Genomic DNA, 56,734 nt, shown 5'->3' on the forward strand with positions numbered 1-56,734 from the left:
AGGCGCTCCAGTTCACGGCGGTCCCTCTTGGTCGGCCGTCCTGCGCCGCGGTCGCGCTGCCCGACGATCGCGCGTTCTTCGCGCGGAGGAGGGGGCGGAGTGCTGTCCGTGTAGCAGTCGGTCGCGACGGAGGCCGCGACCCGCTTGGAGAGGAGCCGCTGGACGGTGAGGATGCGGTCGAATCCGGCGATCCGGATGCGAATCTCGTCGCCCACGCGCACCGGCTGCGCCGCCTTGACCCGCTCCCCGCCGACACGCACGTGGCCCGCGCGGCATCCGGCGGTCGCCGCCGACCGCGTCCGGTAGATGCGCACGGCCCACAGCCACGCATCCACCCGCACAGAATCGGCCATGCGTCGAGCCTAGGCCGGAGGCTCGAAAACGGCGCCACACTTGCCATAGGCTCGCGAGGGAGGATGCCGACCAATCCCGGAGGCGAGGACACGCAATGGGCCAGGAGACGTTCGTCGCCGCCATCGACCAGGGGACGACCTCGAGCAGGTGCATCGTCTTCAACAAGCGGGGCCGGATCGTGTCCAGCGCCCAGCGGGAGCACCGGCAGATCTTCCCCCGGCCGGGCTGGGTCGAGCACGACGCCACCGAGATCTGGGCCAACGTTCAGGATGTCGTCCAGCGTGCGCTCGACGGCGGCGGCATCGCGGTCGACCAGCTTGCCGCGATCGGGATCACCAACCAGCGGGAGACGGTCGTGCTCTGGGACCGGGAGACCGGCGAGCCGGTTTCGAACGCGATCGTGTGGCAGGACACCCGCACGCGCGACCTGGTTCGTGAGCTCGGCGCGCCGGTCGGGCCAGAACGATTCCGGGAGCGCACCGGACTGCCGCTGGCCACCTACTTCTCCGGCCCCAAGTTTCTGTGGATGCTCGAGAACATCGACGGGTTGAGGGAGCGGGCCGAGCGCGGCGACATCCTGTTCGGCACCATGGACTCCTGGCTCATCTGGAACCTCACGGGCGGCACCGACGGCGGCAGGCACGTGACCGATGTCACGAATGCCAGTCGCACGCTCCTCATGAACCTGCGCGAACTCGACTGGGACGGGACGGTGCTCGAGCGCATGCGCATCCCACGCGCAGCACTCCCGGAGATCGTCTCATCGTCCGAGGTGTACGGGACGGCGACGGGCGTTCTTGCGGGTGTTCCCATCGCGGGTGCGCTCGGGGACCAGCATGCAGCCCTCTTCGGGCAGACCGCGTTCTCCGAGGGCGACGTCAAGAGCACGTACGGCACGGGGAGTTTCCTCCTGTTGAACACCGGCGCCGAGCCCGTCCAGTCGCGGCACGGATTGCTCACCACCGTCGGGTACCAGATCGGGGATGCGCCCGCCGTCTACGCCCTCGAGGGTTCGATCGCGGTGTCCGGTGCTCTCGTGCAGTGGTTCCGGGACCAGTTGGGCGCCATCGAGAACGCGAGCGACATCGAGGCGCTCGCGGCGAGCGTCGCCGACAACGGCGACTGCTATGTCGTCCCCGCCTTCTCGGGCCTGTTCGCACCGCACTGGCGAAGCGACGCTCGCGGTGTCATCGTGGGGCTGACCGGCTATGTCACGAAGGCGCACATCGCGCGCGCGATCCTCGAGGCATCCGCCTGGCAGACGAAAGAGGTGGTCGACGCGATGGCGGCCGACACCCGGATGCCGCTCGCCGAGCTTCGGGTGGACGGCGGTATGACGGCCAACAACCTGCTCCTGCAGATTCTCGCCGACGCGCTCGACGTGAGGGTGATCCTTCCCGAGGTAACGGAGACCACGTGTCTCGGCGCCGCGTTCGCGGCGGGCCTTGCGGTCGGCTACTGGTCGGGTCTGGATGAACTACGGGAGACGTGGAGCCAGAAGGCCGCATTCGAGCCGGCGATCGACGAGAAACGCCGCGCCCACGAGTATCGGCAGTGGAAGAAGGCGGTGGCCAGAACACTGGACTGGGTCGAGCCGGAAGTCGGAGTCGACCGGTAGTCGCTCGGGCGGCGACACGATTGCGTTCTGGTGAAGTCCACCGTGCTACCGTCGCCCCATGACGCGCATCGTCGCGGTAGCGCCGGAGCTTCCAGAGTACGTGTACGCGCAAGCGGACATCACGAGGGAGCTCGCGCCCCTCATCTCCGCCGATCCGGCCCAGAGGGTCATCCTGGAACGGATGCACGCGTCGACGGGCATCGGTACCCGGCACACGGCACTTCCCCTTGACCGGTACCGGGACCTCGGCCCCTTCGGCGACACGAATGACATCTTCATCACCGTCGCGACGAACCTCGCAGAGCGAGCACTCGCGTCGGCCCTGGACTCGGCGCGGCTCCGCGCGCGCGACGTCGACTTCATCATGTTCACGTCGGTGACCGGGATCTCGGCACCGTCCATCGACGCGCTTCTCATCCCTCGCCTCGGACTGCGCAGCGACGTGAAGCGCCTGCCGTCGTTCGGCCTGGGCTGCGTGGCGGGTGCCGCGGGGATCGCTCGCGTCCACGACTACCTCGTCGGGCATCCGAGCGACATCGGCGTGCTCATCAGCGTCGAACTGTGCTCGCTCACCCTGCAGCGAGCCGACGCGACGATGGCGAACTTCGTCGCCACGGGGCTCTTCGGCGACGGAGCGAGTGCGGTCGTCCTGGCCGGCGAGGACGCGGTGGTGCCCGGGCCGCGCGCTGCGACCGGCCCGCGCGTGGTCGATACGAAGAGCGCCTTCTATCCGGACTCCGCTGCGGTGATCGGCTGGAACGTGAAGGCGAGCGGGTTCGAGATCGTCCTCACGGCCGGTGTCGCCGACCTCATCGAGAAACACTTTCCAGAAGAGGTGCGTTCGTTCCTCGCCGGCAACGGCCTCACCGTCGACGACATCGGATGCTGGCTCGCGCATCCGGGCGGCCCGCGGGTGCTCGAGGCGTTCGGCACGGCGCTCGGACTGCCGCGAAGCGCGTTCGCCCTGAGTTGGGCGTCGCTCGAAAAGGTCGGCAACCTCTCCTCCTCCTCCGTGCTGCACGTGCTCGCGGATGCCGGCACCCAGCCCGCGGGAACCCGCGGAGTGCTGTTCGCTCTCGGCCCCGGAGTGAGCGCCGAATTCGTCCTCCTGGAGTGGCAGTGATCCTCTACTCGGCGCTCATTCTCGCGACTGGTGCGGAACGCATCGTCGAACTCGTCCTCTCGACCCGGAACGCGCGGAAGGCGTTCTCGCTCGGCGGGGTCGAGTACGGTCGCGGGCACTTTCCCTGGCTGGTCGCGCTGCACACCGGCCTGCTCGTCGCGTGCATCATCGAGGTTCTCGTAACCGACCGGCCGTTCCTCCCGCTCCTCGGATGGCCGATGCTCGCGCTGGTCGTCGCGAGCCAGGCCCTTCGGTACTGGTGCATCGCCACGCTCGGGAGCCAATGGAACACGCGCGTGATCGTGGTGCAGGGCCTGGGTCTCGTGACGCGCGGTCCGTACCGCTGGCTGCGGCATCCGAACTATCTCGCCGTCGTCGTCGAAGGTTTCGCGCTGCCACTCGTGCACACCGCGTGGATCACGGCGCTCGTCTTCACCGTGCTCAACGCCGTTCTGCTTCTCGGTTTCAGGATTCCGACGGAGAACCGCGCGCTGGCATCCCTGCAGCCGGCCGGCCCGAGGGGACGATCCACGTGACCGACGTGCTCGTTGTCGGTGGTGGCCCGATCGGGCTTGCAACCGCGATCGAGGCGAGGATGGCGGGACTCTCGGTCACCGTCGTCGAGCCGCGCGGCGTGCCGATCGACAAAGCCTGCGGCGAGGGGCTCATGCCGGGCGCGCTCGCCGCACTCGAACGCCTTGGCATCGACCCGCCGGGGCACGTGATCGCAGGGATCAGCTACCAGGCAGGCGATCGGAGAGTCGACCACGCCTTCCGCCACCGGCTCGGTCGCGGCGTTCGACGCACGACGCTGCACCGGGTCCTGGCCGAACGGGCGGAGGCCGTGGGCGTGGAGTTGGTGCGGGGCACAGTGGATGCGCTGCAGCAGGACGACGACTCCGCATCCGCGCGGCTCACCGACGGCACGACCCGGCGTGCCCACTGGCTCGTGGGCGCCGACGGCCTGCACTCGACCGTTCGCACCGAGGCCGGGCTCGCGCTACCGGTGCGCGGGACTCGCAGATTCGGACTTCGCCGGCACTTTGCCGCAGCGCCCTGGAACGAGTTCGTCGAAGTGCACTGGACGCCCGCCGCGGAACTCTACGTCACGCCGGTCGGCGATGGCGAGGTCGGAGTCGCCGTGCTCGGGCCGCAGCACACCGACTACGACGAAGCGGTCCGGTCGGTGCCCGCTCTTGCCGACCGGCTCCGCGATCGAGCGATCACGACGAGCACGCGCGGCGCAGGGCCGTTCCACCAGCGAACCACGGCCAGGACCGCCGGGCGCGTAATCCTCGTGGGGGATGCATCCGGCTACGTGGATGCGATCACGGGAGAGGGGATCCGCGTCGGGCTCGCACAGGCCAGGGTCGCGATCGAGTGCATCGCAGCCGGGAATCCCGCGCGTTACGAGCGCGAGTGGAGGCGGGTCACGAGGAATTTCCGGATGCTGACCTCGGGCCTCGTCGCCCTGGGCGACTCGCCGCTTCGGTCAGCCATCGTTCCCCTGGCGCGGTCGCTCCCCGGTGTCTACGGCGCCGTCGTGGAGCGCCTGGCTCGCTGAGCCCGGTAATCCCCTGCCGAGAACCACCTCCGGCGATGACGACGGACCCGAACTCCCTCGAGCGCCTGTTCAGGGCAGAATCCGCTACCTGAACTCGCCCGTCGCCGCGGCAGGGTCGACCGAACGATCGTCGCGTGACGGCACCCTGATGTCGAAGAGGGCGTCGAGCGCCTCGGCGAACTCGTCGGAGCGTCCATCGATGGCGAGCTCCCTGGCGCGCACGGACGGGCCGTGCAGCAGCACTCCGGCGAAGTGACGAAGCGCCGACTCCGTCTCGGGGGATGCCGGACGCCGGCCGAGCTCTTCGGCGAGGGTGTCGAGGACGTGCTTTCGCAACGCGACGACCGCGGGTGCTACGGCCTGCTCGGCGGCGAACGCGGTTGCGGCGCTCGAGACCATCTCGTGCGCGTCACTCGTTGAGTTGAGCTCTTCGAGGGGGGCATGGAGGCTGACGGTTTCGAGGTCGAGGAGTTCGATCCCGTCGACCGTCGCGACATCCGGGTTCACGTTTCGCGGAAGTCCCAGATCGATGACGAGCGTTCGCCGGGCCGCACCGAAGTGCTGCGCCGCAAGGGCATACCCGTCGACAGTGGTGCAGGTCACGATGAGATCGGCATCGGCGACCTCCGCGGGAAGGTCGCTCGCCGCACGCAGTCCGTGGCTCGTCGCGAAAGCCGGCCCCCGCCCGGTCGGCGAGTACACCGTCATCCTCGTCACCCCGCGCATCCGCAACGCCGCGACGGTTGCTGCCGCGTACCGTCCGGTCCCGACGAGCAGGACGTTCAGATCGGACCAGTCGGCGAAACGACTCGCTGCCAGTTCGAGGGCGAGGTGAACGAGAGAGCGACCCGCGACGCTGATCGCCGTACCGGTTCGCACCCCGCGGCTCGTCTTCGCGGCCGCCTGGAAGAGTCGCTCGAGCGGGGACGATGTCGAGCCGGCGTGTTGCGCAGCGCTGAGAGCCCTGCCGACCTGGCCGGCGATCTCGCCCTCACCGACGACCACGGACTCCAGTCCGGAGGCCACCGAGAAGAGGTGTCTCGGCACATCGTGTTCCTGGAAGACACGCGCGTGCACGCGAAGGGGCTCGGCCTCGACTCCTGCCGCCTCGGCGACGACGGGTATGACATCCTCCAACGCGGAGTCGAGGTAGACCTCGAACCGATTGCAGGTGGACAACACGATGGCCCCGTCGACATCGGCACGCCCGTGGAGCCCCGTCAGCACCGTGGGCGCCGCCGCGGAGAGTCGTTCCAGATAGTCGAATGGCGCAGTTCGATGGTTGATGGACGCGCAGACAAGCACGCCCTCCAGTGTAGAACTCGTTTTGCGTGCCTAAGCTGTATCCGTGCTTCTTTGGCGAACCATCCGATGATCGACGGCCGAACGCAGGATTCCCCGCTCATCCGCGCCTATCGAGGGCAGAGGGCGGACACCCTTCCGGTGTGGTTCATGCGGCAGGCCGGACGGTCCCTTCCCGAGTACCGGGCGCTGCGCACGGATGTCGCGATGCTCGATGCCTGCCTCGACCCTGCGCTCGCGAGCGAGATCACCCTGCAGCCGGTGCGCAGGCACGGCGTCGACGCCGGCATCCTGTTCAGCGACATCGTCGTTCCCGTCAAGCTCGGCGGCGTCGGCGTGGAGATCGTGCCGGGTCGGGGACCGGTGCTCGAGCATCCGATCCGCAGCGCCTCGGATGTCGCGGCGCTGCGCCCCATCGACCCGGATGTCTTCTCTCCGATCCGAGAGGCCGTCGCCCTCACCGTCGCAGAACTCGGCTCGACGCCGCTCATCGGCTTCGCGGGCGCCCCGTTCACCCTCGCCGCCTACCTGGTGGAGGGGGGCCCGTCCAGGGACCACCTTCGGGCGCGTACACTCATGCACTCCGACCCGCATACCTGGGCGGCACTCATGAACTGGGTGGCCGATGCCTCCGGCGAGTTCCTCCGAGCGCAGGTCGAGGCCGGTGCATCCGCCGTGCAGCTGTTCGACTCCTGGGCCGGATCTCTCAGCGTCGAGGACTACGTACGCCGGGTCGCCCCGCACTCCCGGCGAGCACTGGACCACCTTCGCGGGCTGGACGTGCCGAAAGTCCACTTCGGGGTCGGAGCCGGCGACCTGCTCGAGGCGATGTACGGCGTCGGTGCGGACGTCATGGGCGTCGACTGGCGGATGCCGCTGTCCGAGGCGAATCGTCGACTGGGGGGACGGACACCGATCCAGGGCAACATCGATCCCGCGCTGCTGGCCGCTCCCTGGCCGGTGCTGGAGGCGCACGTGCGCGCGGTCGTCGACGCGGGGCGGGCTGCTCCGGCACACGTGGTCAATCTCGGGCACGGCGTTCCGCCGGATACCGACCCTGACACGCTCACGCGACTCGTCGAACTCGTGCACTCCCTCCCGCAGTGACGACCGCAGCGACTCGACGCGCCATCGTGATCGGGGGTGGAATCGCGGGCCTCGTGGTGGCGCGGGACCTCGCGGTGGGCGGTGTCCCCGTCATGCTGCTCGAAGCCGACGATCGCCTGGGCGGGCAGGTACGGCGCCACCGTGTCGGCGGCATCGATCTGGATGCCGGGGCGGAGGCCTTCGCAATCCGCACGAGCGCCGTGGCCGACCTTGCCGAGGAGCTCGGACTCCGCGCTGACATCGTCGCGCCGCAGCCGGCAGGGGCCTGGCTGTATTCGGACGATCGCGGGGCCCTGCCGCTTCCCGCGACGAGCCTGCTCGGCATTCCCGCCACCCCCTTCGACGCAGCGGTGGCCAGGATCGTCGGGCGCCGCGCCGCACTGCGCGCCGGCCTCGACGCCGTCCTGCCGAGGCGTGTCGGAGCGACCTCGCGCACCCTCGGCGAGCTCGTGCGGCGCAGGATGGGCACGGCCACGGTCGAAGGACTCGTCGCCCCGGTGACGGTCGGCGTGCACAGCACCCATCCTGACGAGCTGCCCCTGGAACGCGTAGCCCCCGGCCTGCTTGCGGCACTCGCCGCCCAGGGCACCCTCGCGCGCGCCGTTCGCAGGCTGCGCGGTTCCGCGATCGCGGGATCGGCCGTCGCGGGGATCCGGGGCGGGATCACGCGACTCGTGGACGAGCTCCGGGCCGACCTCGAACGGCGTGGTGCCGACATCCGAGTCGGTGCCCGCGTGGACGAGGTGTGGGCCGACGGTGCGCTCGTGGGCGGTCAGTCGGTCCCCGGTGCCGTCGTGGTCGCCGCACCCGGCCTGGTCGCGCCGGCGCAGTCGCGCAGGACCGTGCTGGCGACCCTCGTTCTCGACAGCGTCGAGCTGGATTCCGCGCCGCGGGGCAGCGGCGTCCTGGTGGCGAGGAGCTCGCGGGTGATGGCGAAGGCCCTGACCCACCAGACCGCGAAATGGTCGTGGCTGGCCGAGCGCGCCGCCGGCCGGCACGTCGTGAGGCTCTCCTACGCGAGCGCGCCTCCCGACTTCAGCGAGGTGGCGAGGGCGGATGCGGCCGAACTGCTCGGCATCGACATCCGCCCTGGGCAGGTCCTCGATTTCGCGACGGTGGAGTGGTCTCGCGCTGTGCGGCAGCCGCCGGTCCCCGGTGTCGTCCAGGTCGGAGAGTCGGTCGCGGGCACCGGGCTGGCCTCGGTCGTCGCCCAGGCGAGGGCACAGGCGGCGAGCCTGCTCTCGGGGCCACTGGCGCCGCCGCACGGGAGGCCGCTCGGTCGCGGTGCGAGCACGAAGCCGAAAAGTCGTAGCGTGGTACCAGGCAAGGAGAACGACACAGAATGACAACGGAAACCCCCGAACTCGGTTACACCCTCTGGGCGGTGCTCCGGCGAGACCCGGCGAGAGTCGCAGAAGGGCCGGTCGACGATCTCGCCGAACGTGTCGCCGCGGTGCAGAAGACGGGAGTCGTGATTCGCGGCTTCTATGACACGTCGGGTGTGAAGGCGGACTCCGACCTCATGGTGTGGCTGCACGGGCCCGACCCGCAGCGACTGCAGTGGGCGCTGCGCGAGCTTCGCCGCTCCCCACTGCTCACCACCCTCCTGCCCACGTGGAATGCGCTCGGTGTTCACCGTGACGCGGAGTTCACGGCGAGCCACCTCCCGGCCTACCTGCGGGGTACCGAACCGAAACGGTGGTTGACGGTGTACCCGTTCGTGCGCTCCTACGAGTGGTACCTGCTGTCCGAGGATGAGCGCCGCCGGATGCTCGGCGAGCACGGAATGAAGGGTCGCGACTTCCCGCAGGTCCTCGCGAACACCGTCGCGAGCTTCGCGCTCGGCGACTACGAGTGGCTCCTCGGGCTGGAGGCGGACGAGCTCGTGGACCTCGTGGACCTCATGCGTCACCTGCGCTACGTCGATGCGCGACTTCACGTGCGGGAGGAGATCCCGTTCTACACGGGCCGTCGTATCGAGCTCGCGGAGCTGCCAGAGGTCCTCGCGTGACCGCGCCGGCCGCCTACGACGCCATCCTGCTCGCGGGATTCGGTGGGCCGGAGGGGCAGGATGACGTCATCCCGTTCCTCCGCAACGTCACGCGCGGGCGAGGCATCCCCGACGAGCGCCTCGAGACGGTCGCCACCCACTACCGTCACTTCGGCGGTGTCAGCCCGATCAACGATCACAACCGGCAGTTGAAGTCCGCTATCGAGGCCGAGTTGGGCTCGCGCGGCATCGACCTGCCCGTGCTGTGGGGAAACCGCAACTGGGCGCCCTTCCTGAACGAGGCGGTCGTCGAGGCGAACGAGCGCGGACTCACACGCCTTCTCGGGATCGTCACGAGCGCCTACAGCTCATACTCCAGCTGCCGGCAGTACCGGGAGGACTTCGCGAGAGCACTGGCCGAGACCGGACTCGATGGCACAGTGCACATCGACAAGGTTCGCCAGTACTTCGACCACCCCGGCTTCGTCACGCCGTTCATCGAAGGCGTACGCAACGCCTACGCCGAGTTCGCCGACCGGGGCATCTCCTCCGACCGGGTCCACGTGCTGTTCTCCACGCACAGCATCCCGAGCGATGACGCGGAGCGCAGCGGGCCGCGCGACACCGACTTCGGGCCGGGTGGCGCGTACGCGGCGCAGCACCTCGCGGTCGCCCGCGTCGTCATGGACGCGCAGGAGCAGCCGGGGAGCTGGGAGCTCGTCTACCAGTCGCGCTCCGGGGCGCCGAGCACACCGTGGCTCGAACCCGACATCAACGACGCGATCGCCGCCCTCGACATCCAGAAGGTCGACGGCGTCGTGATCGTGCCGCTCGGCTTCGTGAGCGACCACATGGAGGTGCTCTGGGACCTCGACACCGAAGCGCTGGAGGCGACGCGTGAGCGCGGCCTCGAGGCCATCCGCGTCCCGACCCCCGGCATCCATGAGGCGTTCGTGACCGGTCTGGTCGACCTCGTGGTCGAACGTCTGCGCGGCACTCCGGATGAGGACCGGCCGGCCCTGACGGACCTCGGGCCCTGGTACGACGTGTGCCGCCCTGGTTGCTGTGAGAACATCCGTGCCGGGTTCAAGCCGGCCGTCGCGGGGATGGCACCGTGACCCTCCGCATCGGCACGCGCGCGAGCGCCCTCGCGATGGCACAGACCGGCCAGGTCGCCGACCGGTTGACGCGCGAGAGCGGCGAGACGGTCGAGCTCGTGAAGGTCACGACGGCGGGCGACCGCAGCACCGCTTCCCTCGCGTCCCTCGGTGGCACCGGCGTGTTCGCTGCGGCGCTGCGCGAGGCCCTGCTCGCCGGGGAGTGCGACATCGTCGTCCATTCGCTCAAGGATCTGCCCACAGCTCCGCTCCCGGGGCTCGTCGTCGCGGCGACGCCGAAGCGGGCGGATGCGCGTGACGCCCTGTGCGCCAGGGGCGGATTCACCCTCGAGACCCTTCCGGTCGGGGCACGGGTCGGGACCGGATCGCCGCGGCGTCGTGCCCAACTGCTGTCTCGCCGACCCGATCTGGAGACCCTCGACATCCGCGGCAACGTCGACACCCGTCTCGGGCGCGTCTCGAGCGGCGATCTCGACGCGGTCGTGCTCGCCGCGGCGGGCCTCGAGCGGCTCGGAAGGCTCGATGCAGCAACACAGCTGCTCGAGCTGTCGGAGTGGCCGACGGCACCGGGCCAGGGCGCTCTGGCACTCGAGGTCCGCGCCGGTGAGGAGCAGCTCGTTGCGGCCCTCGACCACCCGGCCACCCGGCTGATCGTCGAGACCGAGCGCGGGGTCCTCGCCCGACTGGAGGCCGGATGCGCGGCACCCGTCGGTGTGACCGCCATGCTCGACGGAGGGCTGCTGTTCGCCTCGGCGCGCGTCTACAGTCTCGACGGCAGCGGCGTGCTCACGAGTTCCCATGCTCTTTACCCGGCGGACTCGCCGGAACCCGCAGAAGAGCTGGCGCGGCGCATCGCCGACGAGCTGCTCGCGGCGGGGGCTGCGGAGTTCGCTCCGCTCGGAGGGTAGTGCCGTGACCAGTGCCATAGCCGGATGGCGCGTGCTCGTGCCGCGCGGCGGCCCCTGGGGCCGTGCCGTTGCGGCCCGCCTGGTTGAGCACGGCGCGGTGCCGGTCGTCGCCCCTCTCGTCGACTTCGCCCCGACGGAGGATGCAGCGGAGCTCGCCGCGGGACTCGGACGGCTCGCCGCGGGCGACGTCGACTGGCTCGTCGTGACGAGCGCGACGACGGCCGGCCTGCTCGAGGGCGTGGCGGTCCCCGCGACCACGAGGATCGCCGCGGTCGGACCCGCGACGGCGGCGGCGCTCGCAGAGGCAGGGCTCCGGGTCGATTTCGTGCCGAGCTCCGACTTCTCGGCGGACGCCATCGTCGCCGAGTGGCCGGGCGGGACCGGATCACGGATCCTCCTGCCGCAGTCCGCCATCGCCGAACCGACTCTCGCCGAGGGCCTGCGTGCGGCGGGAAACCGGGTCGACACGGTTGCGGCCTACCGGACGATCGGAGTGCATGTCGCACCGGAGATCGTCGCGGAGGTGCAGTCCGGCGCCATCCGCGCCATCCTCGTGACATCGGGGAGCGTTGCCCACGAGGTCGCGGCGCAACTCGCGCCGATTTCCCCTGGCACCATGATCGCCTGCATCGGGCCGCGCACGGCGGCAGCGGCGAGCGCGGCGGGCCTCGAGGTCGGTGCGATCGCAGAACAGCAGACCGTCGAATCCCTGATCCTCTCCATCATCCAACCAGCGGAGGCACGACCATGACCGGACCGGATCGGCGACCACGCCGACTGCGGGCGACCCCCGCGATGCGGCGCCTCGTCGCCGAGACGCGACTGCACACGGCGGAGCTCATCCTGCCCATGTTCGTGAGGGAGGGCATCAGCCGGCCGGTACCGATCCGATCGATGCCCGGCGTCGTGCAGCACAGCCTGGACTCGTTCCGTGCCGCGCTGGGCGAGGCCGCCGCCACCGGCATCGGCGGCGTCATGCTGTTCGGTGTTCCGGAGCATAAGGATGCGATCGGTTCCGGCGCGACCGACGACAACGGCATCCTCAACGTCGCGACGCGGATCGCGGTGGCGGAGGTCGGCTCTGCGCTGGTCGTGCAGACCGACCTGTGCCTCGACGAGTTCACCGACCACGGCCACTGCGGCGTTCTCGACGCGGACGGTCGAGTCGATAACGATGCGAGCCTCGTGCGCTATCAGGAGATGGCTCTCGCGCAGGTCGCCGCCGGCTCTGCCCTCCTCGGGCTGTCCGGGATGATGGACGGCCAGGTCGCCGCCGTGCGGGAGGCACTCGACTCCGCCTCGCATTTCCAGACGGCCATACTCGGATATGCGGCGAAGTACGCGTCGGCGTTCTACGGGCCGTTCCGCGAAGCGGTCGACTCCTCACTCGTCGGAGACCGGCGAACCTACCAGCAGGACCCGGCCAATCGGCGTGAGGGTGTCTACGAGGCCAGGCTCGACATCGACGAAGGAGCCGACATCATCATGGTCAAACCCGCGATGGGCTACCTCGACGTTCTCGCCGATGTCGCAGCGGAGAGTCCCATTCCGGTATGGGCATATCAGGTGAGCGGGGAGTACGCGATGGTGGAGGCCGCGGCGGCGAACGGCTGGATCGATCGCGAGCGCGCGATCATGGAGAGCCTTGTGGGCATCCGTCGTGCCGGTGCCGAGGCCGTTCTCACCTACTGGGCCGTCGAGGCAGCGGAGGCGATCGCATGACGACCACCAACCAGCAGCAGTTCGAACGGGCGCAGCACGCGATCCCCGGAGGCGTGAACTCCCCGGTGCGCGCGTTCGGCTCGGTCGGTGGTACCCCACGATTCTTCGTGAGCGGCACTGGCCCATATCTCACGGATGTCGAAGGCAGGGAGTACGTCGACCTGGTCGCATCCTGGGGCCCCGCCTTGCTCGGGCACGCGCATCCCGAGGTCGTGCGCGCGGTTCAGGATGCCGCCGCGCGCGGTCTGTCGTTCGGGGCGTCGACGCCCGGGGAGACGGAACTGGCTGAGCTCGTGGAGGCGCGGGTGAGCGCCGGGGGGCGGCATCCGATCGGAAAGCTCCGTCTCGTGTCGACCGGCACCGAGGCGACGATGACGGCCATCCGCCTGGCCCGCGGGTTCACCGGGCGCGACCTGCTCGTGAAGTTCGCCGGCCACTACCACGGACATTCGGACTCGCTGCTGGCCGAGGCCGGCTCCGGGCTCGCGACGCTGTCTCTGCCCGGCTCGGCCGGTGTGCCGGCGGCCGTGGCGGCGCAGACCCTCGTGCTCCCGTACAACGACGTGGCGGCCGTCCGGGCCGCCTTCGCGGAGCACGGCGATCGCATCGCCGCGATCATCACCGAGGCGGCCGCGGCCAACATGGGTGTCGTCGCCCCGGACCCGGGATTCAACCGGACGATCGGCTCGATCGCCCGCGAGCATGGCGCCCTCCTCATTCTCGACGAGGTGCTCACCGGATTCCGGGTCGGGGAGGCCGGGTGGTGGGGGCTCGAGGCCTCCGGCGCCGTCCCTGGCGGGGAGGACTGGGAGCCCGACCTGTTCGCGTTCGGCAAGGTCATCGGCGGCGGGATGCCGCTGGCTGCGCTCGGCGGGCGCGCCGACGTCATGGACCGCCTGGCTCCGCTCGGCCCGGTCTACCAGGCCGGCACCCTGAGCGGCAATCCGCTCGCGGTCGCCGCGGGCATCGCGACGCTGCGCGCTGCGGATGCCGGGGTGTACGAGCGCGTGACCTCGGTCGCGAACGAGCTCTCCGCCGCCGTGTCGGACGCCCTCTCTGCCGAGGGCGTCGAGCACGTCGTTCAGCGGGCCGGCACGCTCTTCTCGTTCGCCTTCGCTGCAGAGCCGCCACGCGACTACACGGCGGTCAAGCGGCAGGAGGCGTTCCGCTATCCTCCGTTCTTCCACGCGATGCTCTCCGCGGGCGTCAACCTTCCGCCGTCCGTGTTCGAGGCGTGGTTCGTGACGGCCGCGCATGACAGCGATGCGGTCGGGCGGATGGTCGAGGCGCTGCCGGCTGCCGCGAAGGCCGCCGCCGCGGCACGCCCCGCCGACTGATCGCGCCCGCCCCTTCCTCCTCGTTGACTCGGGTCAATCTGCGACTTCGATGGCCCCGACACCCGCAGATCGACCCGAGTCAACGGAGCCGACGCGGCCACGGATGACGAACCCGAACGCCGCCGCGACGAAGAACATGAGCACGCCGTACACCGCGGCCGGCAGCGACAGTTCGACGCTGCCGAGCACGGTCTGGGCGATGACGATCGCAAGCGTCGCATTGTGGATGCCGATCTCGAAGCCGCTCGCGACCGCCTGCGCGCGACGCACGCCGAAGAGCTTCGGAACCCAGTACCCGATGGTCAGGCTCAGCAGGCAGAACAGCACGGTGATGAGTGCGAGCGAGGCGAAGTTCGCGACGAGGATGTCGATGTTCGAGTAGACCGCGCCGCCGATGACGACGACCAGGATGACAACGGATGCGATGCGCACCGGCTTGTCCATGGCATCCGCGAACCCCGGCTTCCACCAGCGCACGAGCATGCCGAGCGCCACCGGCAGCAGCACGATCGCGAAGACCTCGAGCACCTTGGAGAGCTGCAGGCCGAGGGTGGGGTCGCCGGGCATGAAGAACGCGATCGCGATGTTGGCGATGATCGGCAGGGTCACGACGGCGATGACCGAGTTGATCGCGGTGAGGCTGATGTTGAGGGCGACGTCCCCGCGGAACAGGTGGCTGTAGAGGTTCGCGGTCGTGCCTCCCGGGGAGGCCGCGAGCAGCATCATCCCGACCGCGAGCACCGGCGGAAGGTGGAAGGCGAGCACGAGGCCGAAGCACAGCGCGGGCAGCAGGATGAGCTGGCAGATGAGGGCGATGACGACCGCCTTCGGATGCTTGCCGACCCTGGCGAAGTCGCCGAGTGTGAGGGTGAGGCCGAGCCCGAACATGATGATTCCGAGGGCGACGGGCAATCCGATGGTGGTCAACGCTGATCCCATGGCCATACCCTACCGGGCTGACGATGGCCTAGGCGATGGCCGCCTCGATGAGGCGGTGCAGCACGTGACGCGCGTGCTCGAGCTCTTCGAGAGGGAGGCCGAGCTTTGCGACGATCTGGCCGGGCACCGCAAGGGCCTTCTTGCGCAAAGCCACTCCTTCCGGGGAGAGGGTGACCGCGAGAGCACGCTCGTCACTACGGCTGCGCTCGCGGGTGAGGTAGCCCGCGTGCTCGAGTCGCTTGAGCAGGGGGGACAACGTCGCGGGCTCGAGCAGGAGCTCGGACCCCAGCTCCGAGACGGTGCGCGGACTCTTCTCCCAGAGCGCGAGCATGACGAGGTATTGCGGATGGGTGAGGCCGAGCGGTTCGAGCACCGGCCGGTAGAGCGCGATGACGCTCCGGGAGGCCGCGGCGAGGTTGAAGCAGACCTGCCACTCCAGGGCGAGCGGATTGTCCTGCGCCACTGCCATCGTCCACCTCCTCTTGATCCAGCCTAGCAGGTTTCTGTAGTACCCTAATAATGAGTGTACTGAGGAGTTTGGGATGGCATCGAAGGCGAACTGGGCGCATCGCCTGAACGCGGCGCTGTTTCCGTGGATCGGGCCGCCACCGCTCGGCCCCTACGGCGAGCCGGAGCTACCGCCGGCATCCGGCAAAGCGTGCCCGCTGTGCGCCCGGCCCATGGCGGAGCACACCATGACGAAGCGAGAGGGGCGGCCGACGCTGCTCCACTGCCCGAGGGAACTCGTCGCCTGAGCTCACCGGGGCCGGGCATCCGGCCTGCGCCTCCGGTCCCGAGGCATCCGGCTCTAGGGCAGCAGCAGCTCCTGCAGTTCGGCACTCGTGCCGACGGAGGCGATCGCGTCCTTGCTCTCCTCGGGCGATCCGTAACCCCATTCGACGTAGATCGCGGGGATGCCGTTCGCTTCAGCGCCCTCCACGTCGTAGTAGCGGTCGCCGACCATCACCGGGTTGCTGAGGTCCGCCTCGATCATCGTGAAGCGGTTGACCGCCTCGGCGATGACATCCTTCTTGGCGCTGCGGATCTCGTCGATCGATGAACCGGAGATCACTCGGAAGTACTGCGTGATGTTGCCGTGGTCGAGGATGAGCGATGCGGCGAATTCCGGCTTCGAGGTGGCGAGGGCCAGTGGGATTCCTGCCGAGTGGATATCACGCAGGATCCCTGAGACGCCAGGGTAGATCGGGCTGCCGTTCCCGCTGTTCGCGAGGTAGTGCTGCCGATAGATCGCGAGGGCCTGCGCGGACTCCACCTGGTTCATGCCCGCGCGGTCCCGGAAGGACTCGAGGATCGGCGGTCCCACCCAGGAACGAAGCTCCTCTTGCGATGGCACCGGCAGGCCGAGCTTCTCGAACATGAACCCGAGGGATGCCGTGATGCCGGGTGCGGAGTCGGCGATCGTCCCGTCCAGGTCGAACAGGATGCACGTCCACGGTGCCGACTTCGTGTGGTCAGTCATGTCGAGTCGAGCCTACCGGCGGTCAGAACAGACGCAGGTGCGAGTCGTCGAGACCGCGCATGGCGTCGTAGTCGAGCGTGACGCACCGGATGCCGCGGTCGGTCGCGAGGGTGCGCGCCTGCGGTTTGACCTCCTGGGCTGCGAACACACCGGCGACGGGCGCGAGCAGCGGGTCGCGGTTCATGAGCTCGAGGTAGCGGGTGAGCTGCTCGACCCCATCGATGTCGCCGCGCCGTTTGATCTCGACGGCCACGCTGCCGCCGTCGGCATCCCTCGCGAGAATGTCGACCGGGCCGATCGCCGTCATGTACTCGCGGCGCACGAGCCGGTATCCGTCGCCCAGCAATTCGATCTGCTCGGCGAGCAGGCGCTGGAGGTCGGCCTCGACGCCATCCTTCTGCAGGCCCGGATCGACGCCCAGCTCGTGCGAGCTGTCGTGCAGGATCTCATGGATGGAGATCACGAGCAGGTCGGCCGTCTTCACCTGGTTGACCTTCCAGAGCTCGACGACTCCGGCATCCGCCTGCTCGGGGTCGGGTTCGAGCACCGTGAGGACGCACGGTGGACTCATCCAGTTGAGCGGCTTGTAGGACAGGGAATCGGAGTGCACGAGCACGCTGCCGTCGCCCTTGAGCAGGAGCAGCCGGGTCGCGAGCGGAAGGTGCGCGCTCAGCCGACCGGCGTAGTCGACGGAACAGCGGGCAATCACGAGGCGCACGAGTTCGAGGGTAGCGTCCTCGACAGACTCCTGCAGAAGGCGCAGACTCGAAGGATCAGATCCATCTACGAGGAGGAATCATGGCATCCGTTGCGCGGGTAACCACCTTGAGCGTGAGTTCCGACACATCATTCGACGACGCGATCGCCGCCGGCATCGCCAGGGCGAACAAGACGCTTCGCGGTGTGACCGGAGCGTGGGTCAAGGAGCAGAAGGTCGAGGTCTCCGGCGGCGCAGTCGTCAGCTGGCGCGTCGTGCTCGAAGTGACCTTCGTGCTCGACGACTAAAGAGTCTTCGTACGGTCGCGGGCCGACCCCGATGCGACGCCTGCGACCACGATGAGCACGAGCACGAGCAGAAGCGCGTGCAGCAGTCCGAAGTGCTCGCCGAGGAAGCCGATGAGTGGCGGCCCGACGAGGAAGGCGCAGTAGCCGATCGTGGCGACGGCGCTCACTCTGGCCGCCGCCGTGCGCGGGTCGTCCGCGGCCGCCGACATCCCGGTCGGGAAGCCGAGCGCAGAGCCGAGACCCCACAGCACGACGCCGACTATCGCGATCCAGAGCACCGGCACGAAGATGAAGATGAGAAGTCCGAGCGCGGCGAGAACCGCGGATGCCCGGAGCACGGGAACCCGACCGTAGCGATCCAGAACGCGAGGGCCGGTGAGCCGCCCCAGAGTCATCGCGGTCACGAAGATCCCGAACACGACGGCGCCGGTCGGCCGGTCGACCCCATGGCCCTCCACCGCGGCGAGGGACAGCCAGTCGTTGGCTGAACCTTCCGCGAACGCCATGCCCAGAACGATGAGTCCGATGAGGAGGGTGCGCGGATCCTTCCAGATCGCCAGTCGCGACCGCCAGCCGTCCGGGGCGGCGGCATCGGTCTCGTCCGGCACGTGCAGGACCGTCTCGGACTGCGTCATCCGAACCGCCAGGAGGCCGACAGCGAACATGACCGCCGACACGATCCCCGCCTGCAGCGCGATGGAGACGTGCAGCAGTTCGGCGAGGGCTCCGAGGCCGGCCCCGATCATCGTGCCGAAGCTGAAGAAGGCGTGGAACACCGGCATGATCGTGCGGCCGAGGATGCGCTCGTTCACGGCGCCCGACAGGTTCATGGCGACGTCGCAGGTGGCCATCCCGACCCCGAAGATGGCGAGACCGGCGAACGCCACCCAATAGAGCTGTCCGAGCGTCACGGCGAGCCCGGCGACGACGAGCCCGACCGGCGCGACCACGAAGCACGCCGACATGACGGCGATCGCTCCGAAGCGGGCGAGCAGGTGACTCGACAGCAGAAGGCCCAGGATCGAACCGATCGCGATCGCGAAGATCAGGATGCCCATCTCGGCCGTCGACACGTCGAGGGCGGCCTTGACCGCCGGTGTCCTGGCCATCCAGCTGGCGATGCCGATGCCGCACAGCGCGAAGATGGTGAAGATGCCGTTTCGCCACGCGACGACCTCGCGTCGACTGAGGCCGGCCGGATAGGTCGTGGGAGTGTTCGGCATGACGATCCAGCCTATTCCGCTGGAGCATGGGCACCCGGCACGCGATGTCCACCGCACGGCGTTTGCTTCTAGGCTGAGAGGATGACCGATTCGATCCCCCTCAGCTCTGGAATCCACACCGACGAACTCGATCCGGCCATCCGGCCGCAGGATGACCTCTTCCGCCACGTGAACGGCAAGTGGATCGACCGGACCGAGATTCCCGCCGACAAGGCACGGTACGGCTCCTTCTACCTTCTCGCCGAAGAGGCGGAGAAGGCGGTTCGGGACATCATCGTCGAGGCGCAGGACGCCGAGCCCGGGACGGAGGAGCGCAAGTTCGGCGACCTGTTCGCGAGCTTCATGGACGAGGAGCGCGCCGAGGAGCTTGGCGGCACCCCGCTCGAGGCGATGCTCGCCGAGGTCGACGGGATCGATTCGATCGAGGGCGTACTGCGTGGGCTCGGACGCCTCGAGCGCACCGGCATCACCGGATTCGCACAGCTCTTCGTGGACAACGACCCCGGCAATCCGGAGCGCTATCTCGTCTTCATCGAGCAGGGTGGTCTCGGGCTGCCCGACGAGTCCTATTACCGCGAAGAGAAGTTCGCGGAGGTCCGCCGCGCATACCTTCCCTTCCTCGAGACGATGTTCGCGCTTGCGGGCGTCGACGACCCGAAGGAGTGCGCCCGCCGGGTGTTCGCCCTCGAGTCCGACATCGCGACCCACCACTGGGACAATGTCGCCAGTCGTGACAGCGAGAAGACCTACAACCTCCGATCCTGGTCCGAGGTCGGCGGCCCTGACCTGACGGGCTGGCTCGCCGAGCTCGATCCGCCGAAGAGCTCCTTCGATGAGGTCGTTCTCCGTCAGCCGAGTTTCCTGGAGGGCCTCGCGGCGCTGCTCGTCGATGACCGCGTTGAGGACTGGAAGGACTGGATGCGGTGGCAGGTCATCCGTTCGTCCGCGGCATACCTGTCGAGTGCATTCGTGACCGCGAACTTCGAGTTCTACGGGAAGACGCTCACCGGCACACCGGAGTTACGCGCTCGCTGGAAGCGAGGGGTCTCCTTCGTGGAGGGAATGATGGGCGAGGCCGTCGGCCGCACCTATGTCGACCGCCACTTCCCTCCCGCGGCCAAGACCGCGATGGATGTCCTCGTCGCGAACCTCATCGAGGCCTATCGGCAGAGCATCACCGGGCTGGCCTGGATGACGACCGTCACGCAGGGCAGGGCCCTCGAGAAGCTCGCCAAGTTCACCCCGAAGATCGGTTACCCGGTGAAGTGGCGCGACTACTCGAAGCTCGAAACGAGCGCTGACGACCTCATCGGCAACCTCCGCGCTGCGAGCGAGTTCGAGTTCCAGCGCGAGCTCGGCAAGATCGGCAAGCCACTCGATCGCGACGAATGGTTCATGACGCCGCAGACGATCAACGCGTACTACAACCCCGGCTTCAACGAGATCGTGTTCCCCGCCGCCATCCTGCAGTTCCCCTTCTTCGACGAGACGCGGGATGCGGCAGCCAACTACGGTGCGATCGGCGCGGTCATCGGCCACGAGATCGGCCACGGATTCGACGACCAGGGCTCGAAGTACGACGGTGACGGGCGTCTGACCGATTGGTGGACCGCTGAGGATCGCGCCGCCTTCGAGAAGCTCACGGGTGCACTCATCGCCCAGTACGACGCTCTCGCACCGCGGCAGGTTCCCGAGCACCACGTGAACGGAGCCCTCACGATCGGCGAGAACATCGGCGACCTCGGTGGGCTCGGGATCGCATGGAAGGCCTATCTGATCTCACTCGCCGGAGAAGAGCCGCCCGTCATCGACGGTATGACCGGCGCTGAGCGCTTCTTCCTGTCGTGGGCGCAGGCCTGGCAGCTGAAGGCGCGGGACGAGGAGGTCATCCGGCTGCTCGCGATCGATCCCCACTCACCGAACGAGTTCCGTTGCAATCAGATCGTTCGTAATCTCGATGATTTCTATGAGACCTTTAATGTGTCGGATTCTGACGAGCTGTGGCTCGCCCCTGAAGAACGCGTGACCATTTGGTAGCACCCACCCGGAATGTGATTCGCCGCGACCGGGTTCGCGAACGACGCGAGCCCCGGCACCGCGGAGCTGGAGGAGCGGAGAACTTCTCGAGCTCATTCACTGCGCTCGGATTGCTGGGTTACGACGGAGCTCACGTGTCGGCGAACGTCGTGGATCTCACGAGTGGCCTCGTGCTGTGCGCGATCGATGACCGCATCGTCCTGCCGACGGCGAGCGTCGGCAAGGTGCTCCTGCTCATCGAGGTGTCCGCCCGCCTGACCGCGCGGGAGTTCTCCGGCTACGGGATACTCGACAAGTCCCTGCGCGATGGCGCCGCCGACTCCGGGATCTGGCAACACCTCCAGGCGCCGTCACTGCCCGTCGCGGATCTCGGCGCCCTGGTCGGGGCGACGAGCGACAATCTCGCGACGAATGTCCTGCTGCGGCAGGTCGGACTCGACGCCGTGCGTGCGCGGACGGAGTCCCTCGGTCTGGCGCGCACAGCACTCCTCGATCTCGTACGGGAGACCAGGGGGCCGGATGACGCCCCCCAACTCTCGGTCGGATCGACGGCCGAACTCGCGTGGCTGTTCGGGGCGCTCTACCGCGGACAGGTCGTCGATGAGGTGACGAGCCGGCGCGTCATGGGATGGCTCTCACTCAACACTGACCTCTCCATGGTGGCCAGCGCGTTCGGCCTCGATCCGCTCGCACATCGAGCGGTGGATCACGGCATCCAGCTCGTGAACAAGACGGGGTCGGATGTCGGCGTGCGCAGCGAGGTCGGCATCCTGAGAGGTCCGCGTGCCGTGGTCTCCTATGCGGTCACCGTACAGTTCCGGGACGACTCCATGGCCCGCAGGCTCCGATCGCTCGAGGCCATGCGTACGGTCGGGTTCGACCTGCTCGAGTACGTGCACTGATTTCCGACCGGATCGAAATTCATCCCCAAAAGGACTTGGCTCTGTATATCGGTTGATGGTACTGTGCAATCTGCACCCGAGTTCTGCGAACCCGAATCGTTGAACTAAACCCCCGACGGGTGCGGTGAAGAAGGTGATTGCCCGACACCGATCCCGGCCGTCCCCCCGGCCGCATCACTGAGCCCGACGCTCCCTGACTTACCCTCGATCTGATGTCTTCTGAATGGCATCCGAGTCATCGTCGTTGTGCTTCGGCGCGCTCGCTTGATGATGCAACAACACCCGAAAGCTCAACAGCTTGTTGTCATTTATGAAGGAGTAACCCCCACATGAAATCCAAGAAATTACTGGCGATCGGGAGCGCAATGCTCCTGGTGGCCGGCTTCGTCTCCCTGGGAGCGTCGCCCGCCAATGCGGACAACGACAGCAACTCGAACGAGGTCACCTATTGGCAGAACCAGTACCCCGGATCCACCTGCTACAAGTTCAACCTGGACGACAGCAGCCCTTACGGCGCGGTGACCAATGACCAGAAGGCGGTCACGCTTTCCGGGTCCAGCACCTGGGTCGCCCTGATCGTGAACGGCGGGAGCGGCGACACAGTCATCGCACCTCCGGAGTCCGGCGTGGCCTACTACCCACCACTGAACAACGGTGGCCAGCCCCCGACCATTTCCCACTGGATCGTGTGTATCAACACGACTCCTCCGCCCGTGACGACGGTTCCGGCCGCGACGTTCACGGATGTGTGTGGTATCGCCAACGATTCCTACTCCGCCCCGGCGGACACGGCGTCGATCGATTACTCGACCACGGATAACCGGGTCAATGGTGTCGGCACGGTGACGGTGACGGCGGCTCCCCAGTCGGGTTACACCTTCGCGGATGGTGCGTACACGGGTCCGTGGTCGCACACGTTCACCGACGAGGTGTGTCCCACCGAGGTCACGACGGTCCCGGTTGCGACGTTCACTGACATGTGCGGCACGGCCAACGACTCCTACTCCGCCCCGGCGGACACGGACGGGATCCACTACTCGGTCGTGGATTCCCGGGTCGATGGTGTCGGCACGGTGACGGTGACGGCGGCTCCCCAGTCGGGTTACGTGTTCGCGGATGGCGCCTACACCGGCCCCTGGTCGCACACGTTCACCGACGAGGTGTGCCCCATCGAAGTGGTGACGGTCCCGCTCGCCACCTTCACGGATGCGTGCGGTACGGCCAACGATTCCTACTCCGCCCCGACGGACACCGCTGAAATCGACTACACGGTCGTCGATTCTCGCGTCAACGGTGTCGGCACGGTGACGGTGACGGCGGCTCCCCAGGTGGGATACGTGTTCGCGGATGGTGCCTACACCGGCCCCTGGTCGCACACGTTCACCAATGCGGATTGTGTCGTCGACAATTTCGTGGTTCCGGATCCGACTGATCAGAGCTGCTCCGTGACGGGTGATGGTATTCCCGTCAGCGGTTACATCTGGGTCGATCTGGGCGGCAACCTCGGCAACGAGATCAGCTACCAGATCGTGGGCGGCACGTACAACTACACGGCGACTCAGGAGATCAACAACCTGCCTCCGGGTACTTACACGGTGACGGCGACGGCGAAGCCGGGATTCACGTTGGATTCCTCGAAGGCTTCGTCGTGGACCCTCACGATCGGGTCGGCCGAAAACTGCGACCTGATCACGCACCCGTTGATCTCGACGACGGCGACGTTCAAGAACATCACCTGCAGTGCGGGCGGCAGCTACACGCTGGCGGCCACTGAGGGTGTTCTGTGGTTCGTCAACGGTTCGTCGACACCGACGGCTCCGGGGACGTACCACGTCACGAGTGCTACGACGGTGAACATCCAGGCGCAGACGACTGGTCCGGATTACGGTTGGGAACAGGACGCCCAGACTTCCTGGACGTTCGACTTCACCACTCCGGCGGACTGCCTGCCCACGCTGGCATTCACCGGGTCCGACAGCGCCCCCATCGGGTTGCTGCTCGCCGGCGGATTCCTGCTGCTCGGTGGAACCATCATCGCTTTCGAGCGGAGGCTCCGTAAGACAGCACGGTAATACCGGCGCCATAGAGTTCAGGTGTCCCGCTCTCCCGCTTCGGGTGGGGAGGTGGGGCACCTGAATCTTTATGTCCGGACCGACGATCCTGAAAGCCACCTGATCAGAGGCCCGGAGACCGGCGCTACGCTAAGTGGTGGTCGCCGGATACCCGGGTCACCGAATCGAACGGAGTGATGATGCGAGGCAAGCTCGTACTGCTGGTCGGAATCGGCATCGGTTACGTGCTCGGCGCGCGCGCCGGACGCGAGCGCTACAACGAGATCAAGCGTTCGGTCAGCAGATTCTGGAACGATCCGCGCGTGCAGCACCAGGTGCAGAATGTCGAGGAGTTCGCGAAGGACAAGGCACCGGATGTCGTCGACTTCCTCGGTGAGACCGCGAAGAAGGTCGTCACGCGGTCGTCTTCGGGCTCATCAAAGGGTTCGACCGCGAAGGCGCGTTCTGCGAACGGGAAGTCGTCGTCGACGACCAGGAGCTCCTCGACGTCGGCGAAGAAGTAGCCGAAGCGGAGTATAATTGTGACAGACCAGAACAGCACGCGCGCTCAGAAACGCTCGCTCATCAGTCTGGTCGCCAGCCTTCCCGGGTTGCTGATCGAACTGGTGAAGAGCGAACTCGAACAACTCAAGACCGAGTTGATCCGCAAGGCTAAACATGCGGGAATAGGCATAGGCTTCCTCGCGGCGGCCGGTGTGTTCGCCTTCTTCGCCGTGGGAGTCCTCACGGCGGCGGCCATCCTCGGTCTTGCCGTCGTCCTGCCGGCGTGGCTCGCCGCACTCATCGTCGCAGCGGTCCTCCTCGTGGCCGTCACGATCTTCGTCCTCCTGGGAGTCGCTCAACTGAAGAAGACGAGCCCGGAGCCGACGGAGACCATCGCGAGCGTCCGCAGCGACATCCGTGCCATCAAGGGCACCACGAAGCGGAGTAGACCATGACGACAAGCAGCGCTCGGACCGCGTCAGCGCGCGCGGAGCTCGAGGAGACCCTCGACGCGATCGAGGACAAGTTGAACGTTCCGAAGCAGGTCGGTCTTCTCGGCGAACGGGCCCGCGACTCCTGGGAGCGTAATCCGGTGCCGTGGATCATCGGCGCGACGGCGGCCGTCATCGTCGTCGGAGGAATCGTCGCCTGGGCGATATTCGGCGACGACTGACCCGATAGCGCCGCGCTTTTGGCGCCTGCGCCCCGCGGGGGCAGGATAGAGGGCATGAGTTCCCGCCACCCGAGCACTGCATGATCACACGGCTCAACCACAAACCCCTCGCGGGGTGGCGTGTTCTGGTTCCGCGGGGTGGCGAGTGGGGAAACAGTGTCGCCGCGACGCTTCGCCAGAAAGGCGCAGTGCCCGTCATCGCGCCGATGACCAACTTCGCGGCGACCGAGAACTCCGAGGAACTCGCGCACTCCTTCACACGACTGTCCGACGGCGAATTCGAATGGCTCGTCGTCACGAGTTCGACGACGGTGGATGTCCTCGTCGGTCACGCCGTTCGGGTGCCGGAGCACACGAAGATCGCTGCCGTGGGCGAATCGACGACCTCCGCTCTGGTGCTCGCAGGGTACCGAGTCGACCTCGCACCGGCGAAAGACAACTCGTCCCGGGGGCTGGTCAAGGAGTGGCGATCCGCCCCGCCGAAAGAGAGGGTCCTCGTCCCGCAATCCGAAGACTCGGATGATGTGCTCGTGACGGGACTGATCGAACTCGGGATCGCGGTCGAGTTCGTCACGGCGTACCGAACCGTCGGCGTGGCCGTGCCGAGGGACGTCGCGGACGACGTCGCATCCGGAGCGATCCAGGGGGTGCTCATCACGTCGGGCAGTGTCGCCCGACAGATTCAGACACAGCTGGCGCCCCTCCCGGAGGAGACCGTGGTCGCTGCGATCGGCCCGCGGACGGCGTTCGATGCGAGAGCGGCGGGTATCCGGGTGGATGTCATCGCGGAGTCCCGCACCGCTGACGCGCTCGTCGCGGCGCTCATCGAGGGTGTCGTCAGATAACCGTCATGGGTGCGTGGGCCGCGACCGCCCCGAGCAGGAACGCGATGCCGAGCAGGGGGGCGACGCCCTGGATGAGTGCTGCGCGCCACATCCGTCGCTCCGTGATGAGGAGGACGATGCTTGCGAGCACCATGGATGACAGTGCCACGAGTACGACCCACTTGCCTGCCACCGGGTTGCCCCAGCCCAGCAGGAGGAGGCCGAGCACAGTCGCGAGCGCGAGGAACAGGTTGTAGAAGCCCTGGTTGAAGGCCATCGGCTCCACGACATCCGCGTCGGCCTGCGACTTCAGGCCGAACCGTCGCCAGATGGCCGGCTTCGCCCAGAGCACGCTCTCCAGGGCGAAGATCGCGATGTGGATCACGGCGGCGATGACGGCGAGGACGACGGCGAGAACCTGCAGTGTTGTGATCATGAGCGATAGTGTTTCACGGTACGCTCTCCGGCGCCATTGACCCGAATGGCGAGCCATGCGGTGTCGCCGAGTGGGAGAGGCCCGCATGCCCGACACCATCACGACGACCTGCTGCATCTCCGGCGGCGGGCCGGCCGGTATCACGCTCGGCCTGCTGCTCGCCAGGGCCGGCGTCGACACGGTCGTACTGGAGAAGCACCTCGACTTCTTCCGCGACTTCCGCGGTGACACGATTCATCCCTCGACGATCGACCTCATCGACCAGCTCGGCCTGCGCGCGAAGTTCGATGCCATCCCGCAGAGCGAGATCCACACCCTGGACGTCGTCGTGAACGGTAACCGGCTGACCCCGGTCGACTTCTCGAAGCTTCACCGGAAGAACGATTACATCGCGCTCATGCCGCAGTGGGACTTCCTGTCCCTGTTCGCGGAGGAGGGCGCGAAGTACCCGAACTTCCATCTCATGATGGGGGCAGAGGCGACCGGAATCCTGCGCGAGGGCGGTGACGCGGATGCCCGAGTGCGCGGCGTCACCGCGACGACCCAGACCGGGCCGGTCGAGATCGAGGCGGTGCTCACCGTCGCGGCGGATGGCAGGGACTCGTCCGTTCGCGACGCTGCCGGTCTCGTCCCGGTGGACTTCGGGGTCGCCATCGACCTGCTGTGGTTCCGGCTGCCGCGCACGACGGTGAATCCGCCCGACACCCTCGCCTATCTCGATGCGGAGTCGATGGTCATCACGATCCCCCGCCACGACTACTACCAGGCGGGGATGCTCATTCCCAAGGGCGGCTACCCAGAGGTTCAGGATGCGCGGATCGAGGAGTTCCGCGCCCGCATCGTACGCGTCGCACCGTTCCTGGCCGAGGTCGTCGACTCCCTGAAGGACTGGGACCAGGTGAAGCTGCTCACCGTGCAGGTGGACCGTCTGCAACAGTGGTGGCAGGACGGCCTGCTGTGCATCGGCGACGCGGCGCACGCGATGTCCCCCGCATTCGGCGTCGGGGTGAACTATGCGATCCAGGATGCCGTGGCGTCTGCGAACCTTCTCGTCGATGCCCTGAGGGCTGGGGCGGTCACGACCGAGGAGCTCGCCAGGGTGCAGGCGAGGAGGCTGCCGCCGGTGGCGCGAATGCAGCCGATCCAGTTGCGGCTGCACAACGTCATCGCGAAGCCCGGTGGCGGGGGCTTCCTCACGAACCCGATGCGCTGGTGGCAACGGGCGATCGCGGCCGTGCTCCTGCCGATCCTTCGGCAGCTGTCAGCGCGCATCGTCGGACGCGGGTTCCGTCCGGAGGTCATCGAACCGCAGCTCGATCCCCGTTGACGAGGCAGCGCGTCAGCCGAAGAGGGCGCGCACTTCCGCGTAGCGGGCATCCGGCACCGTCTTGAGCGAACCGAGCGCGGCCTCGAACGGAACATCCACGATGTCGGTGCCCTGGAGTGCGACCATGAAGCCCCACTTCTCCTCGAGGACCATCTGCAGCGCACCCCAGCCGAGACGCGTCGCGAGGACCCGGTCGTACGCGGTGGGCGTGCCCCCGCGCTGGATGTGGCCGAGTGTGGTGGCTCGTGTCTCGATGCCCGTGCGCTCCTCGATGAGCGGTGCGAGGACTTCTCCGATGCCGCCGAGACGCGGTCGACCGAAGGCGTCGAGTCCGCGCTCGCTGTGGACATCCGTCATCGTGTCGAGGAGAAACCCCTCAGCGACGGCGACGAGCGGAGCCCTGCCACGAAGGTGTGCACGGGTGACCCACTCGCAGATCTCCTCGATCGACAGCTTCTGCTCCGGAATCAGGATGGCGTGCGCGCCTGCCGCGACCCCGGAGTGGAGGGCGATCCAGCCGACGTGGCGACCCATGACCTCGGCGACCATGCAGCGGTCATGCGAGTCGCCCGTCGTGCGCAGGCGATCCATGGCCTCCGTCGCGATCTCGACCGCGGTGTCGAAACCGAAGGTGTAGTCCGTCGCGTCGAGGTCGTTGTCCACCGTCTTCGGGACGCCGACGATGGGGATGCCGAGGTCGGACAGTCGCTTCGCCGCCGCGAGGGTTCCCTCGCCGCCGATGGCGACGAGCGCATCCATCGAGTGGCGCTCCATGACCTCGCGGACTCGATCGGGCCCGCCGTATTCGAAGGGGTTGGTGCGCGACGTGCCGAGGATCGTCCCGCCGTGTTTGCTGATCCCCATGATGTGGTGGCGCTCGAGCCTGAAGATGTCCTCCTCCAGGAGGCCCTTCCAGCCGTTGCGGATTCCGAGGAAGTCGAGTTGGTGCAACTGGATCCCGCTGAACACGATCGCGCGGATGACCGCGTTGAGTCCCGGTGCGTCTCCGCCGCTCGTGAGGATGCCGATTGCCATGCAACCATCTTGGTGCACGCGACCCCGTGCCGGTGACGCGATGACGCGATGACGCCGGGGGTCAGTCCTCGTCGTCGGTGAACGTCGAGGGACCGGACCCGGGTTCGTCTTCCTCGGCCGCCAGCTTCTTGAGGAGCTCGTCCGCCTGCTTCTTCGAGTCGTCGGCGTGTTCAGGATCCCAGGCCGCAGGACCGCCCTGGTTCGCGAAGGGATCGAAGTCGGCCATATCGTGTCCCCTTCCGTGAGAGCCGGGCGCTTTCTGCCGTTGGTGGAGTTTAACCAGCGGCGGGTCCGTAGGTAAAGAGCCCGGCGGGGTCGTACGCCTTTCTCACAGTCTCCAGCCTCGAGAAGATCTCCGGCGGCCAGGCGCTTTCGAAGTGGGCGCGGGAGCTGAAGGCACCCGCGAAGTTGACCATGGTCTGGGGCGCCACCCAGGGTGCTAGTGCGTCGGACAGGGCGCCACCGGCGGCCGGAAGCACCGTCGCGAACAGGGCAGGGTCGGGAACGCCGATCGAGTACAGCGAGAATCGGCCAGACCGTCCGCCTGCGGCCGACCCCTCAGGGACATCGACCGCCGTCCGTCCGCCGAGGTGCCTCAGTTCGGTGATCATGAGCGGAGTCTGCACGCCGGCGCCGAGCTGGCCGAGGACGACCGTCGCGAGTTCCTGGTCCACCCCCGTCAGCAATGCGCCGATGTCCCACGCGGGGAGAGGATCGGTCGGGTCGTTGTGGATGAGGCCCATCTTCGAGGTCGGAAGCTCGCCGATCATGTCCATGATGGCCGGGGCGAGCGAGCGGAGGGGCGCCACGAGGCGCTCCCCGTCCTCCGCGCTGCCCGGATACGCGAACCGCAGGGCGATCGCGTGTCGTCCGCGGAGAGGCTCGGGGACGAACTCGGCAGGGGGAAAACGGATGATGGCGATCGACGTGGTCACGTCATCCGGCGCGCTCGTCGTCCAGTCGATCCATCCCCGCAGAACCGTCTCGATGTGCGGGGTGTCGAAGATGACGGCGCCGCCGTAGATGAGGGGGAGGTCCACGAGCTCGATGCTCATCCCGGTGACGACGCCGAGCCCGCCCTTGCCTCCGCGCAACGCCCAGAACAGGTCCGGGTTCTCCGTTGCGCTCGCCGTCATGGCCTCGCCGTCTCGCGTGACGATGCGGAACGAGCGCGCGTAGTCGGAGGTGTAGCCGTGACTCCGAGCGAGCGGGCCGATGCCGCCGCCGAGGGTGAGGCCGATGGCGCCCACGTCCGGGGATGAGCCGGTGATCGCGGTGAGTCCGAACGGGGCGGCGGCCGCCTGCACCGCCTCCCACTTGAGCCCCGCGCCGACAGTGGCGATGTGCGTCTCGGGGTCGACGTGCAGGCTGTCGAGGCGCCTGGTGACGATGAGCATGCCATCCGTGACGGGAGCGGCCGGACCGTGTCCGGTGGCCAGCACTCGGATCGGCAGGTCATGCCTGGCGGCGAAGCGCACGGCCTCGACGACATCCGCTTCGCTCGTGACGCCGACGGCGACGAGCGGGTGGAAGCTCGCGGCGAGGTTGAATCCGCTGACCTCTTCGGCGAAGCCCGCGTCGTCGGGGTTGAGAACGGTTCCTGCGACGTGGGCGCGCAGGTCTGACAGATCAGGACTCGGGTTCATGATTCGACAGTAGACCCGCTGAAACGCCGGGGAGAACGACGCGTGGAAGTGAATCCGAACCCGGGACGCTACTGCGACTCGAGGACGGCCATCGCGGCGTTGTGGCCGCCGAGCCCGCTCACCGCGCCACCCCGCTGCGCACCGGACCCGCACAGGAGGATGCGATCCCACTTCGTCGCGACACCCCACCGCTCTGCCGGTGTCGACAGCGGTGCGTCGTCCTCGACGAATGGCCAGGACAGTGGTCCGTGGAAGATGTTGCCCCCCGGCATCCCGAGCGCGTTCTCGATGTCCAGCGTCGTCTTCGTCTCGACGCAGGGGGCGCCGTTCGCATCGAACATGAGCACGTCGTCGATCGGCTCGGCGAGCACCGAATCGAGCGAGGACAGCACGGCGGCCTGGAGTCGCTCCCTCATCGCATCGTTGTTCCCGCTTGTGATCAGACGGTCCGGAACGTGGAGGCCGAACACCGTGAGCGTCTGCGCGCCGGATGCCCGGAGTTCCGGCGACAGGATGCTGGGGTCGGTGAGCGAGTGGCAGTAGATCTCGGCGGGAAGCGGATTCGGGATCCCGCCGCCGGATGCCGTCTCGAACGCGGTCTGAAGCTGGCTGTAGAGCTCGTTGATGTGGAAGGTGCCGCCGAATGCGGCCGCAGGATCGACCGACGACTCTCGAAGCCGCGGCAGCCGGGAGAGCATGAGGTTGACCTTCACCTGGGCGCCCTCGGGCCTGGCCGCGGTCTCGACCGGCCCGGCCGGAGAAGGCCCGGAAGAAGAGGACCCGCCGGCCAGCACCAGCCGCTCGAGAGTGTACGGCGCCACGTTCGCGAGCACGGTGCCCGCGCCGATCGAGTGCTCCTGGTCGCCTGCCACATAGCGAACCTCGCCATCCGGGGCGATGGCGATGACCTCCGCGCCGGTGACGATCGTCGCGCCAGCGCGCCTGGCAGCGGAGGCAAGTCCGCTCGTCACGGCGCCCATCCCCCCGACCGGCACATCCCAGTCGCCGGTCTCGTTGCCGATCACGTGGTACAGGAAGCAGCGGTTGGCCGCGAGTGCCGCATCATGCGCCTCGGCGAAGGTGCCGATGAGGGCATCCGTGAGAACGACGCCGCGGACGAGATCGTTCGCGAACGTACCCTCGACGACTTCGCCGATGGGGTTCTCGATGAGTGACGCCCACGACGTCTCGTCCTCGACGAGCCTGCGTGCCTCCGACCTGCGCAGCAGGGGGTCGCAGACCGTGGGGAACAGTGCTCGGGCCATCCGGGCCGTCCCGTCGTAGAAGGAACTCCACGCCTCTGCGTCCTTCGCCGCACCGATGGCGGCGAAGGACGCGGACGTCGCCGCGGCATCCGCGTGGTCGACGAGGAGTCCCGTCGATCCACCCGGCTCGGGGGTGTACGAGGAGTACCTCCGTCGCAGAAGCTGCAGGTCGACACCGAGATCGCGAAGGATGCGTCTGGGAAGCAGGCTCACGAGGTAGGAGTACCGGGACAGCCGGGCATCCACCCCGGGGAACGCGTCGGCGGAGACAGCGGCGCCTCCCACGTGGTCGAGCCGTTCGAGCACCGTCACGGACCTGCCCGACTGGGCGAGATAGGCGGCCGCGACGAGCCCATTGTGGCCACCACCGACGATCACGATGCTTCTTCTGTCGACCATGATTCGAGCCTAACCAGTGGCGGGGCGCACTCCCGACTCGGTATCAGGCGCCGCCGGTATTCTTTTCGGATGGATGTGCGCGAGTTGGCCCTGCCCGACATCGCGGGTATCGCCGAGGAGGCGATCGCTGCAGTCGATCGCTGGCTCGCCCTCGACGACGTGCCGCTGCCTGCGGGGGAGGCGGCGCTCGTGAGACTTCTCGGCTCAGACGGCGGTGCGCGGTTCGCGACCGACTTCATCGACGGGGTGCTTCGGCCGTCGGATGTCGGCGTGGCGGCGGCGAACCTCGAGCGGCTCTCGCGCAACGTGCCGGCGAGCGTGCGATGGCACTCCGAGATCAGCACGCAGCTCGTCGGCGGTTTCGCGCCGCTCGTTCCCTCGGCGATCGTCCCCCTCGCCAGGGAGAGCTTCCTGCGCTCCATCTCCCACCTCCTGGTCCGCCTCGATTCGCAGGATCTGACCCGTGAACTGGAGTCGATCGTGCGCCCGGGCGGCATCCGCCCGGTGCTCGCCCCCATGACGGCCGTCGCGAGCGGCCATCGCGAGGGGTACCGACAGGCGGCGGACCTGCTCGAACTGCTCGACCGACCGGACGTCCACGCGGTCACCATCCGTCTCTCGGCGCTCCTCGGCCGCGTCCGCCAGCTCGACCTCGAGGGGGAGGTCGACCGCGCAGTGGAACTCCTGAATCCGCTCTACGAGCGCGCGGACCGCACGGAGCCGGGCAAGCTCATCGTGCTCGAGGTCGGCGCCTTCGACGAACTCGAAGCGACACTGAGGGTGTTCGAACGGATGCTCGCACTGCATCCGGATCTCGACCTCGGGATCTCGCTGCCCGCCTTCCTCCCCGATTCGCTGCCGGCTCTCTCCCGCGTCGTCGACCTCGCGCGCAAGCGGAGGGCCTCCGGCGGGGCGCAGGTGACCGTGCGGCTGACCCAGGGCGACCAACTCGGTGAGGAGCGTGCGGCGGCCGCGACGCACGGTTGGCCGGTTGCCCCGTTCGGGACGCGCGCGGACACCACGGCGCACGCCATCCGGCTTCTCGAATTCGGCCTGACTCCGGCGCGCACGAAGCCCGTCACGATCGTCGAGGCGACAGGCGACCTGTTCGTCACCGCGTACTCTTGGCGGCTGGCACGGTCGCGCGGTGTCGAGCGGAGCCTTGAGCACGAGTTCACGCTCGGGATGTCCTCCGACCGCAGCGAAGCCGTCAAGCGCGACGTCGGCGGCATCCGGGTCACCGTACCCGTCGTGCACGGCGGTCAGCTTCCGCTCGCAGCCGCATACCTCGTTCGGCGGATCCGTGAACTCGCCGACGGAGACATCCGAACCGCGCGGAGCCGTGAGCGCGCGGGCACGGCGTTCCTCGATGCGCTCGAGAGGTCGCGGGTCACACCGGCGGCCACACACCGCGTCCAGGGCGACATCAGGATCGAGAGCGCCGACTTCTCCGTGCCCTCGACGAGAAGCTGGGCACGGGGGGTGCTCGAACGGGCACGGAACTCCGCCTCCGGCGAGGCGCTTCTCGCCCGGTCTGCGATCTCGTCCTCCGCCGAACTGGACGCGCTCATCGCCGACGCGCTCATCGCCGCCGGATCGTGGGGAGAGCGGCGCGGTTCGACGAGGGCCACCGTCATCGAGAGCGTCGCGGAGGTTCTCGCCGAGTGGCGGGGACTCCTCGTGGAGACGGAGGTGAGCGAGAGCGGAACGCTTCTCGAGGAGGCGGATCGCGACGTGAGCGTGGCGATCGGGCTGGCCATGCGTGCTGCGGCGAACGCCCGCGAGCTCGATTCTGTGCCAGAGGCGATGATTCTTCTTCCGCGCCTCGTCGTCGTGGCGACCCCGAGGTCCGGTGCGATTCCCGTGCTTGCGGGTGCGGTGCTCACCGCGCTCGCCGCAGGAAGCGCCGTGATCGTCAAGACGGCTCCGGAGACGCGAAGAGCTGCGGCCGTCTTCGTGGAGACACTCGTTGCCGGAGGTGTGCCGCCAGATCTCGTCTCGATCGTCGATGACGAGGGAGAGCTCACGCGGGAGCTCGTGTGCGATGACCGCGTCGACCACATCCTGCACGTCGGCAGCAGGCACACCGCGAAGCTGTTCCATTCCTGGCGCGCGGAGGCTCCGCTGTCCTCGACGACGGGCGGCAGGAACTCCATCATCGTGACCCCGAGCGCCGACCTCGAGGCCGCCGTGATCGACATCGTGGACAGCGCCCTCGACCATGCGGGACAGGCGTCGACGGCGGCAAGCACTGTCATCGCGGTCGGGTCCGTCGGCGAGTCCGCCCGATTCCTCGGAAGGCTCGCGGATGCCGTCGCCTCGGTTCCGGTGGCTGCACCGGGAAGTCCGGGGGCCGGCATCTCGGCCCTCGGCCGGCCGGCAGGAGAACGGGAACGCGCACTGCTCGATGAGCTGGACGAGGGAGAGACCTGGCAAGTTCGTCCGCGGCAGTTCGACACGAGGGGAAGGCTGTGGTCGCCCGGCCTCCGCGAAGGCGTCGCCCCGAATTCGCCGTACCGGAGGCGGGAGAACCGTGCGCCGGTCATCGGGGTCGTTCGGGCCGAGACCCTGGCCGAGGCGATCGAGATCCAGAACGGCCCCGGGTTCGGGCTCGCCGCCGGCATCCACTCCCTCGACCCGCTCGAACTCGAGACCTGGATGGCGACCGTGCAGGCGGGACTCCTGTGCATCAACCGCTCGACGACGACGGTGCTGAGAGCCCGTGTGCCGATCGAGGGCTGGAACCGTTCTGTGGTCGGGCTCGCGCGTTCGGATGGCGGACAGGACGCTGCACTGGCTCTCTGCCGCCCGGAGCCGGTGGCGGTCACCGCGGGCACGACCGTGACACTCGAGGGGGTGGGGGACCGGGTCGCGCGATTCATCCGCGCCGCTCAGGCCGGACTCCACTTCGACGAGTTCAACTGGGTGAGGGCCGGTGCGCGAAGCGACGAGGAGGAGTGGCGCGGGAGGTATGCGCCGGTCGAGCTTGCGCCATCCGACGTCGAACGGGCCGTTCGCGTCTACCGGCCGCTGCCGGTCACCATCCGGCTGAGCGAGGGTGCACCGGTGGCACAGCTCGTTCGGGTGCTCGCCGCCGCGGCGATCACGGATGCTGCGGTCGCCGTGAGCACTCCGGTCCCGCTGCACGCCGACCTCATCGAGCTCTTCGGGCAGGCCGACTGCCCGGTGGGCGTCGTGGAAGTGCTCGTCGAGTCGGATGCGCGATGGCACGCACGCGTGCAGGCCGGGGCCATCGCGACGACGCGGATACGCCTCATCGGCGGAGATGCGCTCGTGCTCGCACGGGTGCTGCACGGACAGCCGGGCGTTGCCGTGCACGCCGCGCCGGTGACGGCGAGCGGGCGCATCGAACTGCTGCCGTTCGTGAGGGAGCAGTCGATCTGCATCAACACCCTCCGTTACGGGGTCCCCGACGCCGTCCTCGAGAATCTCGTCACGGAATGATCCGGAATGATCCGGAATGATCCGGAATGATCCGGACTGATCCGGACTGATCCGGACTGACCGCCGATGCCGCCCGACCGGCTCCGCCGGACTAGCGTTGTGACCATGGAGCATCCCGAGCAGACGACGCACGGGGTCGGCCCCTGGCCCGGCGAGCTGCCGGATGGCGACGAGTACGATCCGGAGCTTCTCGAGCGCGGCGACACGCGCAACGTGATCGACCAGTACCGCTACTGGCGCATGGAGGCGATCGTCGCAGACCTCGACGGGCATCGGCATCCGTTCCACGTCGCGATCGAGAACTGGCAGCACGACCTCAACATCGGGTCCATCGTGCGCAGTGCGAACGCCTTCGCCGCAGAGACCGTGCACATCATCGGGCGCCGCCGCTGGAACAAGCGCGGGGCGATGGTGACCGATCGCTACCAGCACGTCATCCAGCATCCGGATATCGCCACCTTCGCACAGTGGGCGCGAGCGGAATCCCTGCCGATCGTGGCCATCGACAACGTGCCGGGAAGTGTCGTCATCGAGACCTTCGAGTTTCCGAGGCGGTGCGTTCTGCTGTTCGGACAGGAGGGCCCCGGCCTCTCCGCGGAAGCGATCGAGGCAGCTGAGGCCATCGTGGAGATCAGCCAGTTCGGGTCGACGCGTTCGATCAACGCTTCAGCCGCCGCGGCGGTCGCCATGCACGCCTGGGTTCTGCAACACGTGGAGTTCGCTCGCTGACGCTCGATAGACTGGGGTGTAATCCCCCTCCAATCGAAAGGGATGTCTGCCATGCCCGCCATCGTGTTGATCGGCGCCCAGTGGGGCGATGAAGGCAAAGGGAAGGCGACCGACCTGCTCGGCGATCGCATCGACTACGTCGTCAAATTCAATGGCGGCAACAACGCCGGCCACACGGTCGTCGTGGGGACCGAGAAGTACGCACTGCACCTACTCCCGTCCGGCATTCTGACCGACGGGGTCGTACCGGTCATCTCCAATGGTGTGGTCGTGGACATCGCCGTGCTCTTCGAGGAGCTCGATGCGCTCGCCGCCCGCGGGGTCGACGTCTCGAGGCTGCGGGTGAGTGCGAACGCCCACGTCATCACGACCTATCACCGCACGCTCGACAAGGTGACGGAGCGATTCCTCGGCAAGCGGCAGATCGGCACGACCGGGCGCGGCATCGGCCCCGCGTACGCGGACAAGATCAACCGGGTCGGCATCCGCATCCAGGACCTCTTCGATGAGAACATCCTGCGCCAGAAGGTCGAGGGGGCCCTCGAACAGAAGAACCAGATCCTCGCGAAGATCTACAACCGCCGCGCGATCACGGTCGACGAGGTGGCGGACGAACTCCTCTCCTATGCCGACCGGTTGCGGCCCATGGTGGCGGACACTGCTCTCGAACTGAACCTCGCCCTCGACGCGGGTAAGACCGTCCTGTTCGAGGGCGGCCAGGCGACGATGCTGGATGTCGACCACGGCACGTACCCGTTCGTCACGTCCTCGAGCGCGACGAGTGGTGGTGCGGCGACCGGATCCGGCGTCGCCCCCAACCGCTTCGACCGCGTCATTGGGGTCATCAAGGCGTACACGACGCGCGTGGGCGCAGGGCCGTTCCCGACCGAGCTCTTCGACGAGTGGGGCGACTTCCTCACCGAGAAGGGGGCTGAATTCGGTACGACGACGGGCCGCAAACGGCGCACCGGCTGGTACGACGCGCCCATCGCACGGTACGCCGCCCGCATCAACGGGATCACCGATTTCGTGCTCACCAAACTCGATGTCCTGACCGGCATCGAGTCGATCCCGGTGTGCGTGGCCTACGAGGTCGACGGGAAGCGCGTCGATGAGATGCCCGTCTCACAGACCGACTTCCACCACGCGACGCCGATCTACGAGAACTTCCCCGGCTGGACCGAGGACATCACCGGCGTGCGCGAGTTCGAGAAGCTGCCGAAGAATGCCCGGGACTACGTTCTCGCCCTCGAGGCGATGAGCGGGTCCCGGATGTCGGCGATCGGGGTCGGACCGGCTCGCGATGCGATCGTCGTGCGCCACGATCTCGTCGGGTGAGGCCGGTCAGGCCGACATCCAGATCACCCCGAGCACGACGCCCACGAGAGCTGCGAGCAACCACAGCGGAACGAGGACGACGAAGTCGAGGGGTGTGAGTGTTCCCGGCGGTCCCGGGTGTGCGGAACGGCCCCAGGCGAAGGACACTCTGCCGGCCAGCGTTCCGTCGAGGTGGCTCGTTCCCGCGACCGCGGCAGCGGGGTTTCCCGGTTGGCGAAGCCACGCGATGAGCGGGACGACTCCCATGACGAAGAACATGATGCCGAGGAAGATGCCCGTTCCTCCCATGGAGTCGGGGGTGAGCCCAGCCTGCAGGAAGTTCAGGGAGAGACCGATGAACAGGATCGGCCACGCCAGGAGGGAAAGGGACGCCCCGAGCCCGCGCGCCAGGTAGAGGTTGACGCCGACCGCCGCGAGCCCGATGAAGACGCTCGCGGGCATCAGCAGCCCGACATCGCCGGGGCACGGGGTGGCGATCACGTAAGGGCCGCCCTCCGCGCAGTAGCCCCCCACGGCGATGACGGCGCGCATGCCGAGGAAGAGCACGGTGAAGGCGAGCGGGAATGCGACCCAGGAGGCGATCATTCCGAGGTAGCGCAGGATGAGGGGCACAGGAGAATTAGACCACGCTGAAGTACTTCGGCAGTGGAAGACGCCCGGTCACCGCGAGCAGAAGCGTGTCGCCGTCTCCGGCGCGAACGGCGACCCGCCCAGCGAGACAGGCCGCATCCTCGATCGCTCGTGCAGGGAGTGCATGCGGGATGCCGGTCGCCCTGGAGAGATCGATCGTGTGAACGACGAGTTCGAAGACGCGGGTGCGAAGATACTCGGTGAGCGGGATCGTGCGGCCCCCGGCGACCGAGACGATCCGGTTCGCGGGCTGGGCGGCGATCGCCGCGAGCGTGTGGTCGAGCGTTCGGGACAGGCGGGCGACGGCGTCGTCGCCGAGTGCCTCCCCTGCAGCGAACCCCCGCGCGGCGATGGCGGCGTCATCCGCGCCGCCGCCGGACAGTCCCATGATGTAGGTCTCGGCATCCGGACAGCCGACGCTCGCGGGGGGCGGTGCCGCCAGGTACTCGCTCACCGTGAGGATGGCGCGCGAGGTGTGGCCGGCGAGCCCCCGCACAGTCCACACGCCGAGACCGGGCAGTTCCCACCCGCCGGGCTGCTCCGTTTCACGGTCCTCGATGCGGTCCAGGATTTCCAGGAACGCCTGGGCAGCCTGCTCGAACACGGCGGCATTCTTCATCCGACCATGGTGCCACCGGTCGGACCCCCGTGTGGTGCCAGAATCGACTGGTGACTGCCACGCGACCCGAGCCCGCCATCCTGACCGGGGACTACATCCGCCTCGAGCCGGCCGAGGTCCACCATCTTCCCGCGCTCTTCGAGGCGATCGCCCGGCCCGCCGTCTTCGAGTACGGCTTCGGGGGAGGACTCGCGGCCCTGCCGAAGGACCTCCCGGACTTTCGGGACTGGTTCGAGCGGACGCATCCGTCGAGGAACACCACCTTCGTGGTCGTGCTCGTGGGGGGCCCGCGCGACGGCCAGGTCGTCGGCACGACCACCCTCGGCGACTTCGACGAGCACCGCGAGGCCACCCACATCGGCTGGACCGGATACGACCCGCGGGTGTGGGGCACCGCCGTCAACCCCGAGGCGAAGCTGCTGCTCCTGCAGTACGCCTTCGACGCCGGATTCGGCCGAGTGCGGATCCAGACGGATGTGCTCAACCAGCATTCGCGGGCGGCGATTGCCAAGCTCGGTGCGACCTTCGAAGGCGTCGTGCGCCGGGAGCAGCCGCGCGCCGACGGGACCTGGCGTGACACCGCGATGTTCTCGGTCGTGATCGAGGAGTGGCCGCAGGTGCGCGCCGGCCTCGAGGCGCGACTCGCAGGTTTCGGCGGCCGGCCCGTGCTGTTCCGGACGCCGCGCGCATGAGAAGCGCGTCCGGGTCGTTGGAGGTCGCATCCGTGTCCGTCGTCACGGGTAGTGTCGGTCTGTGAACGAGAAAACCGCGGGAATCGGAAAGTACAGCGCCCTCCTCCAGTTCGTCGCGATGGGTCTCGTCTGGGGGGCGAGCTTCCTGTTCATGAAGGTTGCCCTCGACGGCGTCTCCTTCACCCAGATCGCCTGGTCGCGGGAGATCCTCGGTGCCCTGACCCTCGGCATCGTCATGATCGTCGGCAGGCACCGCCTTCCGAAGGAGGGAATCGTCTGGTTGCACTTCGTCGTCATCGCGGTGACGAACTGCGTCATCCCGCACACCCTCTTCGCGTGGGCGGAGCAGCACGTCTCGTCGGGCCTCGCCGCCATCTACAACTCGATCACCCCGATCGCGACGGCGATTCTCGCCGCGGTCGCCTTCCGCGTGGAGAAGCTCGTTCGTGGCCAGATCATCGGTGTGCTCCTCGGCGTCGCCGGCGTGGTCGTGATCATCGCACCCTGGCAGTACACCGACCTGAGCGGCGACCTGTGGGGGCAGCTCGCCTGCATCGCCGCCGCCATCTCCTACGGGGTCGCGATCAGCTACATGCGCAAGTTCGTGAGCCCGCGCCCGATCAGCGGAACGACCGTGGCCTTCATGCAGATCGGGACCTCGGCGGCCATCATGCTCCTCCTCACGCCGATCCTCGCCGTCGGGCCGGTCGACCTGAGCTTCCCCGTCGTCGCGAGCCTGGTGCTGCTCGGAGCGCTCGGTACCGGCCTGGCCTACATCTGGAACATCGGGGTGCTTCGCGCCTGGGGTCCGACCAACGTGTCGACCGTCACCTACCTCATCCCGGTCGTCGCGGTCGTACTCGGATTCCTTGTGCTCGGCGAGACGCTCTCCTGGAACGAACCGGTCGGGGCGGTACTCGTGCTCGTGGGCATCCTCTTCACGCAGCAGCGGCTGAAACTTCGCCGGGCCGCGACAATCGCACCGGGGCAGTAACCTCGTAGCATGCCAGACCACGGGAGCGATCGAGACGAGAGCGTCCGCGCCGAGCTTGACGGCATTCGTCTGAGCATCGACAACATCGACGCCGCGCTCACCCACCTGCTCGCCGAACGATTCCGATTCACCCAGCAGGTCGGGCGGCTCAAGGCGGCGAACGGGATGCCGCCGTCGGACCCTGAGCGGGAGCGGGTGCAGCTCGCGCGGTTGCGTGCGCTCGCCGCGGAGAGCCATCTCGATCCGGCATTCGCGGAGAAGTGGTTCAACTTCGTGGTGGCGGAGGTCATCCACCACCACGAGCAGATCGCGTCGACGGGAACCATCGAGACGCAGCAGTAGCGCACGCCCGGCAGTAGTCACTCTCCGAGCACCAGGCCGGCGTTTCGCTGAACTTCTGATTGTTGTATCGCAGCGCAGTACCGAGGACTACGATTTGACCTGAAACTCTCTCACCCGCCAGAGGACCCGTCGATGAAGATCGTAAAATTCGCGTTAGCCGCGCTTGCCGTCGCAGTTCTCACACTGGCGGGACCCGCCAATGTCAGCTTCGCATTAATCAGCGACGGCGGAGGCGGCGGAGGAGGCACCCCGCAACCTCCCACAGCCGGCGCAGTGAGTGCCACGGTGACGGAGAACACCACGAACAACCCGATTGCGTTGGCCCTCGGGGGCGGTGCAGCCGATTCGGTTGCCATTGTCGGTGCTGCCGGGCACGGGACGGCGAGTGCGTCGGGAACGACGGTCACCTACACGCCAGCGACGGACTATGTCGGTCAGGACTCGTTCCAGTACACGGCGACCAATACTGGAGGTACCTCTTCCCCCGCTACGGTCACCATCACGGTCGAGCCGTCAAAGCCTGTTGCGGGTGCGGTATCGATTGTCGTGGGTTACAACAGCTCGGATAACCCCGTCACTCTGAACCTGAGTGGCGGACTCGCCGAGAGTGTTGAAATCCTGAGCGCGCCGTCCCATGGCTCCGCAAGCGCGACGGGAACGTCGATAACCTACACTCCTGCGTCGAACTACTCCGGCGGGGACAGCTTCTCATACACCGCGACGAACGCCGGCGGGACGTCCTCAGCAGCTACCGTGACGATCACGGTGATTCCAGCGCCGCCGAGCACGGCGGACGTGATGGCGACGGTGACGGAGAACAGCTCGAACAATCCGATCACGTTGATTCTCGGGGGCGGTGCAGCCGATTCGGTTGCCATTGTCGGTGCTGCCGGGCACGGGACAGCGAGTGCGTCGGGAACGACGGTCACCTACACGCCAGCAACCAACTATGTCGGTCAGGACGCGTTCCAGTACACGGCGACCAATACGGGAGGTACCTCTTCCCCCGCTACGGTCACGATCACGGTCGTGCCGCCAACGCCTGTTGCGGGTGCGGTATCGATTGTCGTGGCTTACAACAGCTCCGGTAACCCCGTCACCCTGAACCTGAGTGGCGGACTCGCCGAGAGTGTTGAAATCCTGAGCGCGCCGTCCCATGGCATCGCAGGCGCGTCGGGAACGTCGATGACCTACACTCCTGCGTCGAACTACTCCGGCGGGGACAGCTTCTTATACGCCGCGACGAACGCCGGCGGGACGTCCTCGGCCGCTACGGTGACAGTCACCGTGCTTCCAGCGCCGCCGAGCACGGCGGACGTGATGGCGACGGTCGCCGAGAACAGCTCGAACAATCCGATCACGTTGATTCTCGGGGGCGGCGCTGCTGATTCGGTTGCCATTGTGGGTGCTGCCGGGCACGGGACGGCGAGTGCGTCGGGAACGACGATCACCTACACGCCAGCGACCAACTACGTCGGCTCGGATGTCTTCACCTACTCGGCAAGCAACGCGGGCGGAACGTCCGCCACGGCAACCGTCCTCATCACCGTCTCGCCCGTTTTTGTGAGCCTGATCGCCAATTACGGCGACGCCGATGGCAAAACCGTCGACGCAGAAGGAACTCCTCTGGCTGTCCTGACCATCACCAACACAACGACTCATGCGGTCTTGTCGAATGGCGACTTGATACAGGAGGGCCAGGATGTTCAGGTGACCTGGAATCTCGCAAGTGGGTATTCGGTGACCTCCACGACTGCGACTCATTGCGTGGGAACCCACTCGAATATCACCGACGGCATCGACCTTGGAGCGATGGGCTCAGACGGAAACCAATGCACGTTCTCTCTCGAGATCGGCGCGACGTCCGCACCCGGCGTCGCGGCGACATCAGCGGTGGTCGCATCCAACTCGAGCGGGAACTCGATCCCACTGCTGGTGAGCGGACCGGCAGCGACGAGCATTGATGCCGGGGGCGCAACCCACGGCACCGTGACGGTGACGGGCCACAGCGCGACCTACACGCCAGACGCGGGATACTCCGGTCAGGACAGTTTCACGTACACCGGCACAAACGACGCGGGAACCTCTGCTGAGGCGACCGTCACCATTACGGTCACACCGCCCATCATCACGTTGTCGAGCTCGTCCGTGAATGCTGGCGACGACATCGTCGTCGGGGGTACCGGATTCGCGCCCAACGAGGGCATAACCATCGTTCTTCACTCGAGCCCGGTCACGCTGGGAACGTTCCACGCGAATATCGCGGGGGAGCTCAGCGCAACCATTACGATCCCGAAAGCTGCGGCGGGCGGAAACCACACCCTCGTTTTTGACGCGGAGACCAGTGGAACGTTCGGAGAACCGCTCACCGTGCGCGCAGCCGGGAGTCAGCTCGCATTCACCGGACTCTCCGGTGGGCTGTGGATCAAATTGAATCTGGCAGCGCTGCTCGCCACGGTCGGCATATTCTTTGTCGTCACCAATCGCCGGCGTCAGCGTCCAGTGGCGTTCCTCGAGTAGGAGTGTGGTCCGGAGAGCACGCGTGATCGAGAAGATCTCTTTCACGGTGCAACCGTGAGTGCGACTTAGCTGAAGTGATCGGGAAGTGTCGCGCTATGGGTGCCGCGAAGTTCGTCGATGCCGATCGTGAAGACATCCTGAATTTCGAGAGCCGGTGACAGCTTGTCTGTCACGCCGATGCGCAGCACCGGGTAGCCGCGCCCTTCGCACAGCCCCTGGAACTTCACGTCATCCTCGCGCGGCACGCTCACGATCACGCGTCCGGTGGACTCGCTGAACAATGCGGTTGCGACATCCACGCCGTCCCGGTGCAGGATGTCACCGAGCCAGACCCTGGCCCCGACCCCGAAGCGCAGCACGCTCTCAGCGAGGGCGTGGGCGAGCCCGCCGTCGGAGAGGTCATGGGCCGAGGCGATGAGGGACTGGCCTGCACCCGCGGCGAGCAGCGCCGCGAGCCGCTTCTCCTGCGCGAGGTCGACGGCAGGCGGCAGCCCGCCGAGGTGGCCGTGGATGGTTCCCGCCCACGCCGAACCGTCGAACTCCTCGGATGTCGTGCCGAGCAGGTAGATGTTGTTGCCCTCGTCCTGCCATCCGCTCGGAACGCGGCGGGCGACATCATCGATGACGCCGAGCACCGCGACGACCGGCGTCGGGTGGATCGGCACGTCGCCGGTCTGGTTGTAGAAGCTCACGTTGCCGCCCGTGACGGGGATCTCGAGCTCGAGGCATCCGTCGGACAGGCCCTCCACGGCGCGGGAGAACTGCCACATGACCTCGGGGTTCTCCGGGCTGCCGAAGTTCAGGCAGTCGCTCACCGCGGCAGGCACGGCGCCGGTCACGGCGACGTTGCGGTAGGCCTCGGCGAGGGCGAGGCGAGCGCCCTGGTACGGGTCGAGCTGGGCGTAACGGCCGTTGGCATCCGCGGCGAGCGCGAAGCCCAGACCGCTCGACTCGTCGACGCGCACCATGCCGCCGTCATCCGGGAGGCTGAGCGCCGTGTTGCCGCCGACGTACCGGTCGTACTGGTCGGTGATCCACGACTTCGCGGCGAGGTTGGGCGAGCCGAGCAGCTGCAGGAACTGTGTGCGCAGCACGTCCACATCGTTCGAGCGCGGCAGAGCGGATGCCGAGTCGGCCTGCAGCGCGTCGAGCCACGCCGGGTAGGCCACGGGTCGCTCGTAGACGGGGCCATCGATCGCGACGGTGCGCGGCTCGACGTCGACGATCTCCTCGCCGTGCCAGTGGATGACGAGCCGCCCGGTATCCGTGACCTCGCCGAGAACGCTCGTCTCGACATCCCACTTCGCTGTCACGGCGAGGAACGCCTCGAGCTTCTCCGGCTGCACGATCGCCATCATGCGCTCCTGGCTCTCCGACATGAGGATCTCCTCAGCCGTGAGCGTCGGGTCGCGCAGCAGCACCTTGTCGAGCTCGATGAACATGCCGCCGTCGCCGTTGGAGGCGAGCTCGCTCGTCGCACAGCTGATGCCGGCGGCGCCGAGATCCTGGATGCCCTCGACGAGGTCGCCGGCGAAGAGCTCGAGGCAGCACTCGATGAGCACCTTCTCGGCGAAAGGGTCGCCGACCTGCACGGCCGGGCGCTTGGTCGGCCCGCCTTCGGCGAAGGTATCCGAGGCCAGGATGCTCGCCCCGCCGATTCCGTCGCCGCCGGTGCGCGCCCCGAACAACACGACCCTGTTGCCGACGCCGCGCGCGTTCGCCAGGTGCAGGTCCTCATGCCGCAGCACGCCGACGGCGAGGGCATTGACGAGCGGGTTGTCCTGGTAGCAGGCGTCGAAGTACGTCTCGCCGCCGATGTTCGGCAGGCCGAGGCAGTTGCCGTAGAAGCTGATTCCGGAGACGACGCCGTGCACGACGCGTGCGGTGTCCGGGTGGTCGATGCGTCCGAACCGCAACTGGTCCATGACCGCGACCGGCCGCGCACCCATCGAGATGATGTCGCGCACGATCCCGCCGACACCAGTTGCTGCACCCTGGAACGGCTCGATGAACGACGGATGATTGTGCGACTCGACCTTGAAGGTCACGGCCCAGCCCTCGCCGATGTCGACGACGCCCGCATTCTCACCGATGCCGACCATGAGCTTCTCCCTCATCTTCGGAGAGACCTTCTGGCCGAACTGCCGCAGGTAGATCTTGGAGCTCTTGTAGGAGCAGTGCTCGCTCCACATGACCGAGTACATCGCGAGCTCGCCGCTCGTCGGGCGGCGACCCAGGATCTCCCGGATGCTCGCATACTCGTCCGCCTTGAGCCCGAGCGCGGCGTACGGCTGTTCGTGGTCGGGGGTCGCGATGGCGTTGGCCACGGTATCGGTCACAGCGCGAATGCTCCAGGACGTGGGGCCGGGCGGTGTGCCGCTCGGCGGAGGATGCCGGTCGTCTCCAGCCTACCGGCGCGCGGTGCCCGCCGAGGGCGGCAGGGGCATCCGGAGTTACCGGTTCCAGCCGCCGGGAGGCCCGAGGATCAGCAGCACCGTGACGATCGCGACCACGGCGACGATGAACACCGTGACAAGGATCGCCGGGTGGGTCAGGAACCACCGCAACAGCCGGTCGATCCAGGTGTGATCGCGCGGATCGTCGGCGGCTGTTGTGCGCCACCCGCCCTCGAGCCTGCCGTTCCTCTCGAGCCAGCGGTCGAACGGGATCGTCGCATAGGGGATGACCGCGGTGACCACCGCTCCCGTTATGAGCTTGACCGGCCAGCGCTGGTTGACTCCGACGAGCACGGCCGTGGCGGCGTAGGTGACGAACACGAGGCCGTGCAGCGATCCGCCGACGAGCACGGGGAGATCGCCGGCCTGCACGACGTACTTGAGCAGCATGCCCGCGATGAGCAGCGTCCAGGTCACCGCCTCGGCGATCGCGACGACGCGGTAGAAGGCGCGCGGGGTCACGCGGGTGATGGTGGCGGCAGCGGTGTCTGTGGTCACCTTCCTATCGTGTCAGACGCGGGTGGGCGTTCCGTCCACCCGCCGGCCGCCGGATGCCGGAGCATGGACGACCAGGCCGTCAGGCCGCTTCGGCCGCCCGCAGGTCCTTCCTCAGGATCTTCCCCGAGCTCGACTTGGGGATGGCATCCGTGAACTGCACGCGCCGCACCTTCTTGTACGGTGCGACGTGCTCCGCGACGAAGTCCATGACTCCCGCCTCATCGAGCTCCGAGCCGGCCTGGAGCACGACGAACGCCTTCGGGACCTCCTGGCCCTCGTCATCCGGAACCCCGATGACCGCGGCATCCGCGATCGACGGATGCGTCAGCAGGAGCGCTTCCAGCTCGGCGGGCGCGATCTGGTAGCCCTTGTACTTGATGAGCTCCTTGAGCCGGTCGACGATCGTCACCACCCCGTCCGCATTCACCGTGGCGATGTCGCCCGTGCGCAGGTAGCCGTCGTCGGTCATGACCTCTCGCGTCGCAGCGTCGTTGCCGAGGTAGCCGAGCATGACATTCGGTCCGCGGCACAGCAGCTCGCCGGGGATGCTCACCCCTTCGGACGGCACCTCGATGTCGTCGCCTGTCGCAGGGTCGATCAGCCGGCACTGGATGTTCGGGAGGGTCATCCCGACCGAACTGAGTTCGAGGTCCGGCCGATCGTCCGGGATGGCGTGGCTGACCGGGCTCAACTCCGTCATGCCGTAACCCTGGATCATCCGCACGCCGAGCCGATCGGCGACAGCCTGCGCGAGGCGTCCGTCCAGGGGCGCTGCACCGCTCAGGATCGTGTGGACGCTCGACAGGTCGTACTGGTCGACGAGGGGATGCTTCGCGAGGGCGACCGCGACCGGAGGGGCGATGAACACGTAACTGCACTTCTCGTCCTGCATGATGCGCAAGAACTCCACGAAATCGAACTTCGGCATCGTCACGAGGGTGGCGCGCTGCCGGACGGCGAGGTTCAGGAGCACCGTCATCCCGTAGATGTGGAAGAACGGGAGGAAGGCGAGAACCCGGTCTCCCTCGCCGACGACGATGATAGGCCTCGACTGCTCGACGTTCGCGACGAGGTTCCGATGGCTGAGCATGACTCCCTTGGGCAGCCCGGTGGTCCCCGAAGAGTATGGGAGCACGGCGAGGTGGGTCGCCGGGTCGAACGACACGGTCGGCGGCGTCGCGCCCTCGGACAGGAGGTCGCGCAGTGAGGTGTGCCCCTCGGCGCCATCTATGACGATGAGGTGATCGTCGACGATGCCCACACTCGCGGCGGCGGCCTTCGCGCCGGCGAGCAGGGGCGACACCGTGATGAACCAGGTCGCCTTCGAATCCGTCAGCTGCTTCTGGATGTCCTCTTCCGTCGCGAGCGAATTGATGGTGGTGACGATCGCGCCCGCCCGGAGGATTCCGTGGAACACCGACGCGAAGGCGGGCGTATTGGGGCACAGCAGTGCGACGACCGTGTCGGTGCCGATGCCCCGCGCGGCGAGCGCACCGGCGACTCCGTCGATCTGCGCGATGAGCGCCCGATAGGTGGTCTGAGCTCCCGTCGGCCCGTCGATGAGCGCGATGGTGTCCAGCTCGTGGTCGGCGAGACCGGTGAACAGGTAGTCGTAGATGCTGACGTTCGGGATGTCGACGTCGGGGTAGGGGCTTCCGAACACGCTCTATCTCCTTCGATAGTTGAGTGTTTCGGACTTTACCCCTGCGTGATCGTTCAGGCGAGAGAAAGTGCTGCGAGAGCGCTCGCGAAGAATGCGAGGCCGTCGGTGCCGTTGCGCATGGCAGCATCCGTGTCAGGGCCGAAACCCTCCTCGGTGGCGTGCTCCGGATGCGGCATGAGCCCGACGACGTTGCCTCGCGTGTTCGTGATCCCGGCGATGTCGTTGATCGAACCGTTCGGGTTCACCTCGAGATAGCGGAAGACGACTCGGCCCTCTCCCTCGAGGCGTGCGATCGTCTCCGCATCCGCGATATAGCCGCCTTCGCCGTTCTTGAGGGGGATCGTGATCTCCGCCCCGGATTCGAAGCGGTTGGTCCACGCGGTGTCGGTGTTCTCGACGCGCAGGCGCTGGTCGCGGCAGACGAAGGAGCCGTGGTCGTTGCGGATGAGTCCGCCGGGGAGCAGGTGGGCCTCGACGAGCATCTGGAACCCGTTGCAGATTCCGAGGATCGGCATCCCGCGCTCTGCGGCGTCGACGACCTCGCTCATGATCGGAGACAGGCTCGCGATGGCCCCGCACCGGAGGTAGTCGCCGTAGCTGAACCCGCCGGGCAGCACGATCGCGTCGACATCGTGCAGGTCGTGGTCGCCGTGCCACAAGGCGACGGCTTCCGCCCCCGCGTGCCGGATCGCGCGCTGCGCGTCGCGATCGTCGAGTGAGCCGGGGAAGGTGATGACACCGATGCGGGTCATTCGCCGGCGACCCGCACGCTCACGACGTCCTCGATCACGGAGTTCGAGAGGAGCGATTCTGCGAGCTCGCGGGCCGCAGCGACGGCCGCGTCATCCGCTTCTCCGTCGACCGTGAGCTCGAACCGCTTGCCGATTCTCACCGCCGAGAACGTCGAATCGCCGAGCCGGTCGAGAGCGCCGGCGACGGCCTTTCCGGCCGGGTCGAGCAACTCTGCTTTCGGCATGACGTCGACGATGATGGTGGGCACGGGCGACTCCTGGGAACGCGAGGCGGGTGGTACCACCGAGTCTAGCCGCAGCGGGTTTTTGCGATAACGCACGGTAGGCGTAGATTCACGAGGCGATGAACAAAACCTACCGACCGTGGCCTGCCCTGTGGGCGCTCGTCCTCGGCTTCTTCATGATCCTGATCGATACCACGATCGTGTCTGTTGCGAACCCGAAGATCATGGAGGGATTGCACACCGACATCAACGCGGTCATCTGGGTCACGAGCGCGTACCTGCTCGCCTACGCCGTGCCGCTCCTCATCACGGGACGGCTCGGCGACCGATTCGGACCGAAGAACCTGTATCTCACCGGCCTCGTCGTCTTCACTCTCGCCTCTGCATGGTGCGGTCTCTCCGGGGACATCGACCAGCTCATCACCGCCCGCGTGTTCCAGGGGCTCGGAGCATCCATGATGACCCCGCAGACGATGGCGATCATCACGCGGATCTTCCCGCCGGACAAGCGCGGCCAGGCGATGGGCCTGTGGGGGGCCACCTCCGGGGTCGCGATGCTCGTCGGCCCCGTCCTGGGAGGCGTCCTGGTCGATTCGCTCGGGTGGGAGTGGATCTTCTTCGTCAACGTCCCCGTCGGGGTCGTGGCCTTCATGCTGGCCTGGCGTCTCGTGCCACGTCTCGAGACGCATCCGCACCGCTTCGACATCCTCGGCGTCGTTCTGAGTGCGGTCGGGATGTTCCTGCTCGTCTTCGGCCTGCAGGAGGGCGAGACCTACGACTGGGGGACGATCACCGGGCCGTTCTCGGTGTGGGGGCTCATCGTCGCCGGTGTCGTCGTGCTGGGGATCTTTGTGGTGTGGCAGAGATTCAACAAGAGGGGCGAGCCGCTGCTGCCGCTTGCGCTCTTCCGCGACCGCAACTTCGCCCTCTCGAACGGTGCCATCAGCGCGGTCGGCTTCACCGTCACGAGCATGTCGCTCCCGCTCGTGTTCTACTTCCAGCTCGTGCTCGGATTCACACCGACCGAGTCCGCGCTCATGCTCGTGCCGATGGCCGTCATCACCGCGGGGCTCGCACAGCCCATCGGCAGGCTCGTGGATCGGGTGAACCCCCGCTACATCGCCGTCACGGGTGCCGTGCTGCTCGCGATCTCTCTCGCCTGGTACTCGGTCCTCATGGTGCCGGATATGGCGTTCGGCTGGCTTCTGCTGCCGAGCGCCGTCATGGGCGTGGCGAATGCGTGCGTGTGGTCTCCGATCTCGACGACCGCGACGCGAAACCTTCCCCAGAGCCAGGCGGGAGCCGGCGCCGGCGTGTACAACACGACGAGGCAGGTCGGCTCTGTGCTCGGAAGCGCGGCGATCGCAGCGCTCATCCAGGTGCGTTTGACCGCGGAGCTGCCGGGTGGGGCATCCGGTGACCAGAAGTTCTCCGGTGTTCTCCCGGAGTTCCTCCACACCGGGTTCAGCAACGCCATGGCGCAGTCGCTGCTGCTGCCCGCGGGCATCTCACTCGTGTGCGCCGTGATCGTGTTGTTCTTCGCGAAGCCGAAGCAGACGGTCGCGTGGACCGACCACAGCGGCGGCTCGCGTGCGGTCGTGGCGCCGGGCGACGAGCCGGCGGAGGCTCCGATCGGCTGAGAATGCAGGCCCCGGCCCTCGTTCGGAATCGTCTATGTGAGATGCCGCGCGAGCAGCTCGTCCGGAATCTCCCGCATCGCGAAGTCGACCCACTGCCGGTAGCCCTCCGCGCTCGGATGGAAGTTGTCGCTCGCCCAGAACTCCGGCGTGTAGGGGTCGGGCTTCGGGATGGAGAAGACGCCCGGCCTGCCCGCGACCGCACGTCGTGCACCGTCGTCGAGGCTCGCAGCGTGGAGTGCGAGGTTCCACCTGACCGGATTGCGCAGGCTCGCGAACCGATCGAAACGAGGCATGAGCGAGACGAGGATGAGCGCGCCAGGGCTGGATGCCCGCATCCGGTCGACGATCTCGGCGACATCGCGGGAGAATGCCCGGCGTGACCGCAGCCCGAGCGCGTCATTGGCTCCGATCGTCAGGAACACGAGGTCGTACTCTCGACGTTCGGCTCCGTCGAGGTAGTCGGTGATGATGTCGCGCGCTGTCGCTCCGTTACGGCCGAGGCACTCCCACGCCGTACCGCGGTCGAAGCGGCTCCGGATGGCACGGGCGAGGTTGCCGGGGAGCGCATCGGCCTGGGTGTCGGCGCCGACCCCCGATGCCGTCGAATCGCCGAGCACGAGCAGCCGTAGCGGTCGCGGACCGCCGAGCTCGCCCGACCACGGGGTGGCGGCATCCGGCAGCCGGGGAATCGTGCGCCGAAGGTCGCGCGCCTGCGCGATGAGGACGGGGGCGAGGGGGATCGCGACCACCCGGCTGAGGCGTTTCACTCCAGAAGGCTAGTGCGAAGCGAAGAGTGTCGGTGCAGCGTCGGCCCCGGCCGGTGAGATTCCGGCCGGTGAGACGCCGGTTCTGCGCGGTGTGAGGTGGATGCCGGCGATCATGCAGCGCACGGAGCCTCCGGAGAGTTCGATCGTCGGCACGTCGACGGTCACGATCCGGCAACTGCGCTCGATGACGGCGCGCTGGTCGGGCCGGAGGCTGTCTGCTCCCCGGCGCGACATCGCGAGGATCCGGCCGTTCGTGCCGCTGAGCTCCATGGCGTTCCCGGCGAAGTCGCAGATCTGGTCGAAGTCCAGATCGACGACCTCCCGACCGCCCGCGCTCAACCGCTCGACGATCTCGGCGCGGCGCGCATCCGGTTGCATCATCGAGACGCCCGCGAGGACGAAGTCGGTGGCGATGCACATCAGGACGTTGGTGTGGTAGATCGGCGTGCCGCTGGGATCGGCCGCGTCGAAGACCATGGGTTCGTAGCCGAAGTTGGTGCAGAAGCGCTCGAGGGCGATCGGGTCTGCCCGGTTCGAGCGAGCCACGTAGGCGACGCGCTCGTCGTTGTCGAGCACCATCGCACCCGTGCCCTCGAGGTAGAGACCGTCGACCTCGAGCCCCGAGTAGTCGATGATGTCCTGCACGCGGTACTCGGCCTTGAGCAGGTCCAGGATGTCCTGGCGGCGCTCCAGCCGGCGGTTCGGCGCGAACATCGGATACACGGCGACGTGTCCGCCGATGTGGGTCGAGATCCAGTTGTTCGGGAAGACGCTGTCCGGGCGGTCCGTACGCTCGTCCTCGAACAGGTGCACGCGCACGCCCGCGGCCTGGAGTGCTTCGGCGAGCGCCGTCGTCTCGCGGTATGCGGATGTCGCGCGCGCGGCGGAGTGGTTCGGCTCCGCCGTCTGGAACACGTTGTCGGCGGCGGTGACCGGGTTCACGTCGAAGTGGTGCGGACGCACCAGGACGACTGCGGAGGGGGCCTGCGCGGTCACTCTCAGCCGCCTACCGGCGCGAACGCGCCCACGAATCCGAACAGGTCCTTCGGGTCGTCGGGGTTCGCGACGAGGTCGATGTCCTCGTAGAAGTCGGTCGCATCCACCGAGTCGCGCACGTACCGCAGCGCCGTGAAGTCCTCGATCGCGAAGCCAACAGAGTCGAAGAGCGTGACCTGGCCCGCGGACGTGCGGCCGGGGGCCTCCCCTGTGAGAACCTGCCAGAACTCGGTCACCGGGAAGTCCGCCGGATGGTTCTGGATCTCCCCCTCGATGCGAGTCTGCGGCGGGAATTCGACGAAGACCGTCGCTTCGTCGAGGATGGCGGGTTCGAGCTCGGTCTTTCCGGGGCAGTCGCCCCCGATCGCGTTGAGGTGCATCCCCGGTTCGATCATGTCGTGCGTGAGCACCGTCGCATTCGTCTTGTCCGCGGTGCAGGTCGTCACGACATCCGCCCCGGAGACGGCGTCCCCGGCCGAGGTCGCGACAGTGATCTCGAAGCCGAGCGGCGTGAGATTGCGAACGAACTTGGCCATGGCCTCCGGATCGGTGTCCCAGATGCGCAGGGAGTTGATCCCGAGCTCCGACCGGATGGCGCAGGACTGGAACTCGGACTGGCTTCCCGTGCCGATGAGCGCCATGGTCGTGCTGTCCGGGCGCGCGAGCGCCTTCGCCACCATCGCGGATGTCGCCGCGGTGCGCAGCGCCGTGAGCACGGTCATCTCCGAGATGAAGGTGGGGTATCCGTTGTGCACGTCGGCGAGGACGCCGAACGCCGTCACGGTCTGGAAGCCGCGCGCCGGGTTCGACGGATGTCCGTTGACGTACTTGAAGCCATAGGTCTCCATGTCGCTCGTCGGCATGAGCTCGATGACGCCGTACGGCGTGTGGCTCGCCACGCGCGGCGACTTGTCGAACGCCGGCCAGCGGCGGAAGTCCTCCTCGAGGTAGCCGACCAGGCCGGACATGATGGCGGTCGGGCCGTGGTGGCCGATCCAGCGCACCATATTGTGAACATCGACGAATCGGGTCATCCTGTGCTCCTCACAACTGCCCCTGTGCACCGTGAAGGCTGCACAGCTCTGTCTTCACGGTATGACCGGTCGATATGCAACGACAAGAGAGACTGTGTACACAATCTGACCAGTTGACAGTCATACTGCGCAGTACCATTGGTCACTATGGCTAATCCTGGTCTCGACGACACCGACCGTCGCCTGTTATCCGCCCTTCGCGAGGACGGGCGGATGCCGGTGGCGGAGCTCGCGCGCACGCTGGGAGTGGCGCGCGCGACCGCCACCGCGAGGATCGACCGGCTCATCGCATCCGGCACCATCATCGGTTTCACCGTGCGCGTGCGCGACGAGCTCGACCCGCTCGCGGTGCGCGCCATGACGCTCATCGAGGTGGAGGGCAGGACGACGGACAACGTCATCCGCCAGCTGCGCGGCTTTCCGGAGATCCGTTCGCTGCACACGACGAATGGCGGGTGGGATCTCGTTGCGGAGCTGGGCGCCGAGTCGCTCGCTCACTTCGACCGCGTGCTCGGCCGCATCCGTTCGATCGAGGGCGTCGTCAACACAGAGACGAGCCTTCTGCTCAGCTCAGTGCTGCGCTGAGGGGGCGGGATCGCCCGCTGTCGTCAGGCCGCCGCGTGCACCCGCACGAGGTTCGCCCACGGGTCGTCGAAGCGCAATTCGTTGCCGTCGTCGATGACCTGGACGTGCGCGGCGGCGAGGCGTTCGCGGAGGGATCCGAGATCATCCGCCGTCGGGATCTCGATCGACACCTGGCCGAGTCCGAGCGCCGGGGTGCGGGTGCCCGCTCCTGAGCTGTGCCACGTGTTCATCCCGACGTGGTGGTGGTAGCCGCCCGCGCTCACGAAGAGCGCCTGGCTGCCGTACTCGAACGTGGGCTCGAAGCCGAGCGTGTCGACGTAGAACTTCTTCGCCGTCGGGATGTCGCCGACCTTGAGGTGGACGTGCCCGATTCCCGCATCACCGTCGCCGGGTTTCGTGGCGCCGGCCTCGGTCAGGTTCTCCTGCAGGAACAGGTTCGGGTCGAGGTAGACGGTGCCCATGCGCACGGAACTGCCGTTCCACTCCCAGTACTTGCGCTCCGTGTCCCAGTAGAGTTCGACGCCGTTGCCCTCTGGATCGTCGAAGTAGAACGCGTTGCTCACGAAGTGGTCCGAACTGCCGGTGAAGCTCGACGGATGCTTCTGGGCGACCGAGTAGACGGCCGCGGCGAGGTCGGCCTTCTCGGCGAAGAGGAAGGCCGTGTGGTACAGACCGGCTTCGTGCTCGCCGGCGTGCCTGAGCTCCGGCGCGACCTGCAGGATGAGGGAGGGGCGGCCGGGGCGCCCGAGGATCGCGCTGTCGACATCCTGCCCGAGGAGGTCGAGTCCGACCCCGTCGCGGTAGAACGCGATCATGCGGTCGAGATCGGCGACTTTGAGAGTGACGGTGCCCATGGTGGTGTCCGCCGCGAGGATGTCTTGCGTGTTCTGGTTCATGATGCCTCCTAGTTCACCACAACTTACTTGAACATTCAAGTATTCCCTCGCGTGCGTTCAGGCGGTGAGACGCTCGATGAGCTCGCGATAGCGGGCCGCGGTGAGCTCGACGATGTCATCCGGCAACCTGGGCGGCGCGCCATCCCCGTTCCAGTGGGCGGAGAGCCAGTTCCGAACGACCTGCTTGTCGAAGCTGTCCTTGCGATCTCCGCGCGCCCATGCGGCCGCGTCCCAGTACCGGCTGCTGTCGCTCGTGAGCACCTCGTCGGCGAGGGTGATCGTGTCGGCGGTTCCGCTGTTCCCCGGCGCAGCATCCGCACCGAACTCGAACTTGGTGTCGGCGAGGATGAGCCCGCGCTCCTCGGCGATCGCTGCGGCGCGCGTGTAGATGTCCACGCTCATGGCGCGCAGAGCCTCGGCCGCCTCCCGTCCGACGAGCTCGACCGCGCGCTCGAACGTGATGTTCTCGTCGTGTTCGCCCATCGGCGCCTTGAAGGCGGGCGTGAAGATCGGATGCGGAAGCCGGTCGCCGAAGGCCAGGCCGGCCGGGAGGCCGATCCCGCACACACTGCCCGACGCCTGGTACTCGGTCCACCCGCTGCCGGCCAGATAGCCGCGCACGACGCACTCGATCGGGAACATCTCGAGCGTGCGCACGAGCATCGCGCGGCCGGCCACGGCATCCGGAATGAGTCCTGCTGCGCCGCCGGCCGTGGCGGGGTCGCTGACGAGATGATTCGGGGTGCCCTCGAGTCGGTCGAACCACCACAGGCTGAGTCGCGTGAGCAGTTCGCCCTTGCCGGGGATGCCGGGCTCGAGCACGTGGTCGAACGCGCTCACCCGGTCGCTTGCGACCATGAGCACCTCGCCCGGCCGCTCCTTCGACCGATACAGGTCGCGGACCTTGCCGGAGTATGCGAGCGCCCAGCCGGCCGACGCCAGGTCGTCCGTCCACCCGTCGCTCGTCACAGGGCGACGCTCGCCGCGATGTCGGTGCGGTAGTGGGAGCCGTCGAGGGTGATGACCCTGAGCGCTTCGTAGACCCGCGACCGGGCCTGGGCGAAAGTGTCCGCGGTCGCCACGACACTCAGTACCCGTCCGCCGGTGGCAAGAAGCCGGGCTCCGTCGCGGGCTGTCGCCGCGTGGAGGATGCGCACGCCGGGTACGTCGGCGGCCGCCTCGAGGCCGGAGAGCTCGCGCCCCGCCTGCGGGGCATCCGGGTAGCCCTCGCTCGCCAGGACCACGGAGACGGAAACCTCACGGGAGAATTCGGGAGGGGCGACCGTGCCGAGTGCTCCCGTCGCCGCGGCGTAGAGCAGCCCGCTCAGCGGCGTCGTGAGCCGAGGCAGGACCACCTGCGTCTCCGGGTCTCCGAAGCGCACGTTGAACTCGATGACCTGCAGCCCCTTCGTCGTGACGATGAGGCCGCAGTAGAGCAGCCCGCTGAACGGCGTCCCCTCGGCGGCGAGCTGCCTGATGACCGGCAGCGCGATCGTGTCGACGACCTCCTGTTCGAACCCGGCCGGCAACCACGGCAGGGGAGAATACGCGCCCATCCCACCCGTGTTGGGACCGAGGTCTCCGTCGAGTGCCCGCTTGTAGTCCTGCGCCGGAGTCAGCGGCACGACCGACGAGCCGTCCGAGAGAACGAAGAGCGAGACCTCCTGGCCGTCGAGGAACTCTTCGACGAGCACGGGACCGAGCTGGAGGAAGTGTTCGGCGTGGGCGAGCGCCGCGTCGCGTTCGGCGGTGACGAGCACGCCCTTGCCCGCCGCGAGTCCGTCCGCCTTCACGACGTAGGGTGCACCGAACTCGTCGAGCGCCGCGGCGACCTCGTCGATGTCGGCAGAGCGCACGGCGCGGCCGGTCGGGACGCCGGCGGCATCCATCACCCGCTTCGCGAACGATTTGCTGCCCTCGAGCTGGGCGGCCGCCCTGCCCGGGCCGAAGACCGCGATGCCCTTCGCCCGCACGGCATCCGCGACACCGGCGACGAGCGGCGCCT

56 protein-coding genes (2 of these 56 cut by a window edge) are annotated in these 56,734 nt (G+C 67.7%); 31 read left to right on the forward strand and 25 right to left on the reverse strand.

What is annotated here, in order from left to right; genetic code table 11:
- Positions 1 to 353 carry the 5' portion of an RNA-binding S4 domain-containing protein gene (locus BKA04_RS07095; RefSeq protein ID WP_104095789.1) on the reverse strand. 37 nt of this gene lie to the left of the window's left edge, so the window shows 353 of its 390 coding nt (coding positions 1-353); the start codon lies at positions 351 to 353; the stop codon falls past the left edge of the window.
- Positions 354 to 448: 95 nt separating this feature from the next.
- Between BKA04_RS07095 and glpK the strand changes: the two genes are divergently transcribed.
- Genes glpK through BKA04_RS07110 form a run of 4 tightly spaced genes read left to right on the forward strand, consistent with a single transcriptional unit; the run spans position 449 to position 4,659 of the window.
- Positions 449 to 1,972, forward strand: coding sequence for a glycerol kinase GlpK (gene glpK / locus BKA04_RS07100; protein WP_104095790.1), 1,524 nt, complete (start codon positions 449 to 451; stop codon positions 1,970 to 1,972).
- 58 nt (positions 1,973 to 2,030) lie between these two features.
- A complete protein-coding gene (locus BKA04_RS12015; protein WP_104095791.1) occupies positions 2,031 to 3,095 on the forward strand; it encodes a type III polyketide synthase in 1,065 nt (354 codons plus the stop codon).
- Complete coding sequence (locus tag BKA04_RS07105) at positions 3,086 to 3,631, forward strand: isoprenylcysteine carboxyl methyltransferase family protein (protein WP_104095792.1); 546 nt, start codon at positions 3,086 to 3,088, stop codon at positions 3,629 to 3,631. Before BKA04_RS12015 ends, BKA04_RS07105 begins: the two co-directional genes overlap by 10 nt.
- On the forward strand, positions 3,628 to 4,659 hold the full coding sequence (locus BKA04_RS07110) for an NAD(P)/FAD-dependent oxidoreductase (protein WP_232841990.1): 1,032 nt from the start codon (positions 3,628 to 3,630) through the stop codon (positions 4,657 to 4,659). Before BKA04_RS07105 ends, BKA04_RS07110 begins: the two co-directional genes overlap by 4 nt.
- A gap of 84 nt (positions 4,660 to 4,743) precedes the next feature.
- Here the strand turns inward: BKA04_RS07110 and BKA04_RS07115 are convergent, their stop codons facing one another.
- Positions 4,744 to 5,964, reverse strand: coding sequence for a glutamyl-tRNA reductase (locus BKA04_RS07115; protein ID WP_104095793.1), 1,221 nt, complete (start codon positions 5,962 to 5,964; stop codon positions 4,744 to 4,746).
- A gap of 66 nt (positions 5,965 to 6,030) precedes the next feature.
- Here BKA04_RS07115 and hemE point away from each other — a divergent pair, with 66 nt between their 5' ends.
- Genes hemE through hemL form a run of 8 tightly spaced genes read left to right on the forward strand, consistent with a single transcriptional unit; the run spans position 6,031 to position 14,143 of the window.
- Positions 6,031 to 7,068, forward strand: a complete 1,038-nt coding sequence (hemE, locus tag BKA04_RS07120) for a uroporphyrinogen decarboxylase (protein WP_232841991.1) — start codon at positions 6,031 to 6,033, stop codon at positions 7,066 to 7,068.
- Positions 7,065 to 8,414 carry a protoporphyrinogen/coproporphyrinogen oxidase gene (locus tag BKA04_RS07125; protein ID WP_232841992.1) on the forward strand — a complete coding sequence of 450 codons (1,350 nt, stop codon included), beginning with the start codon at positions 7,065 to 7,067 and terminating at the stop codon, positions 8,412 to 8,414. Before hemE ends, BKA04_RS07125 begins: the two co-directional genes overlap by 4 nt.
- Entirely contained in the window at positions 8,411 to 9,079 is a 669-nt protein-coding gene (gene hemQ, locus BKA04_RS07130) for a hydrogen peroxide-dependent heme synthase (RefSeq protein WP_104095794.1), read from the forward strand. The genes BKA04_RS07125 and hemQ overlap by 4 nt, the downstream gene beginning before the upstream one ends.
- On the forward strand, positions 9,076 to 10,176 hold the full coding sequence (locus BKA04_RS07135) for a ferrochelatase (protein WP_104095795.1): 1,101 nt from the start codon (positions 9,076 to 9,078) through the stop codon (positions 10,174 to 10,176). Before hemQ ends, BKA04_RS07135 begins: the two co-directional genes overlap by 4 nt.
- On the forward strand, positions 10,173 to 11,084 hold the full coding sequence (hemC, locus tag BKA04_RS07140) for a hydroxymethylbilane synthase (protein WP_267898939.1): 912 nt from the start codon (positions 10,173 to 10,175) through the stop codon (positions 11,082 to 11,084). The genes BKA04_RS07135 and hemC overlap by 4 nt, the downstream gene beginning before the upstream one ends.
- A gap of 4 nt (positions 11,085 to 11,088) precedes the next feature.
- Positions 11,089 to 11,835 (forward strand): uroporphyrinogen-III synthase, encoded by a 747-nt coding sequence (locus BKA04_RS07145; RefSeq protein WP_232841993.1) that lies wholly within the window; start codon positions 11,089 to 11,091, stop codon positions 11,833 to 11,835.
- Positions 11,832 to 12,806, forward strand: a complete 975-nt coding sequence (gene hemB / locus BKA04_RS07150) for a porphobilinogen synthase (RefSeq protein ID WP_104095797.1) — start codon at positions 11,832 to 11,834, stop codon at positions 12,804 to 12,806. The genes BKA04_RS07145 and hemB overlap by 4 nt, the downstream gene beginning before the upstream one ends.
- Positions 12,803 to 14,143, forward strand: a complete 1,341-nt coding sequence (gene hemL, locus BKA04_RS07155) for a glutamate-1-semialdehyde 2,1-aminomutase (protein ID WP_104095798.1) — start codon at positions 12,803 to 12,805, stop codon at positions 14,141 to 14,143. The genes hemB and hemL overlap by 4 nt, the downstream gene beginning before the upstream one ends.
- Positions 14,144 to 14,176: 33 nt before the next feature.
- Here the strand turns inward: hemL and BKA04_RS07160 are convergent, their stop codons facing one another.
- Both BKA04_RS07160 and BKA04_RS07165 read right to left on the reverse strand, forming a co-directional pair.
- Positions 14,177 to 15,082: a bile acid:sodium symporter family protein gene (locus BKA04_RS07160; protein WP_104095799.1), complete on the reverse strand. Its 906-nt coding sequence runs from the start codon at positions 15,080 to 15,082 to the stop codon at positions 14,177 to 14,179.
- Between the two features lie 28 nt (positions 15,083 to 15,110).
- The gene (locus BKA04_RS07165; protein WP_104095800.1) at positions 15,111 to 15,551 is read right to left on the reverse strand and encodes a MarR family winged helix-turn-helix transcriptional regulator; all 441 of its coding nucleotides are present in this window, start codon (positions 15,549 to 15,551) and stop codon (positions 15,111 to 15,113) included.
- A gap of 73 nt (positions 15,552 to 15,624) precedes the next feature.
- Between BKA04_RS07165 and BKA04_RS07170 the strand changes: the two genes are divergently transcribed.
- Positions 15,625 to 15,837, forward strand: coding sequence for a hypothetical protein (locus tag BKA04_RS07170; RefSeq protein ID WP_104095801.1), 213 nt, complete (start codon positions 15,625 to 15,627; stop codon positions 15,835 to 15,837).
- 53 nt (positions 15,838 to 15,890) lie between these two features.
- Here BKA04_RS07170 and BKA04_RS07175 read toward each other — a convergent pair whose 3' ends face one another.
- Positions 15,891 to 16,562 (reverse strand): HAD hydrolase-like protein, encoded by a 672-nt coding sequence (locus BKA04_RS07175; protein WP_104095802.1) that lies wholly within the window; start codon positions 16,560 to 16,562, stop codon positions 15,891 to 15,893.
- Between the two features lie 22 nt (positions 16,563 to 16,584).
- A complete protein-coding gene (nucS, locus tag BKA04_RS07180; protein ID WP_104095803.1) occupies positions 16,585 to 17,280 on the reverse strand; it encodes an endonuclease NucS in 696 nt (231 codons plus the stop codon).
- 80 nt (positions 17,281 to 17,360) lie between these two features.
- On the opposite strand from nucS, the gene BKA04_RS07185 reads away from it, so the two are divergent.
- Positions 17,361 to 17,567, forward strand: a complete 207-nt coding sequence (locus BKA04_RS07185; protein ID WP_104095804.1) for a dodecin family protein — start codon at positions 17,361 to 17,363, stop codon at positions 17,565 to 17,567.
- Here the strand turns inward: BKA04_RS07185 and BKA04_RS07190 are convergent.
- A complete protein-coding gene (locus tag BKA04_RS07190; RefSeq protein WP_104095805.1) occupies positions 17,564 to 18,790 on the reverse strand; it encodes an MFS transporter in 1,227 nt (408 codons plus the stop codon). The genes BKA04_RS07185 and BKA04_RS07190 overlap by 4 nt on opposite strands.
- 81 nt (positions 18,791 to 18,871) lie before the next feature.
- Between BKA04_RS07190 and BKA04_RS07195 the strand changes: the two genes are divergently transcribed.
- The 7 genes from BKA04_RS07195 to BKA04_RS07225 all read left to right on the forward strand — a co-directional run bounded on the left by BKA04_RS07195 (position 18,872) and on the right by BKA04_RS07225 (position 25,802).
- The gene (locus BKA04_RS07195; RefSeq protein WP_104095806.1) at positions 18,872 to 20,827 is read left to right on the forward strand and encodes a M13 family metallopeptidase; all 1,956 of its coding nucleotides are present in this window, start codon (positions 18,872 to 18,874) and stop codon (positions 20,825 to 20,827) included.
- Positions 20,828 to 20,844: 17 nt separating this feature from the next.
- Positions 20,845 to 21,729: a serine hydrolase gene (locus BKA04_RS07200; protein ID WP_408646464.1), complete on the forward strand. Its 885-nt coding sequence runs from the start codon at positions 20,845 to 20,847 to the stop codon at positions 21,727 to 21,729.
- Positions 21,730 to 22,058: 329 nt separating this feature from the next.
- Entirely contained in the window at positions 22,059 to 23,801 is a 1,743-nt protein-coding gene (locus BKA04_RS07205) for a hypothetical protein (RefSeq protein WP_134542259.1), read from the forward strand.
- A 179-nt stretch (positions 23,802 to 23,980) separates the two neighbouring features.
- Positions 23,981 to 24,304: a hypothetical protein gene (locus tag BKA04_RS07210; RefSeq protein WP_104096682.1), complete on the forward strand. Its 324-nt coding sequence runs from the start codon at positions 23,981 to 23,983 to the stop codon at positions 24,302 to 24,304.
- Positions 24,305 to 24,322: 18 nt separating this feature from the next.
- Positions 24,323 to 24,739: a phage holin family protein gene (locus BKA04_RS07215; RefSeq protein WP_104095809.1), complete on the forward strand. Its 417-nt coding sequence runs from the start codon at positions 24,323 to 24,325 to the stop codon at positions 24,737 to 24,739.
- Positions 24,736 to 24,957, forward strand: a complete 222-nt coding sequence (locus BKA04_RS07220; protein WP_104095810.1) for a DUF3618 domain-containing protein — start codon at positions 24,736 to 24,738, stop codon at positions 24,955 to 24,957. The genes BKA04_RS07215 and BKA04_RS07220 overlap by 4 nt, the downstream gene beginning before the upstream one ends.
- An 80-nt stretch (positions 24,958 to 25,037) precedes the next feature.
- Complete coding sequence (locus BKA04_RS07225; RefSeq protein WP_104095811.1) at positions 25,038 to 25,802, forward strand: uroporphyrinogen-III synthase; 765 nt, start codon at positions 25,038 to 25,040, stop codon at positions 25,800 to 25,802.
- Here the strand turns inward: BKA04_RS07225 and BKA04_RS07230 are convergent.
- Positions 25,795 to 26,217: a DUF1304 domain-containing protein gene (locus BKA04_RS07230; protein ID WP_198413303.1), complete on the reverse strand. Its 423-nt coding sequence runs from the start codon at positions 26,215 to 26,217 to the stop codon at positions 25,795 to 25,797. The genes BKA04_RS07225 and BKA04_RS07230 overlap by 8 nt on opposite strands.
- A gap of 85 nt (positions 26,218 to 26,302) precedes the next feature.
- Between BKA04_RS07230 and BKA04_RS07235 the strand changes: the two genes are divergently transcribed.
- Entirely contained in the window at positions 26,303 to 27,544 is a 1,242-nt protein-coding gene (locus BKA04_RS07235; RefSeq protein ID WP_104096684.1) for an FAD-dependent oxidoreductase, read from the forward strand.
- Positions 27,545 to 27,556: 12 nt separating this feature from the next.
- Here the strand turns inward: BKA04_RS07235 and BKA04_RS07240 are convergent, their stop codons facing one another.
- The 4 genes from BKA04_RS07240 to BKA04_RS07255 form a co-directional block, all read right to left on the reverse strand.
- Complete coding sequence (locus BKA04_RS07240; RefSeq protein WP_104095812.1) at positions 27,557 to 28,579, reverse strand: 6-phosphofructokinase; 1,023 nt, start codon at positions 28,577 to 28,579, stop codon at positions 27,557 to 27,559.
- Between the two features lie 61 nt (positions 28,580 to 28,640).
- A complete protein-coding gene (locus tag BKA04_RS07245) occupies positions 28,641 to 28,805 on the reverse strand; it encodes a hypothetical protein (protein ID WP_167309694.1) in 165 nt (54 codons plus the stop codon).
- A 49-nt stretch (positions 28,806 to 28,854) separates the two neighbouring features.
- Positions 28,855 to 30,225, reverse strand: coding sequence for an FAD-binding oxidoreductase (locus BKA04_RS07250; RefSeq protein ID WP_104095813.1), 1,371 nt, complete (start codon positions 30,223 to 30,225; stop codon positions 28,855 to 28,857).
- Positions 30,226 to 30,293: 68 nt separating this feature from the next.
- On the reverse strand, positions 30,294 to 31,889 hold the full coding sequence (locus tag BKA04_RS07255) for a phytoene desaturase family protein (protein ID WP_104095814.1): 1,596 nt from the start codon (positions 31,887 to 31,889) through the stop codon (positions 30,294 to 30,296).
- A gap of 69 nt (positions 31,890 to 31,958) precedes the next feature.
- Between BKA04_RS07255 and BKA04_RS07260 the strand changes: the two genes are divergently transcribed.
- The 3 genes from BKA04_RS07260 (at position 31,959) to BKA04_RS07270 (ending at position 37,421) form a co-directional block, all read left to right on the forward strand.
- Positions 31,959 to 35,354, forward strand: a complete 3,396-nt coding sequence (locus BKA04_RS07260) for a proline dehydrogenase family protein (protein ID WP_104095815.1) — start codon at positions 31,959 to 31,961, stop codon at positions 35,352 to 35,354.
- A 105-nt stretch (positions 35,355 to 35,459) separates the two neighbouring features.
- Positions 35,460 to 36,083, forward strand: coding sequence for a TrmH family RNA methyltransferase (locus tag BKA04_RS07265; protein WP_104095816.1), 624 nt, complete (start codon positions 35,460 to 35,462; stop codon positions 36,081 to 36,083).
- Positions 36,084 to 36,134: 51 nt separating this feature from the next.
- A complete protein-coding gene (locus tag BKA04_RS07270; RefSeq protein ID WP_104095817.1) occupies positions 36,135 to 37,421 on the forward strand; it encodes an adenylosuccinate synthase in 1,287 nt (428 codons plus the stop codon).
- Between the two features lie 6 nt (positions 37,422 to 37,427).
- On the opposite strand, the gene BKA04_RS07275 is transcribed toward BKA04_RS07270, so the two are convergent.
- Positions 37,428 to 38,033: a hypothetical protein gene (locus BKA04_RS07275; protein WP_104095818.1), complete on the reverse strand. Its 606-nt coding sequence runs from the start codon at positions 38,031 to 38,033 to the stop codon at positions 37,428 to 37,430.
- A gap of 7 nt (positions 38,034 to 38,040) precedes the next feature.
- A complete protein-coding gene (locus BKA04_RS07280) occupies positions 38,041 to 38,670 on the reverse strand; it encodes a maleylpyruvate isomerase N-terminal domain-containing protein (protein WP_104095819.1) in 630 nt (209 codons plus the stop codon).
- 50 nt (positions 38,671 to 38,720) lie between these two features.
- On the opposite strand from BKA04_RS07280, the gene BKA04_RS07285 reads away from it, so the two are divergent.
- From BKA04_RS07285 to BKA04_RS07300, 4 genes are all read left to right on the forward strand, one after another.
- A complete protein-coding gene (locus tag BKA04_RS07285; RefSeq protein WP_104095820.1) occupies positions 38,721 to 39,362 on the forward strand; it encodes a GNAT family N-acetyltransferase in 642 nt (213 codons plus the stop codon).
- A 61-nt stretch (positions 39,363 to 39,423) separates the two neighbouring features.
- On the forward strand, positions 39,424 to 40,356 hold the full coding sequence (locus BKA04_RS07290; protein ID WP_232841996.1) for a DMT family transporter: 933 nt from the start codon (positions 39,424 to 39,426) through the stop codon (positions 40,354 to 40,356).
- Between the two features lie 9 nt (positions 40,357 to 40,365).
- Positions 40,366 to 40,698, forward strand: a complete 333-nt coding sequence (locus BKA04_RS07295; RefSeq protein ID WP_104095821.1) for a chorismate mutase — start codon at positions 40,366 to 40,368, stop codon at positions 40,696 to 40,698.
- A gap of 132 nt (positions 40,699 to 40,830) precedes the next feature.
- Positions 40,831 to 43,218 carry a beta strand repeat-containing protein gene (locus tag BKA04_RS07300; RefSeq protein ID WP_104095822.1) on the forward strand — a complete coding sequence of 796 codons (2,388 nt, stop codon included), beginning with the start codon at positions 40,831 to 40,833 and terminating at the stop codon, positions 43,216 to 43,218.
- Positions 43,219 to 43,283: 65 nt separating this feature from the next.
- On the opposite strand, the gene purL is transcribed toward BKA04_RS07300, so the two are convergent.
- The 5 genes from purL to purS all read right to left on the reverse strand — a co-directional run bounded on the left by purL (position 43,284) and on the right by purS (position 48,835).
- Positions 43,284 to 45,566 (reverse strand): phosphoribosylformylglycinamidine synthase subunit PurL, encoded by a 2,283-nt coding sequence (gene purL, locus BKA04_RS07305; protein ID WP_104095823.1) that lies wholly within the window; start codon positions 45,564 to 45,566, stop codon positions 43,284 to 43,286.
- 105 nt (positions 45,567 to 45,671) lie between these two features.
- On the reverse strand, positions 45,672 to 46,172 hold the full coding sequence (locus BKA04_RS07310; RefSeq protein ID WP_232841997.1) for a DUF3817 domain-containing protein: 501 nt from the start codon (positions 46,170 to 46,172) through the stop codon (positions 45,672 to 45,674).
- Positions 46,173 to 46,251: 79 nt separating this feature from the next.
- On the reverse strand, positions 46,252 to 47,835 hold the full coding sequence (locus tag BKA04_RS07315; protein ID WP_104095824.1) for an AMP-binding protein: 1,584 nt from the start codon (positions 47,833 to 47,835) through the stop codon (positions 46,252 to 46,254).
- Positions 47,836 to 47,888: 53 nt separating this feature from the next.
- A complete protein-coding gene (gene purQ / locus BKA04_RS07320; protein ID WP_104095825.1) occupies positions 47,889 to 48,587 on the reverse strand; it encodes a phosphoribosylformylglycinamidine synthase subunit PurQ in 699 nt (232 codons plus the stop codon).
- Positions 48,584 to 48,835, reverse strand: coding sequence for a phosphoribosylformylglycinamidine synthase subunit PurS (gene purS, locus BKA04_RS07325; protein WP_104095826.1), 252 nt, complete (start codon positions 48,833 to 48,835; stop codon positions 48,584 to 48,586). The genes purQ and purS overlap by 4 nt, the downstream gene beginning before the upstream one ends.
- Before the next feature lie 95 nt (positions 48,836 to 48,930).
- Here purS and BKA04_RS07330 point away from each other — a divergent pair, with 95 nt between their 5' ends.
- Entirely contained in the window at positions 48,931 to 50,451 is a 1,521-nt protein-coding gene (locus tag BKA04_RS07330) for a DHA2 family efflux MFS transporter permease subunit (protein WP_104095827.1), read from the forward strand.
- Positions 50,452 to 50,483: 32 nt separating this feature from the next.
- Here the strand turns inward: BKA04_RS07330 and BKA04_RS07335 are convergent, their stop codons facing one another.
- Genes BKA04_RS07335 through BKA04_RS07345 form a run of 3 tightly spaced genes read right to left on the reverse strand, consistent with a single transcriptional unit; the run spans position 50,484 to position 53,248 of the window.
- Positions 50,484 to 51,218: an SGNH/GDSL hydrolase family protein gene (locus tag BKA04_RS07335; protein WP_104095828.1), complete on the reverse strand. Its 735-nt coding sequence runs from the start codon at positions 51,216 to 51,218 to the stop codon at positions 50,484 to 50,486.
- A gap of 9 nt (positions 51,219 to 51,227) precedes the next feature.
- On the reverse strand, positions 51,228 to 52,214 hold the full coding sequence (gene ctlX, locus BKA04_RS07340) for a citrulline utilization hydrolase CtlX (protein ID WP_104095829.1): 987 nt from the start codon (positions 52,212 to 52,214) through the stop codon (positions 51,228 to 51,230).
- A gap of 2 nt (positions 52,215 to 52,216) precedes the next feature.
- Complete coding sequence (locus tag BKA04_RS07345; protein ID WP_104095830.1) at positions 52,217 to 53,248, reverse strand: ornithine cyclodeaminase; 1,032 nt, start codon at positions 53,246 to 53,248, stop codon at positions 52,217 to 52,219.
- A gap of 147 nt (positions 53,249 to 53,395) precedes the next feature.
- Between BKA04_RS07345 and BKA04_RS07350 the strand changes: the two genes are divergently transcribed.
- Positions 53,396 to 53,833 carry an Lrp/AsnC family transcriptional regulator gene (locus BKA04_RS07350; RefSeq protein WP_104095831.1) on the forward strand — a complete coding sequence of 146 codons (438 nt, stop codon included), beginning with the start codon at positions 53,396 to 53,398 and terminating at the stop codon, positions 53,831 to 53,833.
- Positions 53,834 to 53,856: 23 nt separating this feature from the next.
- Here BKA04_RS07350 and BKA04_RS07355 read toward each other — a convergent pair whose 3' ends face one another.
- The 3 genes in view from BKA04_RS07355 to purD are tightly spaced (at most 57 nt apart) and all read right to left on the reverse strand, a layout consistent with a single transcriptional unit that may run on beyond the window.
- Entirely contained in the window at positions 53,857 to 54,729 is an 873-nt protein-coding gene (locus BKA04_RS07355) for a VOC family protein (protein WP_104095832.1), read from the reverse strand.
- 57 nt (positions 54,730 to 54,786) lie between these two features.
- Positions 54,787 to 55,698 (reverse strand): phosphoribosylaminoimidazolesuccinocarboxamide synthase, encoded by a 912-nt coding sequence (locus BKA04_RS07360; RefSeq protein ID WP_104095833.1) that lies wholly within the window; start codon positions 55,696 to 55,698, stop codon positions 54,787 to 54,789.
- Positions 55,695 to 56,734, reverse strand: partial view of a phosphoribosylamine--glycine ligase gene (gene purD, locus BKA04_RS07365; protein ID WP_104095834.1) — the 3' portion only. 211 nt of this gene lie beyond the right edge of the window; the window shows 1,040 of its 1,251 coding nt (coding positions 212-1,251); its start codon lies beyond the right edge, outside the window; the stop codon is at positions 55,695 to 55,697. Before purD ends, BKA04_RS07360 begins: the two co-directional genes overlap by 4 nt.

Origin of the sequence: Terrimesophilobacter mesophilus (assembly GCF_014200375.1) — a bacterium.
GTDB classification, from domain to species: domain Bacteria; phylum Actinomycetota; class Actinomycetes; order Actinomycetales; family Microbacteriaceae; genus Terrimesophilobacter; species Terrimesophilobacter mesophilus.

Excerpts from the sequence above, each read along its gene's own strand:
- BKA04_RS07240 (WP_104095812.1), bottom strand. The coding sequence starts at position 28,579 with ATGGCAATCGGCATCCTCACGAGCGGCGGAGACGCACCGGGACTCAAC.
- BKA04_RS07345 (WP_104095830.1), bottom strand. The coding sequence starts at position 53,248 with ATGACCCGATTCGTCGATGTTCACAATATGGTGCGCTGGATCGGCCAC.
- BKA04_RS07190 (WP_104095805.1), bottom strand. The coding sequence starts at position 18,790 with ATGCCGAACACTCCCACGACCTATCCGGCCGGCCTCAGTCGACGCGAG.
- BKA04_RS07230 (WP_198413303.1), bottom strand. The coding sequence starts at position 26,217 with ATGATCACAACACTGCAGGTTCTCGCCGTCGTCCTCGCCGTCATCGCC.
- hemE (WP_232841991.1), top strand. The coding sequence starts at position 6,031 with ATGATCGACGGCCGAACGCAGGATTCCCCGCTCATCCGCGCCTATCGA.
- purQ (WP_104095825.1), bottom strand. The coding sequence starts at position 48,587 with ATGACCCGCATCGGTGTCATCACCTTCCCCGGCTCACTCGACGATCGC.
- BKA04_RS07270 (WP_104095817.1), top strand. The coding sequence starts at position 36,135 with ATGCCCGCCATCGTGTTGATCGGCGCCCAGTGGGGCGATGAAGGCAAA.
- BKA04_RS12015 (WP_104095791.1), top strand. The coding sequence starts at position 2,031 with ATGACGCGCATCGTCGCGGTAGCGCCGGAGCTTCCAGAGTACGTGTAC.
- BKA04_RS07165 (WP_104095800.1), bottom strand. The coding sequence starts at position 15,551 with ATGGCAGTGGCGCAGGACAATCCGCTCGCCCTGGAGTGGCAGGTCTGC.
- hemL (WP_104095798.1), top strand. The coding sequence starts at position 12,803 with ATGACGACCACCAACCAGCAGCAGTTCGAACGGGCGCAGCACGCGATC.
- BKA04_RS07195 (WP_104095806.1), top strand. The coding sequence starts at position 18,872 with ATGACCGATTCGATCCCCCTCAGCTCTGGAATCCACACCGACGAACTC.
- BKA04_RS07185 (WP_104095804.1), top strand. The coding sequence starts at position 17,361 with ATGGCATCCGTTGCGCGGGTAACCACCTTGAGCGTGAGTTCCGACACA.
- BKA04_RS07225 (WP_104095811.1), top strand. The coding sequence starts at position 25,038 with ATGATCACACGGCTCAACCACAAACCCCTCGCGGGGTGGCGTGTTCTG.
- hemQ (WP_104095794.1), top strand. The coding sequence starts at position 8,411 with ATGACAACGGAAACCCCCGAACTCGGTTACACCCTCTGGGCGGTGCTC.
- BKA04_RS07235 (WP_104096684.1), top strand. The coding sequence starts at position 26,303 with ATGCCCGACACCATCACGACGACCTGCTGCATCTCCGGCGGCGGGCCG.
- BKA04_RS07160 (WP_104095799.1), bottom strand. The coding sequence starts at position 15,082 with ATGGGATCAGCGTTGACCACCATCGGATTGCCCGTCGCCCTCGGAATC.
- hemB (WP_104095797.1), top strand. The coding sequence starts at position 11,832 with ATGACCGGACCGGATCGGCGACCACGCCGACTGCGGGCGACCCCCGCG.
- BKA04_RS07220 (WP_104095810.1), top strand. The coding sequence starts at position 24,736 with ATGACGACAAGCAGCGCTCGGACCGCGTCAGCGCGCGCGGAGCTCGAG.
- BKA04_RS07280 (WP_104095819.1), bottom strand. The coding sequence starts at position 38,670 with ATGAAGAATGCCGCCGTGTTCGAGCAGGCTGCCCAGGCGTTCCTGGAA.
- BKA04_RS07355 (WP_104095832.1), bottom strand. The coding sequence starts at position 54,729 with ATGAACCAGAACACGCAAGACATCCTCGCGGCGGACACCACCATGGGC.
- BKA04_RS07245 (WP_167309694.1), bottom strand. The coding sequence starts at position 28,805 with ATGGCCGACTTCGATCCCTTCGCGAACCAGGGCGGTCCTGCGGCCTGG.
- BKA04_RS07175 (WP_104095802.1), bottom strand. The coding sequence starts at position 16,562 with ATGACTGACCACACGAAGTCGGCACCGTGGACGTGCATCCTGTTCGAC.
- BKA04_RS07250 (WP_104095813.1), bottom strand. The coding sequence starts at position 30,225 with ATGAACCCGAGTCCTGATCTGTCAGACCTGCGCGCCCACGTCGCAGGA.
- BKA04_RS07260 (WP_104095815.1), top strand. The coding sequence starts at position 31,959 with ATGGATGTGCGCGAGTTGGCCCTGCCCGACATCGCGGGTATCGCCGAG.
- BKA04_RS07300 (WP_104095822.1), top strand. The coding sequence starts at position 40,831 with ATGAAGATCGTAAAATTCGCGTTAGCCGCGCTTGCCGTCGCAGTTCTC.
- BKA04_RS07330 (WP_104095827.1), top strand. The coding sequence starts at position 48,931 with ATGAACAAAACCTACCGACCGTGGCCTGCCCTGTGGGCGCTCGTCCTC.
- BKA04_RS07265 (WP_104095816.1), top strand. The coding sequence starts at position 35,460 with ATGGAGCATCCCGAGCAGACGACGCACGGGGTCGGCCCCTGGCCCGGC.
- glpK (WP_104095790.1), top strand. The coding sequence starts at position 449 with ATGGGCCAGGAGACGTTCGTCGCCGCCATCGACCAGGGGACGACCTCG.
- BKA04_RS07295 (WP_104095821.1), top strand. The coding sequence starts at position 40,366 with ATGCCAGACCACGGGAGCGATCGAGACGAGAGCGTCCGCGCCGAGCTT.
- BKA04_RS07170 (WP_104095801.1), top strand. The coding sequence starts at position 15,625 with ATGGCATCGAAGGCGAACTGGGCGCATCGCCTGAACGCGGCGCTGTTT.
- BKA04_RS07255 (WP_104095814.1), bottom strand. The coding sequence starts at position 31,889 with ATGGTCGACAGAAGAAGCATCGTGATCGTCGGTGGTGGCCACAATGGG.
- BKA04_RS07350 (WP_104095831.1), top strand. The coding sequence starts at position 53,396 with ATGGCTAATCCTGGTCTCGACGACACCGACCGTCGCCTGTTATCCGCC.
- BKA04_RS07210 (WP_104096682.1), top strand. The coding sequence starts at position 23,981 with ATGCGAGGCAAGCTCGTACTGCTGGTCGGAATCGGCATCGGTTACGTG.
- BKA04_RS07205 (WP_134542259.1), top strand. The coding sequence starts at position 22,059 with ATGAAATCCAAGAAATTACTGGCGATCGGGAGCGCAATGCTCCTGGTG.